The following is a 57,671-nucleotide window of genomic DNA, read 5'->3' as shown; positions in this document are numbered from 1 at the left end:
ATTTGGCGAATCGCATGGCAGGGCCATCGGCGGGGTCTTGGATGGTTGTCCAGCGGGCATCCCATTAGATTTGGAATTGATACAAAAAGACCTGGACAGGCGTAAACCGGGTCAGTCCGCCATAGTAACCCAACGCAAGGAACCGGACGAAGTTGAGATTTACTCTGGGATTTTCGAAGGAAGGACAACAGGGACACCTATTGGATTCGCCATTCACAATACCAACCAGAAATCCAAGGATTACGGCCATATAAAGGATTCCTACCGGCCTTCCCATGCAGACTATGTCTACGACCAAAAATATGGCTTTAGGGACTATAGGGGCGGTGGAAGGAGCTCAGCCCGGGAAACCGCTAGTAGGGTAGTGGCCGGAGCCATAGCCAAACAGTTTTTAAAGGGTATCGAAATCAACGCCTTTGTATCACAAGTAGGCACCCTGAAAATGGAAAAAAGCTATTTGGAACTGGACCTGAAAACGGCAGAAGACAATATCGTTCGGTGTCCGGATCAAGAGATGGCCGTAAAAATGGAGGAATATATTAAAGCCATCAAAAAAGACGGAGATACCATTGGTGGAGTGATCACCTGTGTGGCCAAAAATGTACCCGTAGGGCTGGGAGAACCTGTTTTTGACAAATTGCATGCAGAATTGGGAAAGGCCATGTTGTCCATCAACGCAGTGAAAGGCTTTGAATATGGTAGCGGTTTTGAGGGAGTGACCATGAAGGGCAGCAAACACAATGACCCTTTCAACACGGACGGTTCCACAAAGACCAACCATAGTGGGGGAGTGCAAGGAGGTATCAGCAACGGTATGGACATTTTTTTCAACGTAGCCTTCAAACCTGTTGCAACCGTGATCCAAGGGTATGAGACCATAGACAAGGAAGGGAACATTGTGCAAACCCAGGGTAAAGGAAGGCACGACCCTTGCGTTGTCCCCAGGGCAGTACCCATCGTGGAGGCAATGACAGCATTGGTTCTTGCGGATTATATGCTCCTTTCCAGGGTGAATAAAATTTAATCTTTGGGGGAGTGGCGTGTCTGCTTTCTATTTGGTATCTTGAGCCAAAAGATTAACATATGCGTAAACTGGAATTGCACTGGCAAATATTGATAGGAATGCTCTTGGGCATTCTTTTTGGTTTCTTGATGACCCAAGTCACCTGGGGAAAGGACTTTGTAGGGGACTGGATACAGCCTTTTGGCACCATTTTCGTCAAACTTTTGAAGTTGATTGCAATCCCCCTTATTTTAGCCTCACTAATTAAAGGTATTTCAGACCTAAAGGATATTTCAAAATTCAGGAACATTGGCGTAAGGACCATTCTAATTTACATTACAACAACTGTCGTCGCCATAACCATAGGGTTGGTTTTGGTGAATATCATGCAGCCTGGTGAGGGTATTTCAGAAGAAACCATTACGAAATTGACGGACACCTATGCCAGCGATAGCGGCGTTACTTCAAAGATGGAAGAGGCATCCAGACAAAAAGGGGCGGGACCGCTCAAATTTTTGGAAGATATGGTCCCCGATAACGCCCTCGCTGCTATGACCGATAACAGTCTCATGTTACAGGTAATCTTTTTTGCCATATTCTTGGGGATCTCTATGTTATTGATCGGAGAAAAGGATGCCGAACCGCTCAAAAAGTTCTTTGACTCTTTGAACGATGTTGTGTTGAAAATGGTGGACCTTATCATGTTAACGGCTCCCTATGCCGTATTCGCTTTGTTGGCCGGAGTCGTAGTCTCTTCCAGTGATCCGGAACTATTGCTGGCTCTCTTGAAATATGCCGGTGTGGTTGTATTGGGGCTGGCATTAATGATTCTGTTTTATTCCATTGTTGTATCCTCGTTCACCCGGTACAATCCTTTGACATTTTTAAGTAAGATGAGCCCGGCGCAGTTGTTGGCTTTTTCTACAAGTTCCAGTGCTGCCACCTTGCCCGTCACTATGGAACGGGTAGAGGAGCACATTGGTGTGGACAAGGAAGTCTCCAGTTTCGTCCTACCCGTGGGGGCAACAATCAATATGGATGGGACCAGCTTATACCAAGGAGTCGCGGCCGTCTTCATTGCGCAGGCATTGGCCTTTGACCTTACCTTGGCGAACCAGTTGACCATAGTTTTGACCGCTTTGTTAGCTTCTATTGGTTCAGCAGCCGTACCGGGCGCTGGAATGGTAATGCTTGTAATCGTACTGGAATCCATTGGATTCCCACAGGATAAATTGGCCATTGGTCTGGCATTGATATTTGCGGTGGACAGACCCTTGGACATGTGCAGAACCGTTGTAAACGTTACGGGAGATGCTACCGTAGCGATGATGGTGGCCAAATCCGTGGGAAAACTCGGAAAGCCAAAAGTAAAAAATTGGGACGACCACTATGAAGAGGTGAAATAGGGAGGAATAGATCAAGTTCAAGTAACAAATTCAAGTATCAAGTTCAAGCACAAAAGCTGTTGGCTGTTAGCCGTTAGTGGTTAGGGGTTAATGAAAACCATAAAAACCAACTCTAATTGCCAATAGCTCTCCGCGTATGGCGTATAGCTTACAAAAAATTAATAATCTACCTGAATCGGCCAAAAATGAAGCAAGAACCTATGATGGAAAATTTGGTGAACGCGTATCCATATGTTTTCGAAATTGATGGAAACCTTGACCGGTTGATAAGGAGCATAGAACTCCTAAGCTATGTAAACCCCTTGAACATCGAGAAGGAAAAGCACGCTTTCTTTGCTTCAAAATATACCCAAAATCCTGAGTTTCGCTATCCCAAATTAAAGTTTGACCCTTATAAATTGCACCGTTTGTTCTTTTCGCAACGTTTGGAACGTATTAAGGACGAAAAATTGAGAACGGCCTATCAGGAGATTATCTATTACTATTCCAACATGGTTCAATGCATCCAGACCATTGGCCAAAAGAACAGATTTCATTACAATTCCCTTAGGGTATATGGATCCCCGACTGAAAAGGACGTTGAAAATGCCAAGTATATATTGCATTTTACCGATGAAACCCAGGGTCCGGATATGGAAAGAAAATTTACCCCTCTCGAGGCCAAGGAATATTTTGAAGAATTTGCAAGTAGGTATGACTTCCCCCTAAAAATAAAATATTCCACCAGCATTGCCGCCGATGCCATGGTAAGCAATGCCACCAAGACATTATTGATTAAGAAAAATACCAAATTCAGCAAGAATCAACTACTGACCTTGGCCAACCATGAAATCGGTGTTCACATGGTTACCACCTTCAATGCACAGAACCAACCCCTAAAAATATTTTCCAATGGATTTCCCAAAAACGTGGAGACGCAGGAAGGACTAGCCGTTTTCAGTGAGTATATGAGCGGTGCCTTGACACTAAAGCGTTTGAAAGAATTGTCGCATCGAGTTTTGGCATCCGATAGTTTGATTAAAGGCTACACTTTTGCCGATACCTTTGACATGATTCATTCCCAGTACAAACTTGATAGGGATACGGCTTTTTCCATTACGCTAAGGGCCCATAGGGGAGGAGGGTTTACTAAAGACCGATTGTACCTGAGCGGACTACGCAAGATATATAAGCGATATCAGCAACAAAAATCCATGGACATATTGTTATCTGGTAAGGTTTCCTTGGATTGGGAAGAACTGATTGAACATTCCTTAAAGATAGGTTTAGCCGTTCCCAATAGCTATGACAATTTTGCCTTTCAAACAAATAAAAATGAGAATAAAACCTTGGATTTTATATTGAACAACCTTAAATAAGGGGCTCCAAACCGTAAAGGATTAACCGCAGCTCAGTTAAAATATCGAATCTACAATTAACCTAATTAAAGGAGCGATATCGGGCCATGGTAAACATATAAACGCCATAACAGGCAAGTCCAGCAGCAACAATGCCCATCAACCATGGTCCAGAAGAATTTTGCTGCAAAAAGGAAAATGCGCTCTCAGTGCCTTTCATTTCACCAGAAGTATTACCCACAGAAAGCCCGGCAGTAATGAAGAAATAGGCTATGATCCCAACTAAAATACCCCGGGCCGACAGTCCGGCGTAGCCCATATTTTTAATGAATTTTATTTTAGTGGTTTCCGACATGGCCTTGAGATTGAATTTGGAAATAAAAGTTCCCTTATAGGCCTTTACAAATTGATAAACACTTTTTCCTGCCAAACAAAAACCTACTACAATAAAAAAGGACTGCTGATATTCAGGTGGTTTCAAGGAAGATTTACTTCCTCCATTATTTCCGGTTTGTGAGAATGCGTTTATCAATGATAAAAATCCAAGCCCCATGTAAATTAGTCCACTAATGAAGAAACTTATGCGTTTAATCGTACCTTTTCCATCATCCCCTATGTTTTCAGGATCTTGGATACTTTGAATAAAACGCCACAATGCATAGCAACAAAGTCCTAGTCCAAGTGCCACCAAAATAAATTTCCCAAAAGGTTGCTTTTCCAAAAATTCAATGACCTCTAATTTACCGGCTTTTTGGCCACCTAGATTAAAGGCTGCCAAAAAGGCCAATACACCCGTAATCAAATAAACTACTCCTTTTGCAACAAAACCTGTGCGTGCCGTCTTTATAATTTTATCATCCACGTTTACAAGTTTCCATATTTAATCCAGAAAATGTAACTTGTAAGCTATGGTTGTTAATCCAATCGAAATAACTAGAGAAATTTGGCCCTGATTTCAGGACTTGGAACCATACAGTCTTCCCTTTTACCGAACCATGCGTATCTATATTTTGCAATTAAATCGTATACGATATCACGTATTTTACTGGGAATCAATTGAAAAATTTTAGAAACTGTCCTATATCCTTTTAAAGACTTGCCTACTTCCAGTGCAGCATCGGATTTTATATAAAAAGCCACTCCCGGTTCGATCAGCACAACGGAATCAATTTTAGTGGTGTCAATTTTTCGTTCTTTTAGAAGTCGTTGGCCCACATCGCTTTGTAAGGAAGTAAACTGAAAAACATCCTTGTGATCCCGTTTTATAACGAACTGGACGAAACCGTTACAGACGTTGCATAGCCCGTCAAATAGAATAATTTTTTTTGCTTTTTCCACAACACAAAGATAATGCAGCTTTAATACTAGACCTAAGGGTTTATAACGTATTTAAGAATTGGTTCAAATCTGTTTCCTTGTCCAGGCCCAGTTTCTTTTTGAGTCGGTACTTGGATTTGAGGATACTATCCGGTAAAACGTTTAGGGTTGCCGCAATTTCCTTGGTGGTGAGGTTCATGCGAAGAAAGGCGGCCAGGCGGATTTCCTTTTCAGATATATCCGGATAAATGGTCTTTAGTTTTTGGTCGAAGTCGTTGTGGACTTCGGCAAAATAACTTTTAAAGACCTCCCAGTCCTTGTCCGATGCATTTTCCTTTTTCAATAGCATCACGATGCGCCGGAATTCCATCTTGAACTTTTCCGGGGAATTTTTGATGTTTTCCAAGTTTTCCATTAGTTCCTGTATAAAGGTGTTCTTTTGTACCAAGTGCAGGGTCTGGCTTGTAAGCTCCTTCTGTTTGTGCTCGATTTCCTGTTGATAAATTGCCTCCTGTTTTTCCCTTGCAATTCTATTTTTCTTTATTCGCTGCCGAAAGCCAAAGAATAAAAGTCCAGAAACGGCAACAGCAGAAGCCATTCCGCCAGCATAAAGACCTTTTTTAAGATTGCTGATTTCTACCTCTTGGCTTAGGGTTTTTATTTCTTCTTCCTGAAGCGCAATCTCTGCTTCTTTCTTTTCGGTTTGATATTTAATTTCCAGATTGTTTATTCTTTCCGTCACCTCAATTCCTTTAAGGCTGTCATATAAATGGTTATACTTTGTCCTATACTCATAGGCACTTTTAAAATTATTGGTAGCTGCTTTAATTTCGGCCATCTTTCCATACCCTCGTATGAGTCGCTCTATATTTTGGGTGTTGTTGGCGATGTTCATTGATTTTTGAATGTATTCTTCCGCCGGTCCATAGTCTTTCTCGACCATTGCTATTTCCCCAAGATTTCTATAAATTAACCCTATTAATTGTGGTTCCCCGTATTTTTCAGAATGCCTTAATGCTTTGGAATAGTAGGATTTTGCTACGTTAAAATCTTCCAAATCATCATAGACAGCACCTATGTTATTATATTCCCGAGTTAGCGCAATACTTGGGTTTTTTTCAAACAAGGCAATACTTTTAAGATGATATTCAAGGGCTTTTTCATACTGGCCTTCATAACGGTAATTTGCGGCGAGATTTCCCCAACATTTAGGGATGAAATCATTCAATCCATATTTTATACATATTTCTTCGCTTTGTTGGTAGTACTTGTTGGAAGCTTTCAAATTTTTAACATCGAACATTAGGTTGCCCATATTCAAATAGCTTCTTGCCAAATCAATTGGGTCTCCATTGATTCTTTCGTTAAGCTCCGCCGACTTTTGATGCGATTTCAAAGCCTCGTCATATTGGCTTAGGTATCTCTGCGAAATTCCTAATTGGTTGAGTGTATTGGGCATGGGACCCTGGATTTTAAGCTGTTCCAATAGATTTAGTGCTTTTTTGCAATTATCGATGGAATTTTGAAAGTCCGATTTCAGATAGAAATAATGCCCCAATAGTTGATATGCCTTGGCTTCAAAATAAATTTCCTTCTGTTTAATTGCATTAAGCATTAGGCTATCGGCAATAAGTCTAGCCTCTTCTAAATTTTTTTCTACTGATTCCTGGTAACGCAGTATTTGAGCTTCGAAGGCCAAGCTATCCAATTTCATTTTGCTACCGTTTTGGGCAATTATCGATGCAAAAGAGAATGTTAGTATTAGAATTGTAAAATATCGCATCATAGCGTGTTTAAAAATTGGTTCAAGTCGGTATCCTTGTCCAGGCCCAGCTTCTTTTTGAGTCGGTATTTGGACTTTAAAATACTATCCGGGAGCACGTTTAAGGTTGCTGCGATCTCCTTAGTGGTAAGGTTCATACGAAGGAAAGCAGCCAGACGAATTTCCTTCTCTGAGATGTCCGTATAAATAGTCTTAAGTTTTTGGTCGAAGTCGTTGTGGACATCGGCAAAATAACTTTTAAAAACCTCCCAATCCTTATCCGAAGCATTTTCCTTTTTTAATAGCATTACGATACGCCTAAACTCCATTTTGAACTTTTCCGGGGAGTTTTTGATTTTTTCCAAGTTCTCCATGAGTTCCTGGATAAAGGTGTTCTTTTGAACCAAGTGCAGGGTCTGGCTGGCCAATTCCTTTTGTTTGTGCTCAATTTCCTGTTGGAAGATAGCCTCTTGTTTTTCCCTGGCAATGCGGTTTTTCTTTATACGTTGCCGGAATCCGAAGAACAACAAACCTGAAACGGTCACAAAGGTGAACATGCCACCGGCATAGAGCCCTTTGGTCAATGTATCCACTTTGGCCTTTTCATTTAAGGTGTTGATTTCTTCTTTTTGCAGGGCAATTTCCGCTTCTTTTTTTTCGGTTTCATATAAAGTTTGTAGTTGTTCTATTTGCTTGGATTTCTTGGTATTGAAGATGCTATCCTTTATAAAATTCATTTTAAGTAAATCTTCTAAGGCATTCGTTTCCATACCCCAAAGCGCATAGGATTTTGACCTAAATTCCAACGCATTTTTAAGCTCATTGGCTTGGCCCAAAGAGTCTGACCAAGAAATAGCCCTGTTAAGATGAAATAAAGCAGAATCCTTATTTTTAAGAAGGGCATGGGTATAGCCCACATGATATTCATGGACAATTCTGTTAGCCATACTTTCATCATGTTCAGTGTTTTTAGTCGATTCATGAAAACTATTCAGGGCCTCCTCAAGTTTTCCCTGTTCCCGAAGTGCAATGGCCAAGTTGCCTAAAGATAAAGATCTAGATTCCTTAAAACCGTAATCTTCGCAAATGGTGAGTCCTTTTTTATAACTTTCAATAGCATTGTCATACCGTTTAAGTTCCAAGTAGACATTCCCAATATCCGACCAAACATAGGATTGAAATAGGTAATCATCAACTTTTTCATAAATATCATTGGCTTTATTTAAATAAGAAAGTGCGTCTTCAAAATCTTTTTCCTGATAATTGAGTTTGGCGATATTTCTATAAACATCTCCTTGGCGAAAAATATCCCTCGGTATAGTATCAAGTATATTTAATGCCGCCTTAAAACCTTTCATGGCGTTTACGTAATCTCCTTGTTCGTAAAAATGGTAGGCCCTATTATTGAGCGTAACTCCATAATTGAGATAATCCTTTTCTACAAGGTTCATTTTTGCGACAGTATCCATAAGCTTTATAGCTTTTACATAATTGCCATTTTGTCCTTCTATAACACTTATATTGGCCATAGCACTGGCCAAATTTCTATTACTGCCAAAAAGCTTTGAGAACCTAATGGCCTCTTGATAGTTCAGCATGGCACTATCCATTATTTGCAATGCTCCATAAGCATTTGCCTTAAGAAAATGTCCGTCAGAAAGTCCATTTCCATAATTGTTATTTTTACTAATACTTAATATTAAATTGGCTAGAGCAATGGATTCCCTTGAGTCATTATACATATGATGTTCTACCATTTGAGCCAAAATATCCACACTATCCCTGTAACTCTTACTTAGCTTTAATAATTCACCAAGACTATCCGATTTAACCAGAGGTTCTTGCGAGAACAGGAGTGAATTAATAGAAATCAAAAAAAACGCTAAATTTTTAATACAGTTCATAGTTATAAATGAGAAATATCAATATAGAAACTACAAGTTAAACTTAAATACCTCAAATTCAGTCCTGTCCATACTTTGTCCATGAATTTGAAGTCAAAAGATAATTATAAATTTATTTAAAATATTGATTATCAGATTTCTAAAAAAAATAAGTCAATATCAATTTACAATATGTCCATACCCAATTTATGCCAATATGATTTCACTTGTCCATACTTTGTCCATGGACAAAATTAGGTAAGCCATTGATTGAAAGATAGTTTTGAGGTGTTGAATCCAATAAACCGTAAAATTATGAAAACATTCAATTTTAAAAACATGAACGGAATGTCCTTAATATTGGCCATTCTCTTATTTGCCCTCAGTTCTTGCAGCAAAGACACCATTGATGGCCCGGAAAAAAACGGAGGTGTCAGTGGTGTAGAGGCCGATAGTATTAATGCATATATCGCCAGACTCTCTTATGACCCAGATGCCCTTTTAAATGTCCAAAGCACACCTGGATCAGAGAGCCGAGTGGTCAGCAACAACTCTAATAACAGTCTGGGGAATGTTACAGAATGCAAAACCAATGAGTATAATATTCGCTCAAATTTTGAAGATGTTGCAATTTTTGACCCAACATTAGGGGTTATTTATCCCGGTGCATTGGTTATTGGTAATGATCAAATGTTGGACGGGGCCCCCCAACCGCTGCAAATAGCAAGAGCCGGTATGAAATTACGCTTAGACCTTCCTGGAATTGGTGATAAGGGAACCCTAGAAATAAATGATCCAGATTACGGGACCGTTCAAACCGCGTTGGATGAGGGCCTTGAATATTGGAATAGTGAAATTGCTCCTCAAGGTTATGAAATTGCCTCCAACGCCTATTACGAGTCAACGACAGCGTATACGTCCCAACAGATGAGTTTAGACTTGGGAGTAGGTGTAGAGTGGGCAAGCGGTTCCTCGTTTGAATCGCAATTCAGTTACAATAGCAGCTCTCAAAAAAGAGTAGCGGCCATACTTTACAGACAGGTCTTTTATGAAGTAACCATGGTTACCCCGGATTCGCCTGCAGATGTATTTGGTAGTAAGGTAGACCTAAATAGAGTTAAATCTCTTATGAACTCCGATTCCCCTCCTGCCTATGTCAGTTCCGTACAATATGGAAGAATAATCATGGTTCGTATGGAAACAACAAGTACCGAAACAAGCGTAGAACTTGATGCCGCCTTGGAGTATGCCAGTATAGGGAAAGACGTAAATGCAGATGTTGAGGCTAAATACAAATCGATTTTGGAACAATCCACTATCAACGTGGTAACCATTGGCGGAAATGCAGAAGTGGCTTCACGCGTAATTACCGGAAGTGACGTAGCATCATCTGGAGGTCTTAATTATGTTATAAATGAAGGAGCCCTTTACAGCAGGGACAATCCTGGAGCACCGATTGCCTACACCATTAAATATTTAAAAGATAATCGCATTGCCAAAATGGGGTACAATACCGATTATCGATTGGAAGAATGCCAAACATATGCGTATGTTCATAAGAATGCCAGGCTAAGAAAAACTATTGGAGTAGATGTTCGTTTTAGGTTCTCCTATAAGAAAAGAGGAACCCAAACAACGGAAGAAACCGATTGGAAAAAAGTGGATGAAAAGAACATTTTCTTCAACTTGAGCCCGCCAAATGGAGCACATGATGTGCATATACAATTTCAATACTGGGACCTTGTTTGGAAAACCATGGGAGAATTCGACCTAAATTACATTAATAGTGAAAAGTGTTATGAAGCCTATTGCTCCAAAACATTTCTAGGTATTTGTACCGAGTATACGATTCAATCCGTTAGTTGTAATTAGCGTTTATGTTTTGAGAAATGCAGTCGGCACCCAAAGTTGGGATTCAACAACTTGGTGTCGGCTGTTTTTTAAAGAATTTCAGGGTGCTCCATCATATTAAATCGTATACGATTTAATATATATACTTGATAATCAATTCCTATTTCGACTTTTCTACCAAATCTAACTGGTCCACACTTACGTTCGTGGTAAACATGCCATAATTGACAATGGCTTTTCCTTTTTCCAGGGAATCTATGGTGCCAACGGCCTTTCCGTCAAACATTCGTACCCGATCGCCCACCTTAAAAACAGGTTTGGGTTTGCTTTTTTCCTTTTGGATGGCCTTTTTCTTTTCTACTTTCTTTTTCTCCCGAATCACCTTGACCTCCTTTTGGACTTCTTGCGCTACCTTGGCCTGCTTGGCCCGTTCCTTTTTGGCCTCCGCAGCCGATTTCTTCTTGCGCTTACTATTTTCTGTTTCCACAATCCGCAGTAACTCGGAAATCAAGGGTCTCTTTTTGTTGTTCTGGAAATATTTGTCCGCAGCAATATTTACTTTGTTGCCCAACTGGATCATACGCTGGTCATGGTCGTACAGCTCCTGGTAGTTTTCCAATTTGGACTTTATCTTGGCATTCAATTTTTCCAATCGTTCCGCCTCTTCACGTGCCTTGGCTTCTTCTTCTTTAAGCTTGGAGCCCGTTTCCGCCATTTTACTGCGTTCCTTCTGTAATTTGGCAATGGTAGCATCAAACCTGACCTTCCCGCGCTCGATTTTCTTTTTGGCCTTGTTGATAAGCGAGTAGGGGATGCCATTTTTTTGTGCCACCTCAAAGGTAAAGGAGCTTCCTGCCTGACCCAAGATTAACTGGAATGTCGGTTCTAGGGTCTTACTGTCAAAAAGCATGTTGGCATTGGTTGCGTGCGGCAGTTCATTGGCCAATGCTTTCAAATTGGCATAATGGGTGGTAATGACCCCGTAAGAGCCCCGTTCATAAAACACTTCCAAAAAGGTTTCCGCCAAGGCACCGCCCAGTTCCGGGTCACTACCTGTTCCAAACTCGTCGATCAGGAACAAGGTGCTTTCATTGCAACGTTTTAAGAACTGGTTCATGTTTTTAAGTCGGTAACTGTACGTACTTAAATGATTTTCAATGGATTGATTATCTCCTATATCGGTTAATATTTTATCGAAAAAGCAGACTTCGCTTCGTTCATGTACAGGGATCAAAAGTCCGCTCTGAAGCATTACTTGCAATAGTCCTATAGTCTTTAGGGTAATACTTTTACCGCCCGCATTGGGTCCGGAAATCACGATGATCCTATTCTCGGCATGTAGTTCGATGGTTTGGGGAAAAGTTTTCTCCCCCTTTCGCTTATTACTAAGAAAAAGAAGAGGGTGGAAGGCATCCCGTAGATACAATCTCCGCGCTTCATTCAATTTAGGCAAAAGAGCATTGATATCCTGCGCGTACTTCGCTTTAGCCGCAGTAACATCTATTTGGGTCAGATAATCCTGATAATCGCTTAAAAGAGCTCTAAATGGCCGGATTTGACTTGTCAAACGATTCAAGATCCGTTGTATTTCCTCCTTTTCGTCAAACTCAAGATTGTTGAGTTCCCTACTGTACTTTAAAGCGGCTTCGGGTTCAATGTACACGATACTTCCCGTTTTTGAGGTCCCCATGACCGCACCGCGCACCTTTTTACGGTACATCGCCTTAACGGCCAATACGCGCCGGTTCTCTACTACCGACTCCCGTATTTCATCCAGATAGTCGGAAGATTGGTAAGTGGCTAGCGCATTGCCAAAACTTTGACTTATTTTTCCCCTAACTTGGTTCATCTGTCTTCGGATGCGTAATAGGTCCTCGGAGGCATTGTCCTTTATCTCGCCAAATCGGTCTATAACATCATTTACAAGTTCCGGAATCTCTTTATTGGGTTCCAATTCCAAGGCAAAATCATGCAGCAGGGGATAGTACTCCTGGAATTTTTTGAAAAATTTCTGATGTGCCAACACCGTATCGCAAATATGGGCGATACGCTTGAAACCTTGAAGCTCCAAAGTTGTATTTTCAATTTTCAATAGTCGCAACTCACCATTGATACTATCAAAACCATGATTTGGGATACTGTTCTCGCTTACGATGGAAGAAAGATACTCGGATGTCATACCCAAAGAATGCGTCATAAGGGATGCATTGCCCAAAGGTGCTATTTCTAACGACGCCTCTTTTCCCAGGGCAGTGTTACATCTTATGGAAATCTGTTGCAAAACTTTGGGGAACTCGAGATCCTGTAAGGTTTTAGAATGAATTTTGGCCATATATCTATTTAGATGGCGGTAAAGGTAGTTATTGGCAACGATATAGAGAAAGGCGTCAATTGCAATAATCAGTGGCTTGGTGGAGCATATTGGCCCAAAAAAGATATGAAGATATATGTTCCTTGAATCAAGGAATTTTAAAACCTTTCCTAGTTTCTTCCGGATACAATAACTGTCGAGGATAATTAATTCGCCTCAGAAGTTGCGGCCCAAATATCCTCTTGTTCCCTCGTAGGTTCCAAAATAGGCTGAATTTGGGGCTTGATGCGCATGTATTCCTGAAAGCGATAGGATTCCAGCACATCGGCCATGGCCATGGTCTCCTTACTGGAGAGCTGCTTTAACAGCTCGTATTTGGCCTTGGGAGAAAGGGTTTCATCCTCTTCAATGGCCTTCCGTTTCACCAAGAATTTGGCCACGGTTCCTTGAAATTCAAGGGCTTGGTCCATGCCCATAACCAAACGGGGCTGGTATTTAGCAGTGATGTCCACGGCTTCGGAACGTATTTTACCATTAATCTTAAGGGCATACAGTGTCTGGCCCGAAACATGAGAAGAGCAGAAAACGGCAATTACTGCGATTAATACCGTCTTCACTACAAAGTTTTTCTTCATAACAAACATGATATTAATGAGTTACAAATTTAATAACTAGATTGTTTTTTGTCAAGTAGAAATTTTGAAATCCTATGATTTTATAGCAATCAAACACCTTTGGCTTGCCCTTCAAGGAATATACGCCTAGCTTTGTAAAAAGTAGATATACGCACCTATGGACGTAAAAATGGAATCGGGTTGGAAATCGCAACTGCAATTTGAATTTGAAAAACCCTATTTTAAAGCCTTAACGGACTTTGTGAAACGGGAATATACACAAAACAGGTGCTACCCAAAGGGCTCGGATATATTCGCGGCCTTCGACCATTGCCCTTTTGAGGCGACCAAGGTCGTCATCCTTGGGCAAGACCCTTACCACGGACCGGGACAGGCAAACGGACTCTGCTTTTCGGTAGCGGACGGAATTCCACATCCTCCTTCCTTGGTGAATATTTTTAAGGAAATTGAGACGGACGTACAAAAACCCTATCCAACCAGCGGTAATTTGGAACGATGGGCAGACCAAGGGGTACTCCTATTGAATGCCACCCTTACCGTTCGTGCGCATCAAGCGGGCAGTCATCAAGGAAAAGGGTGGGAAACCTTTACGGATTCCGTCATCGAAAAAATATCCGAAAACAGTGAAAACGTGGTCTTTTTGTTATGGGGCGGCTTTGCGAAGAAAAAAGCTAAGCTGATCGATGGGAAAAGGCATCGGATATTAACATCGGGCCATCCTTCCCCCCTAAGTGCCAATAGGGGATATTGGTTCGGGAACCGTCATTTTTCTAAATGCAATAAAATTTTATCGGCTAAAGGCAATAAAACTATAGATTGGTAGGTTTTAGTTTTATCTTAAATAGGAATTTTCTTATTTTTCTGAATAAAAACGTTTACACCATGAATAAATTTGAGCAGGTAAATTCCATATTGCTGATTGACGATGATGAATCCAGCAACTTCCTTCATTCCATTTTTATAAATAAACTAGGCCTTAATATAGAGATAAATACGGCCCTTAATGGTCAGGAAGGCTTGGATTTCATTATGAACAGGGGACTTGAGAGACTTTCTCTTCCATGTATGGTAATGTTAGATCTAAGAATGCCCGTTAAGGACGGTTGGGATTTCATGCGAATGTACGAGGAACAAGTGCCCGAGGAATTAAAACAACAATTGGCAATCGTTTTGGTTACGGTCAGCGACAACCCTGAGGATAAGGAGCGGGCAGCGGCAAATCCCCATATTCTGGATTACGCACAAAAACCGCTTTCGGATAGTACGTTCAAAAAGCTCATAGGAAAGCATTTTAACCTAAAGGAAACGGTTTAAATATCCTCCAAGTAATGTCTTAACGGTAACGCCTTCTCAATCAATTTAAGTTGCTGGAGCGTGTCAAGTACGTTTTCAAGGACACCGGAATCCAATTGATTTTGACTCCAGGATGTCAAGGACAACCAAGTCTGTATATCCTCCAATTTTTGTCCGTATCTATTGGCTAGGGTCCTATCGATACTGGGTATATTCTTGAATTCAGCCGTGTAAAGATTGATAACTTCCAAAATGTGCGTTATCAGTATTTTATTTTCCTCCAGGAATCCATTGGTGGCTACCAACATAAAACAGGGCCAAGGTGTGGGGCAATCCCCCAATCTTCTGAAAACACCATTGTCCACGATGGGTTTTGTGGTAAAATGTTCCCACATGAAATAATCGGCCGTGCCCTCGCTCAAACTTTTAATGGCTCCCTCTAGGTCATTGATAACCTCAAACTGCAATGCATTTAGGTCCCATCCCTCGTTTTGGGCCTGCACAAAGGCCATCAAATGGCTTCCGCTACCAAATCTACTAATAGCGGCTTTTGCGCCCCTTAAATCGCTTAAATGTTCAAAATCGCTTTGGGCCGATACATGAACGCCCCAGAGCAGGGGAGACGCGATGTATTCCTGAACGATCTTGACCTGATTTCCTTCAGAAATGCTTTTGACAATACCTTCGGTAAGAATAATGGCCAGATCGGTTTTGTTCTCGGACAAGAGTTGGCACATTCTCCCGGTACCCTCGGGAATATCCTCCCATTGCAAATCGATGCCGCGGTCTTCAAAGGCACCTTCCTCCAAAGCCAAGTGCCATGGAAGGTTAAAATGTTCCGGTACGCCTACTATTTTGACAGTTTTCAATCCGATGTTATTTTTTGAAGTGCAAAAGTAATCAGTTCTTGTACCGATGCTTCGGGATTTTTGGAAAATTCCCCCGTAGCCCTATTGGCAAGAATACAATTGAGGGAGACGGCTTGGTGCCCCAGCAATTTTGAGAGCGCGTAAATGCCCGAAGTTTCCATTTCCAGATTGGTAATCTGATTATCCCGATACCTGAAATTGGAAATCGATTCAATAAAACCGTCCGCACTTGGGGCAAGTCGCAACGTTCGTCCTTGAGGCCCATAAAATCCTGTATTCGTTGTAGTTACTCCTAATCGTATACGATTTGATTTAAATTTTTTGGCCAAATCTGCATCGAATTCCACGATATAGGGCCTGGATTTTTTGGAAGACCAATCAGTCTGGCGGATAAATTCATGCTCCATTTCCTCAAAATCCGAAAGATCATTTTTGTAAAAATGCAAGAGCCCGTCAAACCCCATTGCCAACTCCGTAAGTAACCAGGAATCTATCGGTATGTCCTCTTGGATAGCTCCGGAAGTACCAATCCGGATAATTTTTAATCGTATACGATTTTTTTTAAGCTTTCTGGTCTCAAAATCGATATTGACCAGGGCATCCAATTCGTTCAGGACAATATCGATATTGTCCGTCCCAATTCCCGTGGAGATCACACTGATACGTTTTCCATTAAGAAATCCCGTATGGGTTAGGAATTCCCGTTTTCCTTTTTTGATTTGTATGGAATCGAAATGGCTGGAGACTTCGGTGACCCGGTCGGGATCACCTACCGTAATAATGGTCTCTGCAATATCATGAGGCAAAAGGTTGAGATGGTAGATGCTGCCATCGGCATTAAGGATAAGCTCGGATGGGCCTAGACGCATTCTAGAGTTTTAAAATTCTGTTCGAATCCGTATTGTATAGGAAATCATATTTTAAGGCTCCTCCCAAATAGACGTCATTGTCCTGTATACAGGAATAGTAACTGGTCTGTCCGTCCAATATTTCCTTTCCTTTTTTGGTCAATCGTACTGGGTTCAATGAAGAAAACAATGGTTTTAACCGTTGTAAGGCCCTTTCGTATTGGGAATCCCCAAAGCCTAGGTTGCCTTGATTGTTTAAAATGGTGCCTAAAAATTCACTTTTGGACTTAGGCTTTTTATCGATGGCCAATTGCAAAATGTTGTTTTCCATCTCGTTGAGACCATTGGCAATACTAGGAAAACGTCTTAAATGTGTTTTGACCGCATCGCCCAGATAAGCAAAATTGTAATCGTTGAAATCAGTCAGGTTTTCAAGACGGATAGGATTGTTGCTGCAATACAATTGCCATACATAATCGGCGTATTCCACATCATCTTGGTTCAGCACCACCTTATGCTTATATAATTTCAAAAGATGTTCGTCCGAAAGCTCGTTCAACGAGTATAATTTATCCGTATTGTCTTCCTTGCCACTACACACCAAAGAAATTTGGGCATATCTTCTATTGGTCAACAACCAGCTTATGACCGCTAACATATTGACCTGACAAAATAAATCATACTCGAACCAAAGTACTATTTGGTCCTGCTGTTTGTGATTACAAAGGGAACGGTATTCCTTAAGCGTTTTCTCAATAAACCAAGACTTTGAAACCTTGTAATTCTTATGTAAGAACTCAAACCTGGTCTTCCAAAAGGACTCACTGCCTACGCTCGTTAGCGTTTTGCCCTCACAAAGCATTTCACGCCATGTGATGATATCGCCCTTTATATTCAACTTCTTAAGACGCTCCGTAAATGCGTCTCCGTTTGTTATGTGTAGCAGGGAACTCATTTTCTGATAGTGGTTTAGGTTTAACAGTTAAAAGTACGGTTTAAAGCAAAAAAACAAAAAAAATTAACAAAAAAAGACGCAACCTATTAGCTATCCGTGCATTATATTAGGTTTTTAACCCCCAACCCTTTTGACGTTGAAGCCCTTTTCTTTTAGGATTTCCATGATTTTATCCCTATAATCCCCTTGGATGATAATTTGGTCGTTTTTGAAGCTTCCCCCCACGCTCAACCGTGTTTTTAGTTCCTTGGCCAATTTTTTGAAGTCGGAATCCGCCCCGGTATATCCTTCTATGATGGTGATCGGTTTTCCTTTTCGTTTCTCATATTTACAGATCATGGGGCTGTCCTGTAACCAAAGGTCGCTTTGCGGTGCCTCCACCTGGGGTTCTTCCGGTACATGGTCCGGAAATAGGTTTTTCAATTGATCTTTTAGGTCCATGATTACTTTTTAATCAATCCCAATTCAATGAGTCGCTCGTGAAGGAATTCGCCAGCGGTAATATCCTCATACATTTTAGGATGTTCCGCATCGATGCAGTTTTCAAGGCAATTTAAGGGCATTTCGCTTACTGGGTGCATAAAAAATGGTACGGAGTATCGCGAGGTTCCCCATAATTCCTTTGGGGGATTCACGACTTGGTGAATGGTGGATTTCAATTTGTTGTTGGACAACCTGGAAAGCATATCGCCCACATTGATCATCAACTCGTCCGGCTTTGCGATGGCATCTACCCATTCGCCTTTATGATTCTGTACCTGCAGCCCTTTCCCATGGGCGCCCATGAGTAGGGTAATCAAGTTGATATCCCCGTGAGCGGCCGCTCTTACGGCGTTTTTGGGTTCTGAAATAATGGGAGGATAATGGATTGGCCTTAAAATGGAATTCCCGTTCTTAATGTATTCATCGAAGTAGTCCTCATTTAAACCCAAGTGAATGGCAAGTGCTCGCAATACATATTTTGCAGTCTTTTCCAACATTTTATAGGTTTCTTTTCCTACCTCATTGAATTTTGGAAGCTCATCCACCGTTACATTATCCGGGTATTCCTCTTTCAACTTTGGGCTGTCTTCCACATACTGGCCAAAATGCCAAAATTCTTTCAAATCACCTTCTTTTCTTCCTTTTGCATGCTCCTTCCCAAAGGAGGTATACCCGCGCTGACCGCCAATGCCCTCGATTTCATATTTGTCCTTGATCTCTTGGGGAAGATTGAAAAATTTTTTGATTTCGGAGTAAAGGTCTTCCACCAACATATCAGACAAAAAATGGCCGCTAAGCGCCACAAAACCGATATTTTCAAAAGCCGCTCCAATCTCCTGTACGAACTTTTGTTTCCTGTTAGGGTCGTCGGACAAAAAATCCCTCAAATCAACACTGGGTACTACACTCATGAAAAAATTATTTAGAATATATTACAAAGCTACAAATTCTTGCGTTCATCCAATGTGTTGGATTTCCAACAAGATGATGTGTTTTTTGTTACATTTATTCCCTGATTTCAACCAATGTTCCTACGTATGGATTTTAAAGCTTTTAAGGTATCCAATGATGTTAAGATAGCCTTGTACCGCGCCATGCTGAAACCTCGCATGATCGAGGAGAAAATGTTGATTTTATTGCGACAGGGAAAGATTTCCAAATGGTTCAGTGGTATCGGGCAGGAAGCGATTTCCGTAGGAGTGGCATTGGCCATGCAGAATGAGGAATATATCCTTCCCATGCACCGCAATCTGGGAGTTTTTACCACAAGAAACATTCCCTTACACCGACTCTTTTCCCAGTGGCAAGGGAAAATGGGCGGTTTTACCAAGGGCAGGGACCGCAGTTTTCACTTCGGCACGCAAGAATTCAAGATTATTGGGATGATATCCCATTTGGGACCCCAAATGGGTGTGGCAGATGGCATCGCTCTTGCGCATAAACTGCGAAAGGAGCCACATGTAACCGCTGTCTTTACCGGGGAAGGTGCTACCAGCGAGGGTGATTTTCACGAAGCCCTGAACATTGCCGCCGTTTGGGAATTACCCGTTCTGTTCTGCGTTGAGAACAATGGATATGGGCTATCCACCCCAACCAACGAGCAATATCGCTGCGAACATATTGCGGATAAGGGAATAGGGTACGGCATGGAATCCCATATCATCGATGGAAACAATATTCTGGAGGTTTTTTCCAAGGTAAACGAACTGTGCATTGATATCCGCAAGAACCCCAGACCCATTTTACTGGAATTCAAGACCTTTCGTATGCGCGGGCATGAGGAAGCGAGCGGCACCAAATACGTGCCCGAGGATCTCATGGAAAACTGGGCGGCGAAAGACCCCTTGGAGAACTATACCAAATACTTAATGGAAACCGGTCTGTTGACCGAAACCATGGAGGCATCTTTCCGTGAGGAAATTACACGTGAAATTGACCAAAATCTGCAAATGGCCTTTCTCGAGGAATCGATTTCAGCCAATATAAGTAATGAATTACATGATGTGTATCAAAAATTTGATTACAAAGAAGTTACACCCTTGATTCATAAACGAAATATCCGTTTTGTAGATGCCATTTCCCAAAGTCTGAAGTCGGCCATGGAAAAACATGACAACTTGGTCATCATGGGTCAGGATGTAGCCGAATACGGCGGGGTTTTTAAGATTACCGACGGATTTGTGGAGGCCTTTGGAAAGGAAAGAGTTCGGAATACTCCTATCTGTGAATCCGCCATAGTCTCAACGGCCATGGGGCTGTCCATAAACGGGATGAAATCGGTCGTTGAAATGCAATTTGCGGATTTTGTCAGTAGCGGTTTTAATCCTATCGTCAATTATCTGGCCAAAAGCCACTACCGATGGGGAGAAAAGGCCGATGTTGTCATCCGTATGCCCTGTGGGGGCGGGGTGGGGGCAGGACCCTTCCATTCACAGACCAACGAAGCCTGGTTTACGAAAACCCCAGGGTTGAAAGTGGTGTACCCGGCGTTCCCTTCAGACGCAAAAGGACTTCTGGCCACTGCCATCGAGGACCCAAATCCAGTGCTTTACTTTGAACACAAAGGGCTGTACCGTAGTGTCTATGAAGATGTCCCCGTTAATCCCTTTACGATACCTTTTGGAAAGGCCAATTTATTTAAATCCGGGAGGGATGTCACCATCGTTACGTATGGTGCGGGGGTGCATTGGGCCTTGGAAACCTTGGAAAGGCATCTGGACATAAGCGCCGACCTGCTTGACTTGCGTACCTTGCAACCCTTGGATACGGAGGCAATTTATACATCGGTACGGAAAACGGGAAAACTCATTATCCTACAGGAGGATAGTCTTTTTGGTGGAATTGCCAGTGATATTTCTGCCTTGGTCACAGAAAACTGTTTTCATTATCTGGATGGGCCCATTAAACGGGTTGCCAGCTTGGATACCCCCATCCCTTTCAATAATGCCTTGGAACAACAGTATTTGGCCAAATCTAGATTTGAACAGGAACTCCTGGATTTGATGGCCTTTTAGTGTTTCGGTCAACAAAAAATGGAATCGAGCGAAGCTAATTTGATACTTCTACAAATATTTGTGTGTATTAAATCGTTATAGGCCTAAATACATCCAAAAACTTATTTGGTAACGTATATAGGGTAATCTTAAAAACAATGCTATTTATGAAAAAAGCAATAGTTCTTACGGGGATTTTCGCAATGATGCTATCCTCTTGTTCTATTTCCAAGGACGCAAGGTCCAAGCGCAACCTGCTCAGTGGTACCTGGTCCTTAAACGATGTTTCCTTTGAAAACAATACCGGTAACTTTAAGGCGGTCCTGTTCAACGATGTTGAGGATATCTGTCTTGAAGGAAGCGAGTGGTTCTTTAGGGACAACAACAGCACCGGAAGGTACACTATTTCCCCATCTACCCTTTGCAACGGGGGAAATCGCTATATTAGATGGTCTGTTGTGGAGCGTGCGGAAAACTATCAGAGTCAATTACAGTTCAAGTTTATTGACGAAAGGAACAAGGACATCTCCGGAGGTTTGGGCTACCGACTTAACATTGAAAGCCTTACGGAATCTACAATGACCTTAAAATCCAATGTACAGGTAAATGGAGAACCCGTTACCGTGGTGTACGATTTTACAAAGAAATAAATCCCCAATTTTTAAAAACAAACAGATGAAATCTAGATTATTAAAAAATACAAGTTATGTTTTGGCTTTGGCCATGGTTATGAGCTGTAGTACCGTCAAAAATGCCAACAAGACCCAAAAAGGTGCCGCAATTGGTGCTGCGGGAGGTGCCGTAATAGGTGGTGTCATTGGAAACAACGTTGGAAGCGGAAACAACACTGCTTTGGGTGCCATTTTAGGAGCCGCTATTGGGGGTGCTGCGGGTGGTTATATCGGCAACCGTATGGATAGGCAAGCGGAACGTATCGAAGAGGAAATTCCAGGTGCCGAAGTGAAAAGAGTGGGCGAGGGAATCAACGTTACCTTTAATGAAGATGCCGGTGTGTATTTTGACACCAATAAATCCGATGTTAAGGGAACTTCCGCCGCCACTTTGGATAAATTGGCCAGCATTTTTAAGGAATATCCTAAATCCAATATTTTGGTGGAAGGCCATACCGATAGTGCAGGCTCCGACGAATACAATATGAAGCTCTCCGAACAACGTGCTACTTCCGTAACCAGTTATTTGGTAGCAAAAGGTATTGAACCTTCCCGATTTACGACCAAGTGGTACGGGGAGAATCAGCCTGTAGGCGATAACAATACGGTTGAAGGCAAGGCCCAGAACAGAAGGGTAGAATTGGCCATTGTGGCAAGCGAGGAATTGAAGGAAGAGGCCGTACAACAAACCAAAGGATAATCCTGGTAAAGTTCAGGGGGCTGTCTAAATACTTTAGCGGTTACCCCGTTGCAAGCTGCGAAGCTTTTTTTTACGAGTAAACTACCTCGGGGCATTCGTAGGAAACAATTTTTTAATTACAAGGCAAGCTTGGGGATATTAAACCCTTTTGCGGTGCCAATAAATCCCCGCCTTGTGCGGGGATTATTTTTGGATTGCGTACTTTCAGGATGTGAACGAACATCAAATAGGCATTGTAGGGGGTGGTTTGGCTGGACTAACGGCCGCCATTGCGCTTTCCCGCTATGGATTTGACATCGGGGTTTTTGAAAGCAATCCCTATCCACATCATAAAGTGTGTGGTGAATACCTTTCCAACGAGATCCTTCCGTATTTGAATTCACTTGGGGTCGACCTTTTAGCGGCGGGTGGGAAGTCCATAGACCGATTTGAAATCAGCAGCAACCAGGGTAAAATTGCAGCGTGCCGACTTCCCTTGGGTGGCGTGGGTATTAGCAGGTATGCGCTGGATAACCTATTGTACGAAACCGCCAAGAGCCAAAAGGTTACCTTTTACTTCGAAAAGGTGCAGGATATCCGGTTTGATGGAAATGGGTTTAAGGTGGAAAGCCGACAAACAAGGGTAAGCGCTCACATGGTTATCGGTGCGTACGGAAAACGATCGGGGTTGGATAAAGCCCTGCACCGTTCCTTTATCCAAAAAAAGACACATTGGTTGGCCATAAAGGGACACTATTCATTTCCCGAATTCCCCAATGATCTCGTGGCCCTGCACAATTTTAAGGGCGGTTACGGCGGACTTTCAAAAACGGAGAAGGGTCATATCAATTTTTGTTATTTGGCGCAATACGATGTATTCAAGGAGTTCAAGGACGTATCGGCCTTCAATGAAAAGATTGTTTCCCAGAATCCGCATTTAAAGCGTTTTTTAACAAAGGCCGAACCGGTTTTTGAACATCCCCTGAGCATCGGTCAGATTTCCTTTGAGCCAAAGAAACCCATTGTAAACCATGTGCTGATGTGCGGCGATACGGCTGGATTGATACATCCGCTTTGCGGCAATGGTATGGCGATGGCCATTCATGCGGGAAAACTGGTTTCGGAGTGTGTACACGGTTATTTCAACGGAACCTATAAAAGTCGAAAGGATATGGAGGAAGCCTACCAAAGTTCCTGGAACGACCATTTTAGGCGTCGGTTGCTGTATGGACGTTATTTCCAAAAATTATTGTTGAAGGATAACTTTTTGAATTGGGGCATTTCCACCTTTGGTCGGTCTGAAGGTCTGCTACAAAAAATGATTGCCAAAACCCACGGAAAAACGGTTTCACCATGATGGATTTGTCGGTACGAAGTAACCAAGAAGAACAGTTGGACGACTTTCAAGGTTCCCAAAAGGAGCTGGAAGTCATGTTGGAGGACATCAATCGGGTAAACCGACTATTAGGAGGTATCCATATCACCTCAAACGCCGTATTCAGGATGCTTCGGGAACATAAAAAAGAATCGTATACGATTTTGGACGTAGGTTGTTCCGATGGAGAAATGCTCAGAAAACTCGCCTTGAAGGCCAGAAAGTCGAACATCACTGTAAATTTAATCGGTCTGGACCTAAATAGTGACGCTTTGGAAATCGCCCGAAAAAAATCCGTGGATTTTCCCGAAATTTCCTACCTAAATCGGGATGTATTTACCTTGAATTCCATCGAAGTGGATATCGTCATCACCACTTTGACCTTACATCATTTTAGCAATGCCAACATCCCCATATTTTTGGAAAGGTTTGCCAATATGGCCCATATCGGTGTAATTATTAACGATTTACATAGAAGTCGGCTCGCCTACTACCTTTTTAAGGCATTTAGTGTTATTTTTATTAAAACGGAAACCGCCAAACACGATGGACTGATTTCCATCTTACGGGGTTTTAAAAAGAAAGAATTGCAAACCTTTTCCGACCAAGTTCCAAATGTACAGTCTCAAATTTCATGGAAATGGGCCTTTAGGTACCGTTGGATCCTTAAAAAGTGCGCCTAAAATATATGAATAGTACCAAAATTGTGACCGTTTCCAAGGCTTTGCCCGCGTATTCAAGCGAAACCAAGGACATCATCCCGTACGTAAACACATGGCTTAAGGACCAAGAGGACCGCTTTCGAAGAAAAGTCGTGAAAATATTTGAAGGTGCGGCCGTGGACAAGCGCTACGGTATCATGCCCGTGAAGGAGGTATTCACGGCGACTTCGTTCGAGGAAAAAAACCGTCGCTATGCCGCGGCGTCCAAGCAATTGGGTAGCGAAGCCTTAATATCGGCCCTGGAAACCGCGGGGTGGTGGGCAGATTCTCTCGATTATATCATCACGGTAAGCTGTACAGGTATCATGATTCCTTCCTTGGATGCCTATTTGATCAATGAACTGGGATTGCGGCAGGACGTGGTCCGACTCCCCGTGACGGAAATGGGCTGTGCGGCCGGGGTATCGGGATTGATCTATGCCCATAATTTTTTACGCAACAATCCCAATAAACGCATCGCCTTGGTGGCAGTGGAAAGTCCCACGGCTACTTTCCAATTGGATGATTTCTCCATGGCCAATATGGTAAGTGCCGCTATTTTTGGGGATGGCGCGGCCTGTGTATTGCTTTCTTCCGAAAAGGAAGCGGCAGGTCCAACAATTAAGGGCGAGGAAATGTTCCATTTTAAGGACGCGACCCACTTAATGGGTTTCGATTTGGTGAATACCGGACTCAAAATGATATTGGACCCTGCCGTTCCGGAAACAATTGCAACCTATTTCCCTGAAATCGTCCATCCTTTTCTTGAAAAATACGGAAGCAGTATCGAAAAGGTGGACCATTTGATCTTTCATCCCGGCGGACGCAAAATCGTGCAGACCGTTGAGGAACTTTTTGGTAGTTTAGGAAAGAATATAGATGATACCCGAGAAGTACTCCGTTTGTACGGAAATATGAGTAGCGTCACGGTTTTATATGTGTTACAGCGCTTCTTGGATAGGGGTTTGACCAAAGGTGAGCAGGGCATGGTACTCAGTTTTGGTCCCGGGTTTTCCGCACAACGAGTTTTGTTGGAATGGTAAATAGTCAAAATAATATGGGTAAAAATTGGGCATTGATATTGGGAGGTAGCAATGGGTTGGGCCTGGCGACGGCCAAAAAGTTGGCAAGACACGGTTTCAACATCATCATTGTACACCGGGACCGACGCACGAACATGGATGAAATAGAGCTGGACTTTCAGGAGATATCGGCCCTAGGGGTTCAGTTCAAATCCTTCAATAAGGACGCCATTCACCCAGAAAAACGACAGGAATTACTTTCGGAAATTGCAGCTTTCCTGCCGGAAGGACACAAAATCAAGGTGTTGGTGCACAGTATCGCCAAGGGAAATTTGAAACCTATGCAAGCCGAAAATCAGTCCGTGCTTACGCATCAGGATATTGAAATCACCTTTGAGGCCATGGCTCTGAGCCTGTATGATTGGACCAAGGAATTACACGAAAAAAAGTTGTTTCATGAGGATACTAGAATCATTTCCTTTACCAGTGAGGGCAATACAAAGGTGATGCCAGGTTATGGGGCGGTTTCCGTAGCAAAAGTCGCACTGGAGGCCCTTACCCGAAATATCGCCTTGGAATTCGCACCAGCAGGCATCAAGGCAAACTGTATCCAGGCCGGCGTGACCCCCACTAAGTCACTCGCCATGATCCCCAGGTATGAAAAACTGATGCAACATGCCTTGAAGCGCAATCCGCAGGGCCGACTCACAACCCCGGAAGATGTCGCGAATGCAGTCTATTTATTGACTACGGATGAAGCAAAATGGATAACGGGGACCGTCCTAAAAGTGGATGGGGGAGAAAGTTTGAGATAGCATATGACGCACCAGGAAATCATAGGATTATTACCCTACAAAAAGCCATTCTTGTTCGTCGATGAATTATTGGAAGTCACGGAGGATGGTTCAAAAGGCTCCTTTACCTTTGACCGGAATCTCGATTTTTATCGGGGACATTTTAAGGAAAATCCGGTGACACCGGGCGTTATCCTCACGGAGTGCTGTGCACAGATCGGGTTGGTCTGTCTGGGTATTTATTTAATGCGAAAAGAGGAACTGGAGAAGTCAAATATACTGATAGGTATGAGCAGTTCTGAAATGGAATTTTTAAAACCTGTTTTCCCAGGGGAAAGGGTGACGGTAGTATCCAAAAAAATCTACTTCCGGTTCCAAAAATTAAAATGCGAGGTACAAATGTACAACGCCAAAAAGGAATTGGTCTGCAAGGGAACGGTATCGGGCATGCTAAAAATTGAAGTGGATGGGTAGAAGGGTGGTCATTACCGGATTGGGCGTTTGTGCCCCCAATGGCGTTGGGCTTCCGGATTTCACCGAAGCGCTTCGCACAGGAAAAAGCGGGATTCGCTTTCAATCCAGATTGCAGGCCTTGGGATTTGGTTGCCAAATCGCAGGGGAACCGCTCATCAAGGACAACCTGTTGGAAAAATATTTCACCCCGCTACAATTACGGGGACTCAACGCCTCCGGATTGGTGTATGGTGTCATTGCTGGCAGGGACGCGTGGGCCGATGCCTGCTTAGAGCCCAATACCGGCAGCAGTCCCAACTGGGACAATGGTATTATTTTTGGAACTGGCATGTCCGGAGCCGATAAATTTCGCGATGCGATTTACCAAGTGGATAATAAAGAGGTACGTAGATTGGGCAGTACTACGGTCGTGCAGACCATGGCCAGTGGCATCAGCGCCTATTTGGCGGGCATGTTGGGCTGTGGCAATCAGGTTACGACGAACTCCTCCGCTTGTACTACCGGTACGGAAAGCATCCTGATGGCCTATGACCGGATTGTATCGGGGAAGGCGGAGGTGATGCTCTGTGGAAGTTGTAGCGACAGCGGACCGTATATCTGGGGCGGTTTTGATGCCATGCGCATTTTGCCCCGGGATTATAACGAGAACCCCAGTGCAGCTAGCAGGCCCATGAGCGCATCGGCACAGGGCTTTGTTCCGGGCAGTGGGGCAGGGGCCTTGGTGCTGGAATCCTTGGAAAGCGCCCAAAAACGAGGAACCAGAATCTATGCGGAAGTATTGGGGGGCGAAGTGAACAGTGGCGGACAGATAGGCGAGGGGTCCATGACGGCACCCAATGGCGAGGCGGTACGGCGATGCATCCAAAAGGCCGTCCAAAGCGCCGGTATCCAACCCAAGGAGATAGATGCGATCAACGGACATTTGACGGCCACGACCAAAGATGCCGTTGAAATTTCCAACTGGAGCGAGGCCTTGGGACTGCAAGGGGGCGAATTCCCCTATATCAATTCTTTTAAAGGAATGATAGGTCATTGTCTGTCCGCCGCAGGAAGTATTGAATGCGTAGCAAGTATACTTCAACTGGAGCAAGGGGTACTATTCGGCAATGTTAATTGTGAGGATGTCCATCCAGAAATAACCAAAATCATTGAAAAAGAAAGAATTCCCCAAAAAACGATTCCATACCGACCAAAAATTATCACAAAGGCCAGTTTTGGTTTTGGGGATGTCAATGCGTGTGTTATTTTTAGTTCCTTGAATCGTTAGAACTACTAATTTAAAAATGCAGGAAAAAGAAAAATACCAAAAACTAAAGGATATCATTCAGGTGTATCTGCCATCGGATGTATCGGTAGATAACATTCAGCCCAGCAGTAATTTTATTTCGGAACTGAACATAAATTCGGCAAATTTGGTGGATATCATTCTGGATGTGGAGGATGCCTTCGACATCCGTCTGGAAAACGAGGATATGAACCAAATGCAGACCGTTGCCGATGCGTTACAGATCATCGACAGCAAATTAAATGGCTGATTTTATGGATCAATTTCTCCAATATGCAAAGATAAAGTTCATGGTGGACAAAAGGCTTATTTTAGTATACTGCTTGGTATATTTGGTGTGGGGCCTGGGCATGAACTGGTTTGGTACCTTTATGGAAATCGCCCGCTTTACCTATTGGTGGCAGGTCATAACGTGCTATATCCTATACATGGTGCCTATTTCGCTTTTACTGAGAAACCGACCCTTCCATGAACAGTACGCGTACGGACTCATCGCCATGGGTTTTTTGGAATTTGGTGGGTATGCCCTGCAAACCTCCTATGCCTATCCGGACAACCTGTTGGATAAATTCTTTGGCGGACGCACATTTGCACTGGGGATGGCCCTTTTCTTCGCGCTATATTTTCCTGCCGGAAATTGGCTGGTAGGCAGAATCTATGACCGAATATTTCCGAAAGCCACCCAAAATTGGTGAATATTTCAAATCAGGTCTAGCGACCAAATCAAAGGAGTCCTTGGTTCAAAAAAGATAATTGCAATTTGGAACTTTTATTTTAGAATTTGGGTTTTGGTATTTGGATTTTGGAATTCTAAATCTCCCAAGCACTTATTCCAATTTCATAAACTATCAATCCTTATCAGGGATGTAGAGCGAAGCTAAAATTCCACCAATCAGGGAAACCGATATTACCGTTAAGGATACCCATTCCGGAAGATGGATGTAATGTGAAAAGAGCATCTTCAAGCCCACGAAGGCTAAAATTACTACCAGACTATAATTGATATATCGGAACTTTTCCAACATTCGCGAAATCAAAAAATACATGGAACGCAGCCCTAGGATAGCCAAAATATTGGAACTGAAAACTAGGAAAGGGTCGGCCGTTATTGCCAAAATTGCTGGAATACTGTCGAGGGCGAAAAGAATGTCGGTCAGCTCAATCACCATCAATGCCACAAATAGGGGAGTGGCTGCCCGTACACCCATTTTCTTGATAAAAAAGTCGTGCCCCTTGATTTCGGAAGTAATCGGATACAGTTTCTTCAAGTTCCTAAAAACAAAGGATTTCTCTGGATGAAAATCCTCGTCATCGCCCCGTAGCATTTTAAATGCCGTATACAGAAGAAACACCCCAAAGACGTAAATGATCCAATCGAACTTAGTAATCAATGCCACCCCGAAGAAAATCATCAAGGCCCTAAAAACAATGGCCCCCAAAATACCCCAAAACAAAACCCGATGCTGAAATACGGGCGGAATTTTAAACGAGGAAAAAATAACCGCAATCACAAAGACATTATCAACGCTCAATGACAACTCGATAAGGTATCCCGTAATGTATTTTAAAACGGCCTCGTTGGCCGTAAGTCCGGTAGGATTATCCATCATCCCATTAGAAAACAACCAGTAAACCACCCCACTAAAGGCCAAGGCTATGGTCACCCAAATGGCCGTCCAAATGCCCGCTTCCTTTGACTTTATGACATGGTCGTGTTTGTGGAAAACACCTAGGTCCAAGGCCAAGAAAACAAGAATACAGGCAAGAAAAATAATCCAGACTAACATACCTATGTATTTAAAGCGGTCGAAGGTACTAAATTATGTGGTTTTCTCCATTGACAAACGTCATATGAGGCCATAAAACCCTCATCGAGGGATTTATTATGGCAAGTGCAGGATTTTTACAAAATAAAATGTTTAAAAATAAAGCGATTAAGCTAATTCTAAAGGAGTAAAAAAAGGGATGGATTCAAGTTAATATTTGTCGCATTTGCACAAAGGAATTTACCCTTTAGACCTTATCTTACTAACAAGCAAAGTAAAACCATAAAACTAAAAAATGACGACAGTAGAACAGTTACAATTAGACAAAATTGCCAAAAACGATTATCAAATATATCCCTTGTTGAAACAGCGGTACAGTCCTAGAATCTTTAGCGATCAAAAGCTTACGGAAAAGGATGTTAACAGACTCTTCGAATCCGTTCGTTGGTCGGCCAGTTCCTACAACCGTCAACCATGGCGTTTTATTTTTGCCCATAAGGGTTCGGAAGCATACGATAGGATTATGGACTGTCTGAGCGATTTCAATCAAAAATGGGCAGGAAACGCCACATTTTTAATGTTGGCCGGTTACAAAAAAAATACGGATGAAGGAAAAGAAAACTTCCACGCCCTGCACGATTTGGGACTTTCCTTGGGAAATATGACCGTACAGGCCGAATACATGGGTATTGGTTTGCACCATATGGCCGGTGTGGACTGGAAAAAGGCGCATGAAGTGTTCAACGTTCCAGAGGGGTTTCACATAGCCACGGCCATCGCCGCAGGTTTTTATGGAGGCGATTTGAATAATTTACCGAAAGATTTAAGGGAACAGGAAAGCGCGGAAAGAACCCGCATTTCCCAGACCGAATTCGCATTTGAAGGAGGGTGGAAATAATAATGACATTCATAAATAACAAAAATGGCCGAAACCCAGAATATGGATTTCGGCCATTTTTGCTAGCAGAATTTGGTCAAGCTAAATCAATGATGCGTCTGCATTTTATCCTTGCGTTTCTGCAATTGTCTATGCAATTCCTCTACGGACTTTGCAATGGAAGCCTCAAAACTACCTGTACTGGCATCGGCGAAAATCCTGGGTCCAGGTGCGCTTAGCCGTATATTACATATTTTTCCTGTTTCTGGAGAAGAGGTGTTTTCCGTTTTGAAGAAAACATCGGCCCTCACTATAAAATCAAATTTGTCCAACAGTTTTTCAAGTTTCTTCGCGGCCATAATCTCCAATCGGTTGCTGGCCTTTACGTCGTCGTACTCAAAATTGATATTCATATGCTTTCTTATTAAATGTTTCGTTCAAATTACAAAATTCCTACAGGTTTCAGGTGCTGTTTTTAAATAATTCTGAATTCAAAATTAAATTATAGTTAAAGTATAATTAATGACCAAAATCATAGTCCCGTTATGGATTAATTTCGTACCTTATTGTATGAAAAATCCTTAAAAATAGTACCTTATGACTGCAGAATCTTCAAAAAGGACTACGAGTGTTTTGGACAGTAATTCCTGCTTGGTTTGGCTGGACCGATGTTATAAGGATTTGCTACAATGGAAGCGAACCTTGGAATCCTATCTCTTTGAGCCGACTACCCAGCGACAGTTCGAACTAAAACAGCGTCTCACCGATGCCATGGAACGCCTTTTAAACCGATACCGGGAACTGGCGACCGTAGCCAGAAACAATAACAAGCTTGTAGGCAACCAGGTCGAGCTAATTAAAAACTATATGATTGAAACCCGAAAGTTGGAGGATGGGGTACAAGAGTATATCGTAATGCTGCACCAGGCCTCCTAATGGATAAAATGAGAGTCTATACGTACATATTATTTTTACTGGGAACGTTCCTGCTATTGAGCTGTGGAAGTGCTTCCAAAGTATCCTATACCCAGGAACAACTAACGTCCTTTTCCAATTTCCTAGACGCAAAATCCTATAGGTTTTTGGCGGATACCGCAAACCCTACTATGACCAATGGGGTTTCAGCCGTAGCCAATAGTGGACTATGGCCTCCTGGAGGTACATTTTCGAACATATTGCTACAGGGAAGCAACAATTACATGACGGTCAAGGGCGATAGTATTATGGCCGATTTACCCTATTTTGGGGAACGCCAAATGGGAGGCGGTTATGGCAATAATACCGGTATTACCTTCAAGGGTATCCCAAGTCGGTACAAAGAGGAATTCGATGCCTCCAAAAACGAAATGCGGATCGTATTTACCATTTCGGATAAGGTGGAAACCTATCAGGTTACCCTCAATGCCTTTCCCAATAAAAAGGCCACCCTCATTATCAACAGTTCCCAGCGTTTTCCCATTCGCTATTTAGGGGAATTAAAGGAACTGGAAGCCGAAGCATCGGTTAGTCGATAATAGTTAGGTTTTCGGTTTAACCATACGGATGATTTAGTAAAACAGACCTTTTTTTGTCAATTCAAGCACCCACCTTACTAAAAAAATTACTCCATGCTTGTAGTCATGGGTTTAAACTTTTTAATTGGAACATAACGCCAATGCACCCGATGGGTCATACGTGTGGAACCCAATTGTTTATTAGGCACATTATTCACAAAAATATTTAGAAATCGTTCAAAACGGACGTTTTTCTATAATTTTTGGCCAAAACCTGTTAAAAAAGGGTGAAAACCAGGATGTTTTGACCAATTCTTCGTTGAACGGTTTTGAGAACCCTACCTTTGCCGCTTATTGAAAATTATTAAAGAATTTATACGATGAGTAAAGTAAAGGAAGGTGATTTGGTACGAGTACATTATACGGGGAAATTGGAAAACGGACAGGTTTTCGACAGCTCCGTGAACAGGGAACCGCTTGAAGTGAAGTTAGGGCAGGGGAGTCTCATTCCCGGTTTTGAAAAAGGTTTGCTAAATATGGAACCAATGGAAAAGAAAACAATCGTCATCCCAAAGGAGGAGGCATATGGTGAAAAGAAGCGTGAGCTTTTTCAAAGTGTGCCCAAAGCCAATTTACCGGAAGGAATGAAGCCTGAAGTAAATATGGGCTTGGTAGCGACCAATGCAGATGGTACAGAAAGACAGCTACGTGTGGCCGAAGTCAATGAAAACGATATCATCGTTGATGGCAACCATCCCTTGGCAGGGGAAGACCTAACCTTTGAACTGGAATTGGTCGAGATAAAATAGTATTTGCTTTTTTAAAATACCAGACCGCCCCAATTGGGCGGTTTTTTTGTTCAAATTACCCAAGATTTAGATTATCAAAATATCCTTTATATTTGATTGTACCTGACCATCTTTCTGAAGGAAGGACATAACTTTTAGTACAATAATAACCAACAACCTAAACCCATGTTCCTATGAAAAGAGCACTATGTAACTTCTTTGGCCTAATTACCGTTTTTTATTGCTTGCACGGGCAACGCAAACAAAATAGTACCCCAAAATTGACGGAAAAATTATACGAGTCAATGACCTATAGGAACATTGGACCTTTTAGAGGAGGACGCTCCACAACAGTTACAGGAATCCCTGATGACATTTTTACGTATTACATGGGCGCCACGGGAGGAGGTGTCTGGAAAACGACCGATGGCGGCACTACATGGAACAATATTTCGGACGGATTTTTCAACACGACAGGTATTGGTGACATTACGATTGCACCTTCAGATGCTAATATCATCTATGTGGGTACGGGGGAATCGCCCGTGCGGGGCGTAAAGACTTCCCATGGGGACGGTCTTTATAAGTCGACCGACGCCGGAAAGACCTGGAATCATATGGGACTTGAAAAAACACGGCATATAAGTGATGTGTATGTGCATCCCAAAAATCCCAACAAGGTATATGTGGCCGCCCAGGGCAATCCTTGGGGTCCCAATCCGGAAAGGGGCGTTTACCTGTCCGAGGATGGAGGTACTACGTGGGAAAAAATCCTGTTCGTAAACGAGGACTCCGGAATTGTCGATATGACGGTGGATGCCACTAACCCGGATATTATGATGGTGGCTTCCTGGGATTTTCATCGCAAACCTTGGGTCGTGCACAGTGGGGGTCCTGGAAGCCGAATTTACAAAACCACCGATGGAGGCAAAAACTGGAAGGAAATCACAAAAGGACTACCGGAACTTAAAGGTAAAATGGGCGTTGCGATTTCACCGGCCAATCCCAATATCGTCTATATTGCCATAGACGCCCTAGGGGATAAGGCCGGGGTTTACCGTTCGGAGGATGGGGGAGAGTCATTTGTACAAACTACCAATGATGCCACCACCTATGCCCGTTCTTGGTACTATATGCATATCATCGCCGATCCCAATGATGCCGACGAGGTATGGGTCATGAACAGCTTTGCCATGAAATCCATTGATGGGGGAAAAACCTTTAAAGGCAACCCCGGAAGTCATGTGGACCACCATGATCTTTGGATCAACCCCAACAATAGCAACATAATGATCAATGCGAATGATGGTGGGGCTGCGGTGACCTACAATGGTGGAAAGACATGGTCTACGCTTTACAATCAGCCTACCGGCCAGTTTTATAGGGTCATTACGGATAACGGTTATCCGTATCGCGTTTATTCTGGGCAGCAGGACAATAGCACAATCGCTATAGACAGTAGGGTTATGGACGACGGAATAGGGGAGATGCATTGGGATGTTATGCGTGCCGGGGAATCCTCCACGGTTGCGGTGGACCCCAATAACCCTCGATATGTATACTCCACATATTTTGCAAGCAATTTTGTGGAGTGGGACAGGGATATCGATAATACACGGATGGTGATGCCATACCCTACTAGGGTTACGGGGGAGCAGCCAAAAAATTTAAAATATCGCGCTAATTGGAACGGGCCCGTAATCGTATCGCCACACAATCCTTCTGTTATTTATTACGGCTCTCAATACGTTATGAAATCTACAGATCGTGGGGTAACCTGGAAAGTCATGAGCGAAGACCTTACCCGAAACGATAAGGAACATCAAGGAAAGGGAGGCGAGCCTATCAGCAATGAACAGATAACGGCAGAGAGTTACAACAACTTATTCAATATAGAGGAATCCCCGTTGGTTGAAGGTGTCATTTGGGTAGGCTCAGACGATGGTCTTGTGCACCTCACCCGTGATGGCGGCGAAACCTGGACCAATGTAACCCCAAAAGGATTGAAGGAAAGCATTATCAACGTGGTGGAACCTTCGCCCCATGATCCCGCTACTGCCTATATAGCCGTAACGGGATACAAACTGAACGATTTTACCCCGTATATCTTCAAGACGAACGACTTTGGTGCCACCTGGGTAAAAATCGTCAATGGAATACCAGGGGATACCTTTGCCCGCACTGTTCGCGAGGATCCGGACCGCAGGGGACTTTTGTATGCCGGTACAGAAACGGGCATTTTTGTTTCTTTTGATGATGGCACCAATTGGTTGCCCTTACAGAACAATTTGCCCGAAGTACCCATTACAGATCTAAGGGTACAACGTAAGGATTTGGTTGTGGCCACTCAGGGGCGTGCCCTCTGGATTTTGGACGATTTGACCCCGTTGCACCAAATCTCAGAGGTGGTAGCGCAAGCGGATTCCTATTTGTACGATCCTAGGGATGTGTATACTGAATTATCCGTTGCCTATAGTACGGATGGCGGATATGGTGAAAATCCGCCACCAGGTCTTCAAATCCATTATGTATTAAACAAGGAAGTACAAAAGGAAACGATTATGTCCTTGGAAATCCTGAACAAAGATGGCGAAGTGGTCCACTCGGAAAGCACCAATACCACTCCCGTTGGCTGTGATACCCTTGTTAAACCCCAATTAAAAAAGCAAATAGGAGCCCACCGCTACCAATGGAACATGAAAATTGGAAGGTTCGATTGTCTCACCGAACTCTATACCACCAATCGGGACCTTACGGCCTACAATGCCCCGCCAGGAGCATATACAGTAAGATTGAAAGTAGGGGACAAGGTCCACAGTCAGGATTTTAACATCGATATAGACCCCAGATTGAAGAATAGCATTCCCAATGTGGAGGAAGCTTATAAAGAGCGGGATGCCATTTCAAAGTCAATCTATAAAGGTGCTATTGAAATGGCCAAAGGGGTTCGAGATGTGCGCATGGTACAGGAGCAGCTACACCTTCTTTTGGAAATGACTGATGTTGAAGCCGTGAAACAGGAAGCGAAGGAGCTGGACGCCCTGATTGAAACTTGGATAGAAGCCATTCTACAGAAGGAGATGCGTACCTTTCAGAGCAATTATATGTTCGAGGCGCGCTTGCTCATAAAGTTCAAGGATTTTCTGAACAGCATTGAAAAGGGCAATTTACCCATGACACCGGGCGTGCGCGATGTAAGTGCAGATTATCTAACGCAGTGGGCCACATTGAAAACAAGGCTTTCGGACATTAGGCAAAAAGAAGTACCGGAGATGAATACGAAATTGGAACAAGCTGGACTGCCAGAATTGTATTGGCCCAAACCCTAAGTCTCTTTATTGGCTCTGAAATAAAGATACAGGCAAATTGGACGCACCCTAATTTTGTGTATTGATTAATGAAAATTATTGTCTAGATGTATGATCGACCCATTTAACCCAAATTATGCATTAGGACTTCGTGATGAGGGTTCAAAATACAATAAACACAAGTGTTTTCTTAATTTTTGCATAGCATCACTATGGTTAAATTAAAAAACAGCTTAAATAGCGTGTGTTTGAAGTAGTTTGAAGCCGTAATAGATTTTCTATTGCATATTTTGGGTTTAAGAATCACCAGGGAATTTGGAATTTTAGGCTTGAATTTTCGTCTATCTAAAACCCATGGGTCCCAATCCATAACCAACTCTTTATTTGAGTAGCGTACACATGCATGTATGGGTAGCTACTTCAAAACATCAAACCGATGCGTGTATTTTATGGTCAGGGTCTGATTATCCAAAAAATCCAAAGGGTTATCGTCCCGTACAATATTGAATACCACGAAGAGTCCGGTGTTGGCACTTTGTAGCCATCCAAAACGGGCATTTACCGAGGTGATCTCGGAAACATTGTTGCGCTGTATCAAGCTTTGTAAAAAGATGCGCGGTGTAAAACTATAAGCCAATCGGAGTCCGCCCACCAAGGCCGTCGTATTTCCGGTTTCCAGCTGGATATCGTTGTGGCTCATGGTCAGGGAGGATACAAATTTGTTCCCTACCCTAAAATTGGCCGTACCGCTGTTGGAATAACGCATACCGTTGAAATAACCACCGATGAAGGTACGGGTACTGACGGAAAAAGCATTATTCGGGTTGGTAATCAACACAAACTGTAATTCCTCATTTTTGTATTCGCCGATGGGCACCGTCACATTGGAAATATTGAAGGGAGCGAATACCCGTTCCTGGGTGAAATTGATACCGGTATGGATCTCAAAGCCGCTGCGCCATACCCAGTGGTTGTCCACATGCAGAAAGCCCGTAACCTGCTCATTGTCAAAGTTCCAGTACCCACGATAGGAGAGGTGGGGACGCATTTCCAGGAAACTACCGTTACCATTCACCCGATGCGCCTTAAAAATCAACAACTCCGGTTTTTTAAAAGCGGTCCGTTGTAGAAAACCGACTTCCGGATTGAATCCCGGAGCTACCTCGGTGTAGCCCGCGTTCAGGTTCCATCCGTCCCATTCGTAGTTGGCCAATAATTTAAAGGCATGATCCTGTCCATTGATGGAAGGGGTGACGCTCTTGGCAAAAAAGCCGTTCACTTCCGCCTTGTTTCCGATGCCCCATTTGCCGTCTATGGCATACACCCGGTTAAAATCATCATCGAGGCCCGCCAAACCTTGTCGGTTTACGAATATACCGCCCAAGGAACTTCGGGAATTCCCAAAGTTGTGGTTGACACGCGCCACGGAGAAGTTGTTTTCCGTAATACCTGCCGATGCCACATCCTCCGTAAACATGCTCAACAAGCCCACATTGGTCTGTCCGACTTTCCCGGAAACCCGGGCTCCGCCGATGATAGGGACGATACTACCATCCTGACCCAAACCGATACGCCGACTAAAGAACAAGTCGACCTCCCCAGGACTTCCGACCGAAAACTGACCCGCATTTTCAAGGAAAAAGGCCCGTTTTTCGGGAAAGAAAAGGTTGAATCGGTCTAGGTTCACTTGTTCGTCGTCGACTTCTACCTGGGCAAAGTCCGTGTTATAGGTGAGGTCGAGGGTAAGGCTAGGGGTGATGCTGTACTTGACGTCCATGCCCACTTCCGCGTCCAGTTCCTGTTCGCTGGGGGAGATGGACTGGTCATTGATACCCTGTACTAGGGCATAGGGAATCAACTTAAGGTTCCCTGGATTTTTTAGATTGAGTCCGGTCAATTTACCGGCCAAGGCCAGGCGTTTGAGGTCGAAACCCAATGGGAGGGAGGTCCAGTAGGCAATTTCAGTGTTTTTACTGATGTTCCGCTGAAAATTGAGCCCCCATGTTTTTGCTTCCCCTGACGCGAAACGCAGGGAACGTAGGGGAATGGCAAACTCGGCGCTCCAGCCATAATCGCCCAATTGTGTCTTTACGGACCAGGTAGCGTCCCAGTTGATGTTGGTACCCCCAATTACGCCGCCCTGTTGACGATTGGCATTGTTATTTCCCTTGCCTTCGTTGTTGATCTGTGCGTCGTATTCCATACCTTGGGCATTGGTGCCAAAAAGGAAGCCGTTTTGCTGGTCGTTATAGGTATCGATGATAAAGAGAAAGCTGTCCTCATCATTGAGATCCGCATCGCGGCGCGAGTCGGAGACCACAATTTTATCGGGTTCCTTATCATAGCAGACGACGGCCACATAAAAGGTGGTATTGCTATAAGCGACACGAATTTCCGTTTTTTCGGACACGGGGGCGCCAAAGGAAGGCTTTATCTGAATGAGGTCCGGGGCCAAGGGAACCGACTCCCAAAGGGCTTCGTTGCGGATTTCGCCGTCCACGACAGGTTCGGTTTCCAAAAAGGTCGCTTGGTAAAACGGTCGGTTAAATTGCTGGTTTTTTTGTGTGGTCTGTGAAAAACTGGCAACACAACAAAACAGTACGATGCCTAGAAGGAATCGTTGAAATGGATTGGATGTCATATAGTTTGGTAATTGGTGGAATAAATATACATTTCTTTTCTATGGAAATGTTTTTAAAAGTTGTTGGTTGTGAATTATAAAGCCAAAGAGAAGAGGAGCCTGCTAAAAACGAAAGGATTATATACCGGGTTTAAAAAAGTTTATTTTACATAATATAAATTATAGTACAAATACTTATGGGTAGCAAATTGCGTATAGCTGTGCTATTTGATATAAAATCAGTTCTAGCGCTTTAGTGCTATAACGATACCGATTTTATGTCAAAGCAATTTGCTGATAAAGTTTGTTTCCTTAACGTATTCGTAAGCTATAATTCTATTATGTCAAATACCGCACGGTCATTCTGCAAGCGTTAACCATTCGTTTGCCGGTATACAAGAAACCTTTTTAAGCAGTGTGCTTCGCACGGCGAAATAATTTATTTGTACTCATAATTTGCCGTTATGTAAAATTGCTTTGGTAGTCGTACTCAGGTTTTGAATCCTTACATACAGAAGACTTAAACTGAATTATTGGAATTATTCAGGCAACCGGTTCTTTATCGTCCCAATTTGCCCCATATGGTTGGCCGAGTGTTCCATGACGTGGTACCAGATATAATGGTAGTTCAAGCCCTCCTCAATGTTCGAGGCGAACCAGGCATCATCCTTGGTTTTGAATGCGGCCAAGGTTTTTTGCCGTACTTCCTCCCATAGATCCAGATAATGAGCAATAGGCTCCCCTTTCAGCATGCTATTTACGTTGGCATTCAGTTCCCCGGCAACACCTACGCTTTCAAGTTCGGCTGCTGTCCATTCCCTACCCTCCAAGGTCGCTACTTGGTAATAGGATTCCGTAGAGACCAAATGCATGATCAAGGCGCCAATACTGTTCGCTTGGGCATCATATTGGAAATCGGTTTGCGATTGGTCCAAGTCCTTAACCTGTTCGGTAATACGATCCTTTAGGTCTTCCAACATATAGACCATTCGTCCGATGTTTGGCGAATAGCCTTCCACCGACTTCAATTCGCCCTGTGCGTTTACACATAGCATCGGTAGGAATAGCAATAAAAAAAGGGTCTTTGTTTTGAGGAATTTCATGGGTATCGGTTTAAATGCATTTATGGCAGAAGGTACTTGAATCCCAACAATTAACCATAGCTATAAACTATTTTGACACGTCTTTAACAGTGGGCCCTTTTCGCCATGCGTATAGGCCTTTTAAGATTCGGGGTTAAAATTCCCTAACATTCAGCACATCAAACAATAGGATGCCCAGCGCGTTCGTTTTAAGGAAAGGATAGGGTTCATACTGCATCGAATAAAATTGCTTTGAGGCTTAAAAAACATTGGAAACGGATTGTCTTATGCATCTTCTTGGTGCCGATGCTCCTTATTGGGGCCCTGCTGCTCTATATCCAAAGCCACCAGTCTGAAATTATCCAAGAACAGATCGCCCTGCTCAACCAGGAGCATAAAGGACGTATTACCATGGGCAATAGTAATTTGTCCATTTTCGGTAATTTTCCAGACCTTTCCATAAAGATTTATGACGTTCAGGTCTTTGAGTCCAAGTTTGAAAATGCCCCCCTTATCATGGACGTTAAGGATATATATGTGGGCTTCAACCTTTGGGATATTCTAAGCGGAAACTACGAGATACACTCGCTTTTAATAGAAGACGGACTTCTTAATATAGTCGTTCACGAGGATAATAGCACCAATATACAAAATTCACTGATGACCACTTCTAACGAGGATACGGCCACCACGAATATTCGTTTGAACAAGATCCGATTAAAAAACCTGGATATCCACACCTTGGATGAAGCCACCCAAACCGATGTTGAAAAATTTATTTACGCTGCCAAAGGCGGTTTTGGTATACAGGACGGTACGATTGCCGGCCACATTGATACGGAATTGGAACTGAATGTCATCAAGGAGGGCGACACCACATTTATACATAAAAAACATTTTGAGATTCACACAGAACTCGAATTCAATGAAGCTACCGGCATACTGGACATAGCGCCCAGCGGTATTGTTATGGAAAACGGTGATTTTGAGCTTGAAGGGTCCATAGATACCAAAAACGATATGGCCCTTGACCTTGCCATTAAAGGCACAAAGCCCAATTTTGACATGCTTATTGCATTTGCCCCGGCAGATGTGATCCCTCTTTTGGAGAGGTATAAAAATGCTGGGGAAATTTATTTCAATGCTACCGTAAAAGGTGCGGCAAATAAAGGTAACAGGCCGGCGATATTTGCCCAATTTGGTGCTGGAAAGGCCTTTTTGGAGCATCCTAGAAGTGCCAAGAAAATAGATAACATGGGCTTTAAGGGCCATTTTAGCAATGGGGCCAACAGGGATGCCAGCACCATGGAATTTTCCTTGACCAATATGACCGCCTCCCTGGAAAAAGGTGAGTTTAAAGGTTCGATCTTTGTACGGAATTTTGAATCCCCTGAGGTGGATATGCAAATGCAGGCCGACTTCAATTTGGATTTTATTTCGGAATTTTTAGAACTGCGACAGGTACGGAACGCCTCTGGCAACATCAAACTAAAGATGAATTTTCATGATATCATAGATATCGAAAATCCCCAAAAGGCTTTGCAGCAACTCAATCAGGCCTACTATGCGGCCCTGAAGGTTGAAAATTTGCACCTGGAAGCGGACAATCTACCCGTACCGCTCGATAGTTTACAAGTGGATCTGGAGATGAACGGCAAGGAGGCCACGCTCAAACAATTTGAGCTGTTAATGGGCAATTCAGATGTTTCCATACGCGGTTTTTTTTCAGACCTCCCGGCCATTGTACATCATACCAACACACCCGTGAAGGCGCATTTAGATATTACCTCCAACTACTTGGATATTGCGGCATTGACAGGATTTTCACCACAAGACACCATCCAAACAGGAATCGATGAACAGGTTGAAAATCTGAAGATGGGCGTTTCCTTTGTGGGCACCGCCAAAGACTTTACGGAATCTGAATATTTGCCCAAAGGGGAATTTTATATCGATAGCCTACATGCGGACTTAAAGCACTACCCACATCGTTTGCATGATTTTCAAGCCGATGTGCTCATCGATGAAGTGGATTTGAAACTAGTGGACTTCAAGGGCTATATTGACGATAGCGATTTTCATTTTAACGGATGGATAAAGGATTATGCCTTTTGGATGCGACCCGAACGAAATGGCGATGTAGCCTTGGATTTCAACCTTACTTCAAAAAAGTTGCGACTGGAGGACGTGTTCTCCTACAAGGGGGAAAATTATGTACCGGAAGAATACCGACATGAAATTTTTGACGATCTGGCCCTGCATTTTACATCAAGGATGCATTATACGGATGCTTCACTTCAGTCCGTTGCGATTGACCTGGACAAGCTGGATACCAAGATGGAACTACATCCGCAACGTTTTCACGATTTTAAGGGCCACATAAGGTATGAGGACGATCATATCATGATCAATGATTTTCACGGCGAAATTGGTTCTACCACGTTTAATATCGACCTGAACTATTTTCTGGGGGAAGACCCATCACTGCAAATACGTGATAATTACCTGGAATTAAGTGCGGATTATATTGATTACGATACCCTATTCAAATTTGACCTAAGCCCGCCTCAAGCCAAGGAGGCCAGTACATCCACCACGGAGGATGTTGCGGCCCATGCAGAGGCTTTTAACATCTATGAACTACCGTTTACCAATATGCGCTTTCAGGCGGATATCGCCCATTTCCTATACCATAGGATAGACCTTAAAAACATAAAGGCAGCTTTACGTACCACGCCAGATCATTATGTGTACGTGGATACACTGAGCATGGATGCCGCCGGGGGTAACATTCGTTTGAAAGGCTATTTTAACGGTAATGATCCAAAACACATCTATATGCGGCCAGAGTTAGTCATGACCCATGTAGATCTGGACAAACTTCTCCTCAAATTTGAAAATTTTGGGCAAGACCACCTTGTTTCGGAAAATTTGCAGGGAAAGCTTACGGCCAAAATAAACGGTAACATAAGGGTATATCCTGATTTAGTACCGGATTTGGACCAATCTACCCTTGAAATGGACGTGAAGGTATTGGATGGAAAACTAAAGAATTATGATCCCATGTTGGCGCTATCGGACTATATGGGAGACAAGAACCTGCGCAGTATTCGGTTTGACACCCTGCAAAATAGCCTGGCCATTGACAAAGGAAAAATCACTATCCCGGCGATGGCCATTGAATCCACCTTGGGTCACATGGAACTGTCAGGGACACACGATAGCGATCAAAATATTGACTATTACTTGCGCTTACCTTGGGAAACCATACGGAAGGCGACATGGCAAAAACTGTTCGGAAGTAAAAAGGACAGTATTGTTGAACAAGATAGGGAAGATGAAATCGTAGAAGTAGACCCCAACAGAAAAACCAAGTTTCTCAATCTAAAGATACAGGGAACCATAGATGACTATAAAGTTTCCGTGGGCAAGAAAAAATAAACCTGTTCATAAATTTATAGTATGTAATTTTTCTTTAAGAATTTTTGGGTATTTGGTTTTCGCTCCCCCACTCCCCTCCTAACCCAAAACAACTGAATTATTACGTCAAAAACCTGTAAAATTCCACACGGAGCCCATACAACAAAGCACGTCTGAGAACGTTATAATAATTGATTTTTCCTGTCTTGTATGGAATCCTTGAAAAGGGTTTGGCCGCAATTTTTCGGCAAGTCAGGGAACAAAACTTCAATAACTGAATTTTATGAAAAACGGGTATTTGCTTTTAATATTGCTATTTGGTATGATGGTGAGCTGTTCAACATCGGACGATAGCCCTATTGAGGTTCTAGATCCAACCATGTATTTTCCACCTGTAGAAAACAATACGTGGGAAACGGTTACACCAAGTAGTTTGGAATGGAACGAGTCCAACATAAACGCATTAAACGACTTTCTCATCCAGAACAATTCCAAATCCTTTATGATCCTTGTCAATGGTAGGATCGTGATGGAAGAATATTATGATGGGCATACGGCCCAAGAGCCTTGGGAGTGGAACAGTGCCGGAAAGACCTTGGCATCCGCCACCACGGGCATTGCGCAGCAAAACGGACTGATCGATATTGAAAACAAGGTGTCCGACTATCTGGGGACCGACTGGACCAATATGGACCTGGAAAAGGAAAACCTGATCACCGTGCGGAATCTGCTGACGATGACCTCTGGCATTGACGATACCAAACAATTGGTGGTAAAATCCAACCTTACCTATGTGGCCGATGCCGGCACCCGATGGGCCTACGGCAACGTGTTTCAAAAATTGATGGATGTCGTGGCCGAATCCAGTGCGACCGATTTTGAAAGCTACTTCAACACAAACCTCAAGGCGAAGATCGGTATGGACGGTTTTTGGAACGAAGGAACAATCTTCACCATCTTTCACAGCACCACCCGAAGCATGGCCCGTTTCGGGCTACTCAGCCTAAATAACGGTTCGTGGGACGGGGAACAGATCATCGATGCATCTTTCTTTACCGAATGTGTGACCACATCCCAAAATATCAATCCCTCCTACGGATACTTATGGTGGTTGAACGGAAAGTCCCAATACATGCTTCCCAGCGACCAAACCGTGTTTCCTGGGACTTTGATTCCCAATGCACCGGCCGACATGGTAGCTGCCATGGGTGCCAAGGACCAACGTATCTATGTGGTTCCCAGCAAAAACATGGTGGTCATACGTATGGGCAATGCTTCGGACCCGCAGAATGCCAATTTTGCGGTATCGGGATTTGACAATGCCCTTTGGGAAAAAATCAATGCAGTGATCAATTAACCTCCCTACTCTATTTTTTAGATCTTATATTTTAAAATTTTTATACACCGATAAAATCAATGACAATGAAAACAAATAAATATCTCACTGCGACCCTTGTACTATTGACGGCCTTTTTTGCTTCGGCCCAGAATGCCAAGGAAGCCGTTCAGGACCACCGACAGATCAAGGTGGGCAACGCGCAATTGGAACGTGATACCAAAGAACTGGAAAGCTTTAAAGCCGATGTATCCGAATTCCAATCGGCCATCGAAAATGGCGATACGAAATTGGCCCAAAAATATCGGAAGGGAATCCTGACCGCCATGGAACGGGAAATCCAACAGACCGAGGGAAAAGTAGCCCAGGCCAAACGGGAAGTCGTGCAAAGTTCCGTGGAAAAGGGAACCAACCGAAGGGAAAAAAGAAGCAACCGCAGAACGTTTGAAGGCACCCCGGACGATAGAAGGGATATGCGCCGCGACCGAAGGAATACCCGCGACGACCGACGCGACAAACGGGACGATGTGTCCGACCGTGCCGAATTGGAGGCCCGATCGGAAAACCAAAAGGCCCTCTACGAGAGCGCCATAACGGATGAATTGCTTGGAAACGGTATTCTTGAAAAGTTTATTACTACCATGAACAACGATCTGTTGGAGACCCAGGAGGAAATTCGGGAGGATAAGGGCGAATTACGGGAAGACCGTCGCGAACGCAGGGACGACCGCAGGGAACGAAAGGAAAACAGATTAAACGGGTAATCCTTTAGGGTAAAAACCTACTTAATAATACAACCTAAAATCCAGTAGCTTACAGATATTATAATGCCGTTGGTGCAATTCCTCTACCACATCGAACATATTGTCATCCTCCTTGAACAGGTTAAAGAAGACCTTGTCCAAATCCGAGCTGCTGATGCCTTCATAGGCATGGCCATAGCCCGAAATGGCCTTTGCGTTGGTGATGTCCAAAAAATATTGGGACTCTTCCTCGTCCAGGTCGAGCACCTTGGCATTGGAAAAATGCAGGATCTTGCCTTTTAATCGGCCTTCAAACAGTTCCGCGATTTCCTGTAAACTATAGAAGTAATCGTTCAGACAGATACTATTGGCCTCCCCCGGCATCACCAAGTAGATGATCTCATAGTCCTTAAAATGATGGTCTTCCATCACCAGGGCATTGAGACTGTCCTCCAGTCCCTCAATGGTGTCGCAGGTTTGATAGATGCTGGCCACGCCATACTGCATGGCCAAATGTTCCAGATTTTTCTGTACTTCGGTAACCGTGGCCGTTTCAATATCATCGACCGCTTCCAAACAGTAGATGAACTTCTCGGAATCCCTGGGGTATTCCTGGGGCAATTGTCGTCTTTTCGCTAGCACATTTCAAGGTTTCTGCCAATGTACTAAAACCGACAGAAAACAAGGTTTGGTTGGGGTAATTTTAATATCTTTTGAACGCAAATCCTTTCAATTAAAAGAATTTCAGCTATGGACAAATACCGTAATCCCATATTTTCGTGCCTTATGGCCGTCATCTTTTGGAACTGTTCGCCAAATTCCTCCCCGAAGAGCGAAGGACTTATTTCCAAAACATTGGAATACGATTATGGTGAAAGTGTCTACCATCTAACGATCGAGTCCGACTCCACCCTGCATTGGACGGCAGTCCAGGGCACTGAAAAAGGACTTCAAGGAAGGGAAATATATCGGGCAAACTGGATTTCCAAGGATAAACTGTTCATCACCTGGGGAGAGGAAAACGGTACGGGGGTAAGTCAGGTGCTGGACTTTGAAAAAGGAAAGGTTTTCAACCACCTGTTGTTTGGTAGGGAACTATACGCAGGCGAAGGGAGCATTAAAATAGTGAAGGATAGTTTATAGCCTAACTTTCGGACCAGGTTTTGCCTCCATATTTATTCAAGGGGATACATCCTTCATAGGAACCCGGAATGGGGTCGTGCGCCAAAGCTTGCGTAGCTCCAATCTCTGATGTGAAATAGCCCAATAAGGCCATACTGCGCATCGCATCGAAGAACAAGGCATTTTTAGGCTCTTCCGAAACGGATAGATCTTTAAAAACGTTGATTCTCGCTTCCTCATCCATTCCAACAAAATCCAACTCTTGCAGCCTTTTTAACCCATGCCGAATTATTTCCTGTTCTTCCTTTTCCAAAAAACCATGTAACATTTCATCTATGAACCTATGTACCATGGCCTCCGAAGCACTTGGAGTGTGCGTTTGGGGAATAAATACATCTACGATCAATTCCGTAAGTAGGGCCTCCTCATTGTCTAAAAATTTGGGCGACCAATTGGGTTCCAAGGGGGTCCTACAACCGCTGATTATACCTGTCCAAATAGAGGGAACCAAAACACCTCCCATAATTACGGAGACCCTTTCCAAAGCCTTTCTTCTATTCATAGTTCCCGCTGTCATAAATTCCCTTTTTTAAGTTCGTTCACGGCATGGTCACAGGCCCTTGCCGTTAAGGCCATATAGGTCAATGACGGGTTTCCCCAACCATTGGAATTCATACAAGAACCGTCCGTTACAAAAATATTAGGAATATCGTGTACTTGGTTCCACTTGTTAAGCACCGATTTTTTGGAATCCTCACCCATTCTTGCGGTACCCATTTCATGAATGCTCAAACCAGGTTCACTAGGGTCGTCATAGGTATTGATATCCTTAAATCCCGATGCTTCCAGCATTTCCGCACTGGAGGTCATCATTTCCTTTCGCATGGCGGCTTCATTGGGGCCAAAGGCCATATCGGCCACCAACATGGGCAAGCCCCAGGGGTCGCGTTTTTGTTGGTCCAGATAGATCCTGTTTTTATGATAGGGCAAACACTCCCCAAAGGCCAGAAAGGTAAAGGTCCATGGTCCGGGTTTGGTCAAGCTATCCTTCCATGCTGCACCAAATTCCTTTCCCCCACTACCTCGGTCCCATCCTTCGCGACCGGACCAACCATAGGTACTGAATCCCCGCAGATAGTCCTTACGTTTGGTTTTGGCATCTAGATTTTGAAATCTTGGAACCAAGACATCTACGGGTCTTCTTCCCTTGTGATATTCATCTTCAAAACCATCGTAGGTCCCATAGGCTCCCACCTGAAAATGATTGTCCATCAAATTATGACCCAACTCACCACTGGTATTGGCCAAACCATCCGGGAAACTGTTGGCTACCGAATTTAGAAGTATACTGGTGCTACCCAACGTTGATGCACAGAGAAAGATGATCTTGGCATTGAACACTATTGTCTCTTTTGTATTCGCATCCACGATTTGTACCCCCGAAGCCTTTTTCGTCTCCTTGTCGTAAAGGATGGTGTGTACGATCGAATGGGGTCGCAAGGTCATGTTTCCTGTCCTTTCCGCAGCTAGCAGTGTTACAGAATTACTGCTAAAGTAAGCTCCATAGGGACACCCCCTGCGACATTTGTTACGCGCCATACAGGGACCACGGCCACCGTGGGCCTGTGTAATGTTCCCTGTCCTTCCAATCGTTAGTTTTCGGTCATCAAAATGTGATTCAATTTTGCACGCCACATGTTTTTCCAAACAGCTCATTTCCCAAGGGGGAAGAAACTTACCATCCGGAACCTGGGGCAATCCATCCCTTGTACCGCTCACGCCTATGTAGGACTCCACATAATCGTACCATGGTTCCATGTCCTTGTATCGAATGGGCCAATCCAAACCAACGCCATCACGGGCATTGGCACCAAATTCCAGATCTCCCCTTCTATAGGCCCATCTTCCCCAAATAAGGGAACGCCCCCCCACCTGATAGCCCCTTGTCCAAAGGAAAGGTTTCTCCTGTATATAGGGGTTTTCGTTGTCCTTGACGAAAAAATGCTTGGTCGATTGGTCTACGGCGTAGGACGACCTGGCCTGAATGGGATATACCTCCCTTCGTTCTTGTGGTGTCAACTGGTTTGCATAGGGCAATTCCCATGGATTAAGGTTCATCGTTGGGTAATCGGTTAAATGTTGTACCATACGTCCCCTTTCGAGGACCAAGGTCTTTAAACCTTTTTCAGATAGCTCCTTTGCCGCCCATCCCCCACTTATGCCCGTACCAACTACGATAGCATCATAGGTATTTATTTGTTTCGCTTTGGTGTTCAGGTTCATACTGGAAAGTCTTTCCTTCTAAAATAGGACAAAAAGTTGATATTCTATGATGAACCTCTAACTACAGGTTCAATCTTTCCACGCCATCACCTTTTACCAAACATTTTGATATGCATAAATAATTGACCAAACCATTTTTTTCTGGGCAATTACTATGGATGCGTTAAAATTTTTAATATTGGAATTGCGCATTATTTTAAAAGCTCCCCTCTTCGTCTGAAGAGGGGTGTCCCGCTTGCGGGACGGGGAGTTTGACTTGGCCCAAACCCTGGAAACTGTCCCTGTGCCTTTGGTACGATCATCGTGATTCGGGCTTTCTAGCCCTCCGGCGCGAGGTAGGTCGCGCCACCTCCCTTTATCAAAAGGGAGGAGCCCCATGATGCTACCTAAAATCAAATGGAACCCTTACCGAGGGATTTGTGATGGTAAGATAAATACCTCTACAAAAGGAAATGCTTAAAAAGCAAACTATTGACCTACTATTAAATAAAGGTAAGAGAAACAACAAACTAAAGACAATTGCCTTACATACAATAACTTGTTCAATTATTCCAACATGAACGCATCGTCAATACGTGGCAATAGCCAAATACCCTGGCCAAACCCCATGATTTTTTTAACAACCCCCATAAAACGAATTACAACCAACTACAGGTAGGCTGATTTCATTCTATCTATTTGTACTTCGATTCCCAAAGGGCTACCATCTCCCCCACACGTGTATGTAACTGTTTTGCGGCTTCCTGTGTGGCGACCGTGGGTTGGGCATCGGTTTTTTGCAAGACGTTGAGCAGAAAAAGCAATTCGGATTGCAGTCCGACTAGCGTTTCATCCTCCAGATTCATCGCATAAATACTTCCATAAATCAAATCGCCATCCTCCGGGGCGCCTTCGCCTCGAAAGGCCATCAACTTTTCCTTCTTCCTACCTTTTGCCGAGCTGGCGTCAATCACTTCCCGAATCTCCTGCAATCTTCCGTAATCGGTGTAGGTCTGCAGGGACAGGCCGGTTTGTAGGGCTAGGGCTTCCTCGCTCATTTCTGAACGGGGATCCAGTTGTATCGTGATGTTTTTTTCCAAAGTTTTCCCATCGACCTTCAGTTGTACTTTATACGTTCCCGGAGCTACAAAAGGTCCTTCCGGTCCGCTAGGGGTATCGTACTGCACCGCGGCAATGGCAAAGGCCCGATTAGCGCCCTGCGGCTCTTTATATCGTAAATTCCAAACAAATCGGTGGTGGCCGGGTTCGCCCGACAAGCCTTTGAACGGACGTATCCAATACGTGGGATGCTGCATTTTGGTCGTATCCAACACTTCCGCCCTATCATCACTGGAAAAGCTGTTGACCAACCCGCCTTCCGAATCCAATATGTTGAGCTCCACCTTTTGGGCATCGGCTCCTACATAATAATCAATAAAAGCACCGTCCGGCGGATTCTCTCCCGTAGGTTCCTCAGGGGGCAAGGGCGTGTCGCTAAACATATTGAACCGTACCCGGTAGGCATCGCTGGGCGAAAATAAATAGGCGTTTTGACCGGAGAGGCTGGCCAACTCCCGCAACGGACTCACATCGTCCAAAATCCAAATGGAGCGACCGTGGGTACCAATGACCAGATCATTTTCATGTACCACCAAATCCCGAATGGAAGATGCGGGCATGTTCATGCGTAGGGATTGCCAAGAGGCCCCATCATCCGCCGAAAAATAGACCTCCCGCTCCGTTCCGGCATACAGCAATCCTTGTTGTTTTGGGTCTTCACGCACCACGTTGACCGGTCCGGAGGGATTCATTCCGGAAACGACTTCTTCCCAGGTTTCCCCAAAGTCATGGGTCTTGTAAATATGGGGTTGCATATCGTCCTTCCGTATGGCATTCACCGCCACATAGGCCGTTCCCCCATCAAAATGTCCGGCATCGATCTGTGAAATTTTATCCCATGCGGTAATCGCCGATGGTGTTACGTGGGTCCAGGTTTTGCCTCCATCCCGCGTTACCTGAATCAGGCCATCGTCCGTACCGGCCCAAATAATGTCTTCGTCCAAGGGCGAAGGTCCAATGGCATATACAATCGCACGTTGCGGCATGTTTTCCATGGCATCGGTTTTGTAATCCCCAACGCTGGCCGGCACTTCGGGTCGGGCTCTGGTAAGGTCGCCACTGATCTGTTCCCAATGCTGTCCCCCATCATGGGTTTTCCAAATCACATTCGTACCGAACAACAACATACTGTCATCGGCCGGATGAAACAACAAGGGCATCGTACGCAGGTATCGGAAATCCCGGGAACGCAGCACTTCGGGACCCACATATTGCGACTGACCCGTTTTTTTATTGAACTTAATGACGCGACCGCCATAAACGATATTGTTATCCAAAGGGTCCGGAGCGACATAAGCATATTCATCGGCACCCACGCCCATAAATTCCCGAAACGAGATTTGGCCCCCATTGCTCCTACTGGCAATGCCAATGGCCCCACTTTCCTGTTGGCCGCCGTACACCCAATACGGAAATTGGTTGTCTGTGCTTACATGGTACAATTGTGACGTGGGCTGGTTGTACCAAGAGCTCCACGTGTCCCCACCATTTACGGTAATAACGGCTCCTTGATCCGCAGCAAAAAGCATGATTTCCGGATGTTGGGGATTGATCCATATCCTGTGGTAGTCGTCCCCGCCCGGGGCACCTTTGATGGAGGTCCACGTTTTGCCCCCGTCTTCCGATTTATACGAGGCCACATTCCCCACAAAAACGACATTTTCATCCTTGGGATGTACCTTGATTTCGGCAAAGTCACTGCCCCGGCCCCACAATCGGTTTTCCGTGGTGACCAGGCTCCAGCTTTCGCCGGCATCGGCACTGGTATAGACCCCGCCCTTTTCCCGGGCATCGACCGTGGCATATAAGCGTTTGGAATTGCTGGCCGATAGCGCCACCCCTACTCTACCCAAGCCCTCTTCCGCTCCGGGGAGTCCGTTGGTGAGTTGTCGCCAGGTGTCCCCGCCATCGGTGGATTTGTAGAGTCCGCTGTTGGGACCGGAGAATTTGGCGTTCTCCCACGGTCCTTCCTGATGTTCCCACATGGCCGCGAACAGGATGTTGGGATTATTAGGGTCCATTTCTACCTGAATGGCTCCAGTATTTTGGTTGATATACAATGTCTTTTTCCATGTCTTTCCGCCATCTACCGATTTAAATATGCCCCGCATTTCATTGGCCCCATACGGATGGCCCAAACCGGCCACATACACCACGTCAGGATTGGTGGGGTGTACGATGACCCGACTCACCTGCTGCACATCTTCCAGCCCGATATGTTCCCAGCTTTTACCGCCATTGGTGGATTTGAACATCCCGTCCCCTACAGCCAGGTCCGGCCGGTGCAGCCCTTCGCCGGTACCGACATAAATAACATTGGGGTCCGAGGGCGAAACCGCCAAATCTCCCACGGAACCTGTGGGCACGTCATCAAAAATGGGATTCCAGGTACGGCCATAATCATCCGTTTTCCATACCCCGCCATTGTTCACCCCAATAAAGAATACATTGGGTTGGGAAGGCACGCCCACCGCCCCCACGGTCCTCCCGCCCCTGAAAGGCCCGATCATTCGATACTCCAAATCTTGGTAATTGGATGGGTCTATTTGTGAAAAGCATAGGCTCGTAAAGAGGAAACTCAAACAAAAAAGGGATGTTCTCATGGTAGCGGTCATTTAATGGTCTCTATTATATTGAATATTTTTTTATTGGCAGCACCAAAGGGTATAATCCTCCGAGGCTTGCCTCGAAATTAAAAATTTGTTTCCTGCGAATGCCTCGTGGCTTGCCCCAAGGTAGTTTACTTGGTTACTGCAAATTTCCTTACAAAACGTCCTGCAATTCCCCATCTTCCAAGGCTCTTGAATACATGTTTTTGGGACTACTTACGTATGGGCAAGCGAATCTGTGACGGATACGCTTTGGAGTGGTGGATCTTGTTGGTAGCCACCACACCTTCGGATTCATCGTAATTGTCGCCCCCGGTATTCAAATTACGGGCAAAACGCGGGAAATTACTGCTCGATACTTCAATTCGAATGCGATGTCCTTTCTCAAAATAGTTGCTGGTGGCCATTGGTGTAAGGTAAATTTTGTACACTTCGCCCTCTTGCATAAAAACCTCTTTGTCGTACCCCTCGCGAAAACGCGCACGCTGAATGGTCTCGTCCAAGTTATAGGCCCTGCCATCCGGATAGACATCGATCAGTTTGATCGTAAAATCCGTATCCTTGACATCGGTAGAAACATAAAGGGTAGATTCGATAAAACCGGTCACCTCTACGCCTTCCTGCAGCACATCGGTGGTGTAGACCAGTATATCATCACGCTCCTCCATCACCTGCTGGTCAAAGGCGCCTCCTTGGACCGCATTGCCCGTACAACAGACGTTGCCGCCATAGGAGGTTACGGGATTCATAGGGTCGTACACAAAAGTATCCGGTTGGTCTTTGGAGGGTTTTTTTCTGGAAAGCGTTCCATTGCCATTCCCGGTATTGGCCGCCCCGTCACTATTTAGATAATAGGTCGTCATTTTACTATCCTTAGGGGGCCATTGCTCGGCGGTTTGCCAGATATTCTTCCCCATGGTGTAATATTGCACCCTGGGTGTTTTCTCCTTAAAATCGTTGTTTTCGCCTTTCAGCCAAAGGTCCCACCAGGCATAGATCTGTTCGTCATAGTTCAGACGGGCATCACCAACGCTACGCTCCCCTACGATGGTATTTTCCGTTGCGCGGGTATAGGCGCAGTGCAATGTTGGGGCGATGACCATATATTGATTGTCCCGTATTTCAGGGTCTTTGGCATTGTTCCGAACATGATTGAAGAGCGCCAAATTGGGCGTGATGCTCACATCGTACCAAGAAGCGAACCAAAAACTAGGGGTACCTATTTCCATATCGTCATGATAGAGTCCGCCTGTATACCAATCCGGATGATTGGGCTTACGGCGTACCATTTTATCGAAAATCTCCTTCTTCCCGTTCATGTTCTTTAGGATATCCTGAATGGGCAAGTGTTTTAAGGCTTCGGACATATCCACGGGCGGATTCTCGGGTGCCAGGTCGTAAAACCGCGAAATACGAATCAGGTCTTCTTGGGTCGCGCTTTCCGGGATGCGGGGTTTGAACTTGTCATGTTCCACCCCGTACAGCCAGGAAAAAAACAATAGCTGCTCTACCCCGCCGCGGTACCAATTGCCCTGCTCTAGGATATCGCCCACGCGACCCACCCCGGCACCATAACCTTGGGGTACCATGGCGGCATGCGCCGGATGGTCCAAAGCGGCCACGGCCATTTGCCATTCTGCCGTACTGGAACAGCCATAGGTACCGATTTTCCCATTGGACCACGGTTGGTCCTTCATCCAGCTAAAGGCATCATAGCCATCCGTAAGGGGAACGCCCAGGATATCCCACTCCCCTTCCGAAAAATAGCGGCCCCGCTCATTCTGTACCACATAGGCATAGCCCCGTTTTACCGCCTCGTACGCCCTTTCCGCCGTTCTGGTCTTCCGCTCCCCATCGCCCCAGGAATTAAAATTATAGGGCGTTCTGGAGAAAATGATGGGTACCTTTTCATTGGTCTTGGGCCGATAGATGTCCGTTGCGAGGCGAATACCATCCCGCATGGGCATCATGACCTTTTGGTCGATGATGGCGATTTCTTCTAATTTTTTGAGAATAGTATCGTCCTCTTGGGCCTTGGAAACGGTACTGAAGAGAAGGAGGAATACGAGAAGATACGAATACGGAATTTTCATAAAGTAGTGCTGGATTAGTTATTTTCTAAAAATAATTAAAATTCCTAGAAAAGGGCGATTTAAAGGGAGTTAAACATAACATGGCAAGACCGGATTGTTTCGTCTCTTTGTGGTGCCCATTCGCCTTAATAGGACACTGCCTTAACCCTAAAAACCATAAAGCGCGCTCCATAGCGAACCCGTCAATCCTTCATCCTTTATGGTCAAGGAAATCCATCAATCAGGCTTACATTGAATGGAAATAAAAAAAGAACACGATGAATTTAGAAAACAAAGTAATATTAGTTACGGGAGCCTCAAGCGGGATTGGAAAAGCGGCCGCCCATAAGTTGACGGAACACGGTGCCAAAGTGGTCCTTATGGCACGGAGTGAAGATGAACTCAACGATTTAAAATCCAACATAGAAGCCAAAGGCGGTACAGCCTTGGTCGTGGCAGGGGATGTCACCAAAATGGACCATTTTGAAAATGCGGTTTCCCAGGCCAAGTCGGAATACGGAACCGTAAACGCCCTGATCAACAATGCAGGTCTTATGCCCCTCTCCTTTGTAGAAAAACTGAAGACCGATGAATGGGAAAAAATGGTGGACGTGAACATTAAGGGTGTACTGAACGGTGTGGCCGCAGTACTACCGGAACTAAAAGCCAATAAAGACGGTCATATCATTAATATTTCGTCCATGGCCGCACACCGATACTTTCCGGGCGGCGCGGTGTATTGCGCCACAAAGGCCGCAGTAAAGATGTTTTCCGAAGGGCTGAGGCAGGAACTGGCCCCAAAATACGGCATCAACGTCACTTCCATAGAACCGGGTGCGGTTGCGACCAATCTTACGGATACCATTACCGATGCCGATATCATGGAGAAAATGAAGGAGATGCAGCAAATGGAAACCTTGGAAGCCGAGGATATAGCAGATGCCATTTACTACGCCCTCTCCCAACCGGAGCGTGTAAACATCAACGATGTGTACCTGGTACCCAGCGAACAACAATAATTCACTAAAAAAACAGAAAGTAATGGCAACGACAACAACAGATAAAACATTTAAAACGATCAATCCGGCGAACGGGAAAGCCCTTACAACGCATACATTAATGACGGATGCACAGGTGGCCGACACCATTCAAAAATCACACGAAGCCTTTAAAAAATGGCGGTTCAAATCCGTGGAGGAACGGGGCAAAATCATTTCCGCCATTGGGGAAGAACTACAGAACTATAAAAAGGAACTGGCGGACATGATGACCTCCGAAATGGGAAAACTCCTGACCCAAAGCGAACAGGAAGTGGACCTATGCAGTGCCATCTGTAGCTTTTCCGCCAAAAATGCACCGGACGCACTCAAAAGCGAGGAACGCGAAATTTCCGATGGTGGCAGAGGCATCATCACCTACTCCCCTTTGGGCGTTATTTATGGGATTCAACCCTGGAACTATCCGGCCTATCAGGTCATTCGCTATACCATTGCCAATTTAATGGCGGGGAACAGTGTGTTGCTGAAACATGCCGAAAATGTGACCGGAACGGCCAAACTCCTGAAATCGATATTCGATACGGCGGGATTGCCCGAGGGACTGTTCAGTGTGTTGGTGATTACCCACGATCAATCGGACACCATCATAGAGCACGAATTGGTGCGGGGCGTTACCCTGACGGGAAGTCCGGGAGCCGGAAAGAAAATTGGGGAAAAAGCCGGTGGCGAACTGAAGAAAATGGTGTTGGAGCTGGGTAGTAACGATGCCTACCTTATTTTGGACGATGCCGATATTGATTTGGCCGTGGAAAAATGTATCCAAGGACGTATCTATAACAACGGGGAAACCTGTATTGCCGCGAAACGCTTTATTGCGACCGAAGCGGTGTATGACGAGTTCCGCGAGAAGTTCGTAAAAGGGATGAAGGCCCTGAAATTAGGCGACCCAACCGATTCGGAAACGGATTTAGGTCCCATGGCGCGAAAGGATCTTCGGGAAAAATTGCACGAACAGGTACAGAAAAGTGTACAGCACGGCGCCGAAATCCTCTGTGGTGGGAAACTGCCCGAGGGCGACGGATTTTATTATCCAGCGACCGTTTTGGTTCAGGTAAGCGAAGGGCAACCGGCGTATGACGATGAGTTGTTCGGCCCGGTAGCTTCGTTGATCAAGGCCAAGGACAATGAAGATGCGATGCGCATTGCCAACGATAGCCGATTCGGACTCGGAGGCGGAATCTTCTCCAAAAATGTGGACAAGGCGGTGGAAATGGCCAGCAAATATTTTGATACCGGAATGGTATTTATCAATTCCTTTGGCTTGGCCGAACCCAATATGCCTTTCGGAGGTGTCAAGAATTCGGGTTACGGACGCGAACACGGTGGATTCGGGATGAAGGAATTCGTAAATGCGAAGTCCATCATGATCGGGGACGCGTAAGAAAAACGAAACCATGAGTCTGTAGAAAAATATGGACGAAAGCAAAGGGGTAATCGAACGGTTGCCCCTTATTTTCATACTACAGACACGACAAACCGATTATATTTAAAGGTAGAACGTAAACTCTCCCTTGGGGATAACTTAAAATTACTAAAAACCCATTGTGGATTTTGAACCTGTCATCTTGATCAAAGGGTCAGTTCGAGTGATTTTTCGCAATGCAATGAAGAAAAATTGTATCGAGAACCTTTTTATGACCCAAAGGGTTCTCGATACACTTGATTTTCGATGGAAAAATCGAAAATCAACCACTCGAACTGACATTTCTATATAAAATTTTTAAAATGCATACGAAATAACGCAACACGATTGAATTACCGTAATCTGTCATACCCTTATGTCTCCTCGAGCAGCCTGCCCTGAGCCTTTCGGCAACGCTCAAGGTAAACTAAAGTCGAAGGGGAGTCGAGATGCGAGACCTCCTTGAAATACCGGATTAGCGGTGACATTTTTTTGAACGGAGTGAGTAGATTTCAATGGTGGTTCTATGTTTATAAATTAGAGTTTGTATTGTCCTTTGAAAATCAGCAATAATGAACGAAGGGTTGGAAGTGCGGTGCGTTGGCACAACGCATGTAAACCCGATAGTGAATGGTGCGCAGCAATTG

Annotated in this window: 49 protein-coding genes (2 of these 49 running past the window's edge); 29 read left to right on the top strand and 20 right to left on the bottom strand. The window is 44.2% G+C overall.

The genetic code is table 11. The features are described 5' to 3' along the window. From aroC to F0361_RS13570, 3 genes are all read left to right on the top strand, one after another. Nucleotides 1-1,024: the 3' portion of a chorismate synthase gene (gene aroC, locus F0361_RS13580; RefSeq protein WP_154919300.1), read on the top strand. 41 nt of this gene lie to the left of the window's left edge; only the last 1,024 of its 1,065 coding nucleotides appear in the window; its start codon lies beyond the left edge, outside the window; its stop codon occupies nt 1,022-1,024. Between the two features lie 59 nt (nt 1,025-1,083). Beyond that, nucleotides 1,084-2,409, top strand: a complete 1,326-nt coding sequence (locus F0361_RS13575) for a dicarboxylate/amino acid:cation symporter (RefSeq protein ID WP_154919298.1) — start codon at nt 1,084-1,086, stop codon at nt 2,407-2,409. A 185-nt stretch (nt 2,410-2,594) separates the two neighbouring features. After that, the gene (locus F0361_RS13570) at nt 2,595-3,767 is read left to right on the top strand and encodes a flavohemoglobin expression-modulating QEGLA motif protein (RefSeq protein ID WP_246160891.1); all 1,173 of its coding nucleotides are present in this window, start codon (nt 2,595-2,597) and stop codon (nt 3,765-3,767) included. A gap of 61 nt (nt 3,768-3,828) precedes the next feature. On the opposite strand, the gene F0361_RS13565 is transcribed toward F0361_RS13570, so the two are convergent. The 4 genes from F0361_RS13565 to F0361_RS13550 form a co-directional block, all read right to left on the bottom strand. After that, nucleotides 3,829-4,608, bottom strand: a complete 780-nt coding sequence (locus F0361_RS13565; RefSeq protein WP_154919296.1) for a DUF1206 domain-containing protein — start codon at nt 4,606-4,608, stop codon at nt 3,829-3,831. Between the two features lie 71 nt (nt 4,609-4,679). Then, nucleotides 4,680-5,084 (bottom strand): thiol-disulfide oxidoreductase DCC family protein, encoded by a 405-nt coding sequence (locus F0361_RS13560; protein ID WP_246160890.1) that lies wholly within the window; start codon nt 5,082-5,084, stop codon nt 4,680-4,682. Between the two features lie 40 nt (nt 5,085-5,124). Continuing rightward, on the bottom strand, nt 5,125-6,777 hold the full coding sequence (locus tag F0361_RS13555) for a tetratricopeptide repeat protein (RefSeq protein WP_161598239.1): 1,653 nt from the start codon (nt 6,775-6,777) through the stop codon (nt 5,125-5,127). A 68-nt stretch (nt 6,778-6,845) separates the two neighbouring features. Continuing rightward, nucleotides 6,846-8,699 (bottom strand): tetratricopeptide repeat protein, encoded by a 1,854-nt coding sequence (locus tag F0361_RS13550; RefSeq protein ID WP_161598238.1) that lies wholly within the window; start codon nt 8,697-8,699, stop codon nt 6,846-6,848. A 324-nt stretch (nt 8,700-9,023) separates the two neighbouring features. Here F0361_RS13550 and F0361_RS13545 point away from each other — a divergent pair, with 324 nt between their 5' ends. Beyond that, entirely contained in the window at nt 9,024-10,580 is a 1,557-nt protein-coding gene (locus F0361_RS13545; RefSeq protein ID WP_154919288.1) for a thiol-activated cytolysin family protein, read from the top strand. Nucleotides 10,581-10,719: 139 nt separating this feature from the next. Here the strand turns inward: F0361_RS13545 and F0361_RS13540 are convergent, their stop codons facing one another. After that, complete coding sequence (locus F0361_RS13540; protein ID WP_154919286.1) at nt 10,720-12,891, bottom strand: endonuclease MutS2; 2,172 nt, start codon at nt 12,889-12,891, stop codon at nt 10,720-10,722. Between the two features lie 185 nt (nt 12,892-13,076). Continuing rightward, nucleotides 13,077-13,505 carry a hypothetical protein gene (locus tag F0361_RS13535; RefSeq protein ID WP_154919284.1) on the bottom strand — a complete coding sequence of 143 codons (429 nt, stop codon included), beginning with the start codon at nt 13,503-13,505 and terminating at the stop codon, nt 13,077-13,079. 157 nt (nt 13,506-13,662) lie between these two features. Between F0361_RS13535 and F0361_RS13530 the strand changes: the two genes are divergently transcribed. Together F0361_RS13530 and F0361_RS13525 are read left to right on the top strand one after the other, a co-directional pair. Then, a complete protein-coding gene (locus F0361_RS13530; protein ID WP_154919282.1) occupies nt 13,663-14,328 on the top strand; it encodes a uracil-DNA glycosylase in 666 nt (221 codons plus the stop codon). A 59-nt stretch (nt 14,329-14,387) separates the two neighbouring features. After that, nucleotides 14,388-14,819 carry a response regulator gene (locus F0361_RS13525; protein WP_154919280.1) on the top strand — a complete coding sequence of 144 codons (432 nt, stop codon included), beginning with the start codon at nt 14,388-14,390 and terminating at the stop codon, nt 14,817-14,819. Here the strand turns inward: F0361_RS13525 and F0361_RS13520 are convergent. The 5 genes from F0361_RS13520 to F0361_RS13500 all read right to left on the bottom strand — a co-directional run bounded on the left by F0361_RS13520 (nt 14,816) and on the right by F0361_RS13500 (nt 18,864). Next, nucleotides 14,816-15,667: a substrate-binding domain-containing protein gene (locus F0361_RS13520; RefSeq protein WP_154919277.1), complete on the bottom strand. Its 852-nt coding sequence runs from the start codon at nt 15,665-15,667 to the stop codon at nt 14,816-14,818. The two genes, F0361_RS13525 and F0361_RS13520, sit on opposite strands and share 4 nt — an antisense overlap. Next, nucleotides 15,664-16,536 carry a nucleoside phosphorylase gene (locus F0361_RS13515; protein WP_154919275.1) on the bottom strand — a complete coding sequence of 291 codons (873 nt, stop codon included), beginning with the start codon at nt 16,534-16,536 and terminating at the stop codon, nt 15,664-15,666. The genes F0361_RS13520 and F0361_RS13515 overlap by 4 nt, the downstream gene beginning before the upstream one ends. Before the next feature lies 1 nt (nt 16,537). After that, complete coding sequence (locus F0361_RS13510) at nt 16,538-17,470, bottom strand: DUF1835 domain-containing protein (protein ID WP_154919273.1); 933 nt, start codon at nt 17,468-17,470, stop codon at nt 16,538-16,540. A gap of 114 nt (nt 17,471-17,584) precedes the next feature. Then, nucleotides 17,585-17,911 carry a translation initiation factor gene (locus F0361_RS13505; RefSeq protein WP_154919270.1) on the bottom strand — a complete coding sequence of 109 codons (327 nt, stop codon included), beginning with the start codon at nt 17,909-17,911 and terminating at the stop codon, nt 17,585-17,587. 2 nt (nt 17,912-17,913) lie between these two features. Then, the gene (locus F0361_RS13500; RefSeq protein ID WP_154919267.1) at nt 17,914-18,864 is read right to left on the bottom strand and encodes an isopenicillin N synthase family dioxygenase; all 951 of its coding nucleotides are present in this window, start codon (nt 18,862-18,864) and stop codon (nt 17,914-17,916) included. A 126-nt stretch (nt 18,865-18,990) separates the two neighbouring features. Between F0361_RS13500 and F0361_RS13495 the strand changes: the two genes are divergently transcribed. The 11 genes from F0361_RS13495 (at nt 18,991) to F0361_RS13445 (ending at nt 28,642) form a co-directional block, all read left to right on the top strand. Beyond that, nucleotides 18,991-20,967 carry an alpha-ketoacid dehydrogenase subunit alpha/beta gene (locus tag F0361_RS13495; RefSeq protein WP_154919265.1) on the top strand — a complete coding sequence of 659 codons (1,977 nt, stop codon included), beginning with the start codon at nt 18,991-18,993 and terminating at the stop codon, nt 20,965-20,967. A gap of 146 nt (nt 20,968-21,113) precedes the next feature. Then, on the top strand, nt 21,114-21,596 hold the full coding sequence (locus F0361_RS13490) for a lipocalin family protein (RefSeq protein ID WP_154919263.1): 483 nt from the start codon (nt 21,114-21,116) through the stop codon (nt 21,594-21,596). 25 nt (nt 21,597-21,621) lie between these two features. Further along, nucleotides 21,622-22,317, top strand: a complete 696-nt coding sequence (locus F0361_RS13485) for an OmpA family protein (protein ID WP_154919261.1) — start codon at nt 21,622-21,624, stop codon at nt 22,315-22,317. Nucleotides 22,318-22,489: 172 nt separating this feature from the next. Next, nucleotides 22,490-23,653 carry an NAD(P)/FAD-dependent oxidoreductase gene (locus F0361_RS13480; protein WP_246160889.1) on the top strand — a complete coding sequence of 388 codons (1,164 nt, stop codon included), beginning with the start codon at nt 22,490-22,492 and terminating at the stop codon, nt 23,651-23,653. Then, entirely contained in the window at nt 23,650-24,354 is a 705-nt protein-coding gene (locus F0361_RS13475) for a methyltransferase domain-containing protein (protein WP_154919259.1), read from the top strand. The genes F0361_RS13480 and F0361_RS13475 overlap by 4 nt, the downstream gene beginning before the upstream one ends. A gap of 5 nt (nt 24,355-24,359) precedes the next feature. Then, on the top strand, nt 24,360-25,415 hold the full coding sequence (locus tag F0361_RS13470; RefSeq protein WP_154919257.1) for a type III polyketide synthase: 1,056 nt from the start codon (nt 24,360-24,362) through the stop codon (nt 25,413-25,415). A gap of 14 nt (nt 25,416-25,429) precedes the next feature. Further along, complete coding sequence (locus F0361_RS13465; RefSeq protein ID WP_211361174.1) at nt 25,430-26,209, top strand: enoyl-ACP reductase FabI; 780 nt, start codon at nt 25,430-25,432, stop codon at nt 26,207-26,209. Between the two features lie 3 nt (nt 26,210-26,212). Beyond that, nucleotides 26,213-26,662 carry a 3-hydroxyacyl-ACP dehydratase FabZ family protein gene (locus F0361_RS13460; RefSeq protein ID WP_154919253.1) on the top strand — a complete coding sequence of 150 codons (450 nt, stop codon included), beginning with the start codon at nt 26,213-26,215 and terminating at the stop codon, nt 26,660-26,662. Continuing rightward, nucleotides 26,655-27,929 (top strand): beta-ketoacyl-[acyl-carrier-protein] synthase family protein, encoded by a 1,275-nt coding sequence (locus F0361_RS13455; protein WP_154919251.1) that lies wholly within the window; start codon nt 26,655-26,657, stop codon nt 27,927-27,929. Before F0361_RS13460 ends, F0361_RS13455 begins: the two co-directional genes overlap by 8 nt. Nucleotides 27,930-27,945: 16 nt before the next feature. After that, entirely contained in the window at nt 27,946-28,197 is a 252-nt protein-coding gene (locus F0361_RS13450) for an acyl carrier protein (RefSeq protein WP_154919249.1), read from the top strand. 4 nt (nt 28,198-28,201) lie between these two features. Beyond that, complete coding sequence (locus F0361_RS13445) at nt 28,202-28,642, top strand: hypothetical protein (RefSeq protein ID WP_154919247.1); 441 nt, start codon at nt 28,202-28,204, stop codon at nt 28,640-28,642. A 153-nt stretch (nt 28,643-28,795) separates the two neighbouring features. Here F0361_RS13445 and F0361_RS13440 read toward each other — a convergent pair whose 3' ends face one another. Beyond that, nucleotides 28,796-29,734 carry a TerC family protein gene (locus tag F0361_RS13440; RefSeq protein ID WP_154919245.1) on the bottom strand — a complete coding sequence of 313 codons (939 nt, stop codon included), beginning with the start codon at nt 29,732-29,734 and terminating at the stop codon, nt 28,796-28,798. Nucleotides 29,735-30,008: 274 nt separating this feature from the next. On the opposite strand from F0361_RS13440, the gene F0361_RS13435 reads away from it, so the two are divergent. Further along, nucleotides 30,009-30,611 carry a nitroreductase family protein gene (locus F0361_RS13435; RefSeq protein ID WP_154919243.1) on the top strand — a complete coding sequence of 201 codons (603 nt, stop codon included), beginning with the start codon at nt 30,009-30,011 and terminating at the stop codon, nt 30,609-30,611. 86 nt (nt 30,612-30,697) lie between these two features. On the opposite strand, the gene hpf is transcribed toward F0361_RS13435, so the two are convergent. After that, nucleotides 30,698-31,003: a ribosome hibernation-promoting factor, HPF/YfiA family gene (gene hpf, locus F0361_RS13430; RefSeq protein ID WP_154919241.1), complete on the bottom strand. Its 306-nt coding sequence runs from the start codon at nt 31,001-31,003 to the stop codon at nt 30,698-30,700. 184 nt (nt 31,004-31,187) lie between these two features. Between hpf and F0361_RS13425 the strand changes: the two genes are divergently transcribed. The 4 genes from F0361_RS13425 (at nt 31,188) to F0361_RS13410 (ending at nt 36,200) form a co-directional block, all read left to right on the top strand. Further along, nucleotides 31,188-31,526 carry a hypothetical protein gene (locus F0361_RS13425; protein WP_154919239.1) on the top strand — a complete coding sequence of 113 codons (339 nt, stop codon included), beginning with the start codon at nt 31,188-31,190 and terminating at the stop codon, nt 31,524-31,526. An 8-nt stretch (nt 31,527-31,534) separates the two neighbouring features. Then, nucleotides 31,535-32,104 carry a DUF4251 domain-containing protein gene (locus F0361_RS13420; protein WP_161598237.1) on the top strand — a complete coding sequence of 190 codons (570 nt, stop codon included), beginning with the start codon at nt 31,535-31,537 and terminating at the stop codon, nt 32,102-32,104. A 359-nt stretch (nt 32,105-32,463) separates the two neighbouring features. After that, nucleotides 32,464-32,892, top strand: a complete 429-nt coding sequence (locus tag F0361_RS13415; protein ID WP_154919235.1) for an FKBP-type peptidyl-prolyl cis-trans isomerase — start codon at nt 32,464-32,466, stop codon at nt 32,890-32,892. Nucleotides 32,893-33,065: 173 nt separating this feature from the next. After that, the gene (locus F0361_RS13410; protein ID WP_154919233.1) at nt 33,066-36,200 is read left to right on the top strand and encodes a VPS10 domain-containing protein; all 3,135 of its coding nucleotides are present in this window, start codon (nt 33,066-33,068) and stop codon (nt 36,198-36,200) included. A 394-nt stretch (nt 36,201-36,594) separates the two neighbouring features. On the opposite strand, the gene F0361_RS13405 is transcribed toward F0361_RS13410, so the two are convergent. Then, nucleotides 36,595-38,820, bottom strand: coding sequence for a carbohydrate binding family 9 domain-containing protein (locus F0361_RS13405; protein WP_154919231.1), 2,226 nt, complete (start codon nt 38,818-38,820; stop codon nt 36,595-36,597). A gap of 518 nt (nt 38,821-39,338) precedes the next feature. Further along, nucleotides 39,339-39,902 carry a DinB family protein gene (locus F0361_RS13400; RefSeq protein ID WP_154919229.1) on the bottom strand — a complete coding sequence of 188 codons (564 nt, stop codon included), beginning with the start codon at nt 39,900-39,902 and terminating at the stop codon, nt 39,339-39,341. A gap of 231 nt (nt 39,903-40,133) precedes the next feature. Between F0361_RS13400 and F0361_RS13395 the strand changes: the two genes are divergently transcribed. From F0361_RS13395 to F0361_RS13385, 3 genes are all read left to right on the top strand, one after another. After that, nucleotides 40,134-43,322 carry an AsmA-like C-terminal region-containing protein gene (locus F0361_RS13395; protein WP_154919226.1) on the top strand — a complete coding sequence of 1,063 codons (3,189 nt, stop codon included), beginning with the start codon at nt 40,134-40,136 and terminating at the stop codon, nt 43,320-43,322. A 262-nt stretch (nt 43,323-43,584) separates the two neighbouring features. Next, a complete protein-coding gene (locus tag F0361_RS13390) occupies nt 43,585-44,658 on the top strand; it encodes a serine hydrolase domain-containing protein (RefSeq protein ID WP_154919224.1) in 1,074 nt (357 codons plus the stop codon). Between the two features lie 65 nt (nt 44,659-44,723). Then, entirely contained in the window at nt 44,724-45,401 is a 678-nt protein-coding gene (locus tag F0361_RS13385) for a hypothetical protein (protein ID WP_154919221.1), read from the top strand. A gap of 21 nt (nt 45,402-45,422) precedes the next feature. Here the strand turns inward: F0361_RS13385 and F0361_RS13380 are convergent, their stop codons facing one another. After that, nucleotides 45,423-46,022: a DUF6642 family protein gene (locus tag F0361_RS13380; RefSeq protein ID WP_154919218.1), complete on the bottom strand. Its 600-nt coding sequence runs from the start codon at nt 46,020-46,022 to the stop codon at nt 45,423-45,425. A gap of 108 nt (nt 46,023-46,130) precedes the next feature. Between F0361_RS13380 and F0361_RS13375 the strand changes: the two genes are divergently transcribed. Beyond that, nucleotides 46,131-46,523 carry a MoaF-related domain-containing protein gene (locus tag F0361_RS13375; protein ID WP_154919217.1) on the top strand — a complete coding sequence of 131 codons (393 nt, stop codon included), beginning with the start codon at nt 46,131-46,133 and terminating at the stop codon, nt 46,521-46,523. A 1-nt stretch (nt 46,524) separates the two neighbouring features. Here F0361_RS13375 and F0361_RS13370 read toward each other — a convergent pair whose 3' ends face one another. The 4 genes from F0361_RS13370 to F0361_RS13355 form a co-directional block, all read right to left on the bottom strand. Next, the gene (locus tag F0361_RS13370) at nt 46,525-47,079 is read right to left on the bottom strand and encodes a gluconate 2-dehydrogenase subunit 3 family protein (RefSeq protein ID WP_154919215.1); all 555 of its coding nucleotides are present in this window, start codon (nt 47,077-47,079) and stop codon (nt 46,525-46,527) included. Next, complete coding sequence (locus tag F0361_RS13365) at nt 47,076-48,785, bottom strand: GMC oxidoreductase (RefSeq protein WP_154919213.1); 1,710 nt, start codon at nt 48,783-48,785, stop codon at nt 47,076-47,078. Before F0361_RS13365 ends, F0361_RS13370 begins: the two co-directional genes overlap by 4 nt. A 674-nt stretch (nt 48,786-49,459) precedes the next feature. Beyond that, entirely contained in the window at nt 49,460-52,486 is a 3,027-nt protein-coding gene (locus F0361_RS13360) for a WD40/YVTN/BNR-like repeat-containing protein (RefSeq protein WP_246160888.1), read from the bottom strand. A gap of 218 nt (nt 52,487-52,704) precedes the next feature. Next, complete coding sequence (locus F0361_RS13355) at nt 52,705-54,585, bottom strand: CocE/NonD family hydrolase (protein WP_154919211.1); 1,881 nt, start codon at nt 54,583-54,585, stop codon at nt 52,705-52,707. A gap of 257 nt (nt 54,586-54,842) precedes the next feature. On the opposite strand from F0361_RS13355, the gene F0361_RS13350 reads away from it, so the two are divergent. The 3 genes from F0361_RS13350 to F0361_RS18855 all read left to right on the top strand — a co-directional run. Further along, nucleotides 54,843-55,583 carry an SDR family oxidoreductase gene (locus F0361_RS13350; RefSeq protein WP_154919209.1) on the top strand — a complete coding sequence of 247 codons (741 nt, stop codon included), beginning with the start codon at nt 54,843-54,845 and terminating at the stop codon, nt 55,581-55,583. A 22-nt stretch (nt 55,584-55,605) separates the two neighbouring features. Further along, nucleotides 55,606-57,003 carry an NAD-dependent succinate-semialdehyde dehydrogenase gene (locus F0361_RS13345; protein WP_154919208.1) on the top strand — a complete coding sequence of 466 codons (1,398 nt, stop codon included), beginning with the start codon at nt 55,606-55,608 and terminating at the stop codon, nt 57,001-57,003. 593 nt (nt 57,004-57,596) lie between these two features. Then, nucleotides 57,597-57,671, top strand: the start of a protein-coding gene (locus F0361_RS18855; RefSeq protein WP_211361173.1) for a hypothetical protein. It continues 81 nt past the right edge of the window; 75 of the gene's 156 nt are visible here — the first part of the coding sequence; it begins with the start codon at nt 57,597-57,599; its stop codon lies off the right edge, out of view.

The organism is Maribacter flavus (genome assembly GCF_008386635.1).
GTDB lineage: Bacteria > Bacteroidota > Bacteroidia > Flavobacteriales > Flavobacteriaceae > Maribacter > Maribacter flavus.
The sequence above is the reverse complement of the archived record's forward strand: the minus strand, read 5'-3'. Positions and strand labels throughout refer to the sequence as shown.

Coding starts and splice junctions, on each gene's coding strand:
- F0361_RS13575 (WP_154919298.1), top strand. CDS start 1,084: ATGCGTAAACTGGAATTGCACTGGCAAATATTGATAGGAATGCTCTTG.
- F0361_RS13570 (WP_246160891.1), top strand. CDS start 2,595: ATGAAGCAAGAACCTATGATGGAAAATTTGGTGAACGCGTATCCATAT.
- F0361_RS13555 (WP_161598239.1), bottom strand. CDS start 6,777: ATGAAATTGGATAGCTTGGCCTTCGAAGCTCAAATACTGCGTTACCAG.
- F0361_RS13545 (WP_154919288.1), top strand. CDS start 9,024: ATGAAAACATTCAATTTTAAAAACATGAACGGAATGTCCTTAATATTG.
- F0361_RS13540 (WP_154919286.1), bottom strand. CDS start 12,891: ATGGCCAAAATTCATTCTAAAACCTTACAGGATCTCGAGTTCCCCAAA.
- F0361_RS13535 (WP_154919284.1), bottom strand. CDS start 13,505: ATGAAGAAAAACTTTGTAGTGAAGACGGTATTAATCGCAGTAATTGCC.
- F0361_RS13530 (WP_154919282.1), top strand. CDS start 13,663: ATGGACGTAAAAATGGAATCGGGTTGGAAATCGCAACTGCAATTTGAA.
- F0361_RS13525 (WP_154919280.1), top strand. CDS start 14,388: ATGAATAAATTTGAGCAGGTAAATTCCATATTGCTGATTGACGATGAT.
- F0361_RS13515 (WP_154919275.1), bottom strand. CDS start 16,536: ATGCGTCTAGGCCCATCCGAGCTTATCCTTAATGCCGATGGCAGCATC.
- F0361_RS13510 (WP_154919273.1), bottom strand. CDS start 17,470: ATGAGTTCCCTGCTACACATAACAAACGGAGACGCATTTACGGAGCGT.
- F0361_RS13505 (WP_154919270.1), bottom strand. CDS start 17,911: ATGGACCTAAAAGATCAATTGAAAAACCTATTTCCGGACCATGTACCG.
- F0361_RS13500 (WP_154919267.1), bottom strand. CDS start 18,864: ATGAGTGTAGTACCCAGTGTTGATTTGAGGGATTTTTTGTCCGACGAC.
- F0361_RS13495 (WP_154919265.1), top strand. CDS start 18,991: ATGGATTTTAAAGCTTTTAAGGTATCCAATGATGTTAAGATAGCCTTG.
- F0361_RS13490 (WP_154919263.1), top strand. CDS start 21,114: ATGAAAAAAGCAATAGTTCTTACGGGGATTTTCGCAATGATGCTATCC.
- F0361_RS13485 (WP_154919261.1), top strand. CDS start 21,622: ATGAAATCTAGATTATTAAAAAATACAAGTTATGTTTTGGCTTTGGCC.
- F0361_RS13475 (WP_154919259.1), top strand. CDS start 23,650: ATGATGGATTTGTCGGTACGAAGTAACCAAGAAGAACAGTTGGACGAC.
- F0361_RS13470 (WP_154919257.1), top strand. CDS start 24,360: ATGAATAGTACCAAAATTGTGACCGTTTCCAAGGCTTTGCCCGCGTAT.
- F0361_RS13465 (WP_211361174.1), top strand. CDS start 25,430: ATGGGTAAAAATTGGGCATTGATATTGGGAGGTAGCAATGGGTTGGGC.
- F0361_RS13460 (WP_154919253.1), top strand. CDS start 26,213: ATGACGCACCAGGAAATCATAGGATTATTACCCTACAAAAAGCCATTC.
- F0361_RS13455 (WP_154919251.1), top strand. CDS start 26,655: ATGGGTAGAAGGGTGGTCATTACCGGATTGGGCGTTTGTGCCCCCAAT.
- F0361_RS13450 (WP_154919249.1), top strand. CDS start 27,946: ATGCAGGAAAAAGAAAAATACCAAAAACTAAAGGATATCATTCAGGTG.
- F0361_RS13445 (WP_154919247.1), top strand. CDS start 28,202: ATGGATCAATTTCTCCAATATGCAAAGATAAAGTTCATGGTGGACAAA.
- F0361_RS13440 (WP_154919245.1), bottom strand. CDS start 29,734: ATGTTAGTCTGGATTATTTTTCTTGCCTGTATTCTTGTTTTCTTGGCC.
- F0361_RS13435 (WP_154919243.1), top strand. CDS start 30,009: ATGACGACAGTAGAACAGTTACAATTAGACAAAATTGCCAAAAACGAT.
- hpf (WP_154919241.1), bottom strand. CDS start 31,003: ATGAATATCAATTTTGAGTACGACGACGTAAAGGCCAGCAACCGATTG.
- F0361_RS13425 (WP_154919239.1), top strand. CDS start 31,188: ATGACTGCAGAATCTTCAAAAAGGACTACGAGTGTTTTGGACAGTAAT.
- F0361_RS13420 (WP_161598237.1), top strand. CDS start 31,535: ATGAGAGTCTATACGTACATATTATTTTTACTGGGAACGTTCCTGCTA.
- F0361_RS13415 (WP_154919235.1), top strand. CDS start 32,464: ATGAGTAAAGTAAAGGAAGGTGATTTGGTACGAGTACATTATACGGGG.
- F0361_RS13410 (WP_154919233.1), top strand. CDS start 33,066: ATGAAAAGAGCACTATGTAACTTCTTTGGCCTAATTACCGTTTTTTAT.
- F0361_RS13405 (WP_154919231.1), bottom strand. CDS start 38,820: ATGACATCCAATCCATTTCAACGATTCCTTCTAGGCATCGTACTGTTT.
- F0361_RS13400 (WP_154919229.1), bottom strand. CDS start 39,902: ATGAAATTCCTCAAAACAAAGACCCTTTTTTTATTGCTATTCCTACCG.
- F0361_RS13390 (WP_154919224.1), top strand. CDS start 43,585: ATGAAAAACGGGTATTTGCTTTTAATATTGCTATTTGGTATGATGGTG.
- F0361_RS13385 (WP_154919221.1), top strand. CDS start 44,724: ATGAAAACAAATAAATATCTCACTGCGACCCTTGTACTATTGACGGCC.
- F0361_RS13375 (WP_154919217.1), top strand. CDS start 46,131: ATGGACAAATACCGTAATCCCATATTTTCGTGCCTTATGGCCGTCATC.
- F0361_RS13370 (WP_154919215.1), bottom strand. CDS start 47,079: ATGACAGCGGGAACTATGAATAGAAGAAAGGCTTTGGAAAGGGTCTCC.
- F0361_RS13365 (WP_154919213.1), bottom strand. CDS start 48,785: ATGAACCTGAACACCAAAGCGAAACAAATAAATACCTATGATGCTATC.
- F0361_RS13360 (WP_246160888.1), bottom strand. CDS start 52,486: ATGAGAACATCCCTTTTTTGTTTGAGTTTCCTCTTTACGAGCCTATGC.
- F0361_RS13355 (WP_154919211.1), bottom strand. CDS start 54,585: ATGAAAATTCCGTATTCGTATCTTCTCGTATTCCTCCTTCTCTTCAGT.
- F0361_RS13350 (WP_154919209.1), top strand. CDS start 54,843: ATGAATTTAGAAAACAAAGTAATATTAGTTACGGGAGCCTCAAGCGGG.
- F0361_RS13345 (WP_154919208.1), top strand. CDS start 55,606: ATGGCAACGACAACAACAGATAAAACATTTAAAACGATCAATCCGGCG.